The sequence below is a fragment of the Pontimonas salivibrio genome (assembly GCF_002950575.1).
Classification (GTDB): Bacteria; Actinomycetota; Actinomycetes; order Actinomycetales; family Microbacteriaceae; genus Pontimonas; species Pontimonas salivibrio.
Genome location: NZ_CP026923.1, coordinates 1,492,430 through 1,550,100, shown reverse-complemented (window position 1 = coordinate 1,550,100; position 57,671 = coordinate 1,492,430). Strand labels below are relative to the sequence as shown.

Below are 57,671 nucleotides of genomic sequence, written 5' to 3'. Positions count from 1 at the left end.
ACCCGAAGTGGTGGCTCATTGGCTCCCACGGTGTGGAGTTGGAAGGCCCCGCCAATGGCGGGGTGGTTCAGGTTCCCACCGCGGACCCGGTGGAGCGCCAAGCCCTATGGGATGATTTCGTCGCCATCGCTAAAGCGTTTCCTGGAGCGTGGGTAGAAACAAAACCGTGGGGTGCAGCGTTGCACACCCGCTCACTGCCTGCCGACATTGAAGAAGAGATTCGACACAAAGCCCGGGCTGCTATCACCCCTTACGGCGAGCGGGTGACCACTCGACTCGGCCACGGGATTATCGAATCGTCCCTGCAGTCACAACATAAAGGTGACGGTATCGAAGCGCTTCGCCAGCACCTCCACCCCGAAGCAACACTGTTCATCGGCGATGACCTGACCGATGAAGACGCTCAGGCAGTGTTGGGCCCGGGTGATGTGGGTATCAGGTGTGGTCCGGGCGAGAGCATGGCCACCTATTTCCTCGCCGATGTGGATGCGGTGGCAGACTTTTTGGCTTCAGTGGCCACACTCCGAAGCGAGTGAACGACGCCCGGGGTGACGTCCCCGGTCACGGCTCCAAGTCATTCAGGACTCCAAGACACAGGGAATCCAAGACATAGGGAATCCATAGAAAAGCGACAGGCAACGCCAAGTTCTGGCCAATACTCCGCAAAGTAGTGCTCGTTAACGTCAGAACTGACGCGGGAGGGACCCGCCTGGAGGGCACGATGAAGACAGCACACATAATCACACTCACCGCAGCCGGGGCGGTCGGTTCGCTTCTGTTAGGCGGTGGCGCATTTGCCGCAGGGGCAGCCATCGGCAGCGACGCCCGCGAGAACCGAATCGAACAGGTGCAGGAACACTCCCACGAGCGCGGCGAACAGGGTGAAAAAGGGGAGCAGGGCCAAAGAGGGGAACGGGGCCAGAAAGGCGAACGGCAGTTCGGAGCGGGCAAAAAACACGCCGACCGTGGTTCCTTCGATCGCACAGGCGAGAACCACCCACGTGGTGAGGCTGGGCCTGGTAACGGCGACGCTCGCCCACAAGACCGCCGCGCCACACAAATGAGTGCGCAGCATGGTCTAGGTTCAGGCGGCCAAGATGGCCCAATGCATGCGCCTGACAACCTGGGGACAACGCTGGGCGGGCTCTAAATCTCCACCCAATCACTGCGATAAGGGGCGCCCTTCGGGCGTCCCTTACAGCTTCCAGGACACGGCGATAGACTTTCGGGCATGACCAACCCTGATATGAAACCGCGTTCGCGCGATGTCACCGACGGCATTGAAGCCACCACCTCGCGCGGAATGCTCCGCGCCGTGGGAATGGGCGATGACGACTGGGATAAGCCCCAAATTGGTATCGCCAGTTCGTGGAACGAAATTACTCCCTGCAACTTGTCATTAGGACGCCTTGCGCAGGCCGCCAAAGAGGGCGTATTTACTGGTGGTGGTTACCCCCTGCAGTTCGGGACCGTCTCCGTCTCGGACGGCATTTCCATGGGGCACGAGGGCATGCACTTCTCGCTCGTTTCCCGCGAAGTCATCGCTGACTCGGTGGAAACGGTGATGCAGGCGGAACGCCTCGACGGTTCAGTGCTTCTGGCCGGCTGCGATAAGTCAATCCCCGGGATGTTGATGGCCGCTGCCCGGCTCGATCTCGCTTCGGTGTTCCTCTACGCCGGCTCGATTGCGCCAGGGTGGGTCAAACTGAGCGACGGTACCGAAAAAGACATCACCATCATCGACTCGTTTGAAGCGGTCGGTGCGGTGAAAGCCGGTTTGATGTCAGAAGAGGACGCCAAGCGCATCGAATGTGCGTTTGCCCCCGGTGAAGGTGCGTGTGGCGGTATGTATACCGCCAACACCATGTCGAGTATCGCCGAAGCACTCGGCATGAGCTTGCCCGGTTCCGCGTCGCCCGCATCGTTCGACCGCCGGCGAGATCTTTACGCCCACCGCTCGGGTGAAGCCGTCGTGAACATGATGCGACTGGGTCTTCGCTCCAGCGACATCCTCACCTTGGAAGCCTTCGAAAATGCCATCACCATTTTGATGGCACTGGGTGGCTCCACCAACGCCGTGTTGCACCTTTTGGCTATTGCCAACGAAGCGGGTGTGCCACTGACTCTTGATGACTTCAACCGTATTGGCGACAAGACCCCCCACGTGGGCGACCTGAAGCCGTTTGGTCACTACGTGATGAACGATGTCGACCGTCACGGTGGTATCCCCGTGCTCCTGAAAGCCCTCCTCGATGAAGGTTTACTCCACGGCGATGCCGTGACCGTGACCGGTAAGACGATGGCGGAGAACCTTAAAGAGCTGAACCCCGATGCCATTGACGGCGAAGTGCTCCGCGAGTTTTCTAACCCCGTTCACCCCACCGGGGGAATCACCATCTTGAAGGGCTCCATGGCTCCCGAGGGTGCGGTGGTGAAAACCGCAGGCTTCGACCTCGCAACGTTCGAGGGTCCTGCCCGGGTATTCGAGCGCGAGCGCGCCGCGATGGATGCCCTCACCGAAGGCACAATCAACGCCGGGGACGTCATTGTTATTCGCTACGAAGGCCCTAAAGGTGGCCCGGGTATGCGTGAAATGCTGGCCATTACCGCAGCTATTAAGGGTGCGGGCTTAGGTAAGGATGTATTACTGTTGACCGACGGACGATTCTCAGGCGGCACAACCGGCCTGTGCATCGGCCACATCGCTCCGGAAGCCGTGGACGCAGGTCCTATTGCTTTCGTGAGAGATGGTGATCTGATTCGGGTCGACATTCCGGCTCGCAGTATCGACCTACTGGTCGATGCCGACGAGTTGAGCGCACGCCAGGAGGGCTTCGAGCCTCTGCCCCCCCACTACACCCGCGGCGTGCTCGCCAAATATCGCAAGCTCGTGCGCTCCGCCGCTGAAGGAGCCGTCACGGGCTAATGCCTTTGTTTTCCGCCGACTTCGAGTGAGATTGAGACGATGACTGACACCGCCACCCAGATGGATCACGACGCCGCGGCCGCTAACGCCGCGGTCGTTCCTGACGACGCCCCCATGTTGACTGGCTCTGGAGCGATCCTGAAATCCCTTGAACTGCTGGGAATTAAAGATGTTTTTGGTCTCCCCGGCGGTGCCATCATGCCCTTCTATGACGAGCTGATGGGTGCGGCGGACACAATCCGACACATTTTGGTGCGACACGAACAGGGTGCCGGTCACGCCGCCGAAGGTTACGCAGCGTCCTCGGGTCGCCTCGGTGTGGCCATCGCCACTTCTGGCCCGGGTGCAACAAACCTGGTCACTGCTATCGCCGATGCCTACATGGATTCGGTGCCGATGCTGGCCATCACCGGTCAGGTGTTCTCCACCTCCATGGGGACGGACGCCTTCCAAGAAGTCGACATTTCCGGTGTGACGATGCCGATTACCAAACATTCCTTCTTGGTGACGAAACCAGAAGATGTGCCGCGAGTGATCAAAGCCGCCGTCCACATTGCCACCACGGGTCGCCCTGGGCCCGTCCTGGTCGACGTGACCAAAGACGCGCAGCAAAAATCGGCACCTTTTGTGTGGCCTGACGATTTGGAGCTGCCCGGATACCACCCGGTCACCAAAGCCAACCAAAAACAAATCCAGGCAGCCGCGCAGCTCCTGGCAGAAGCCAAGCGCCCGGTGTTGTATGTCGGCGGCGGTTGTATTCGGGCCGGAGCACAAGACGAACTGCTTGCCTTTGCCAACCGCACCGGTGCGCCCGTGGTCACCACATTGATGGCCAGAGGCGTGTTCCCCGACTCCAACCCCCTCAACCTGGGCATGCCCGGAATGCACGGCACCGTCCCCGCCGTGCTGTCCTTCCAAGAATCTGACCTGCTGGTTGCTATTGGTTCACGCTTTGATGACCGTGTGACCGGAAAGGTTTCCGACTTTGCCCCCGGGGCAAAAGTCGTCCACATCGATATCGACCCGGCAGAAATTGGCAAAATCCGTCACGCAGACGTCCCCATCGTCGGTGACGCCAAAGACGTGTTGAAAGATTTGCTGCCCGCGTTTGAAGAAGCGGCTGCCACACACACCCCCGACTACTCCGACTGGTGGACCAGGCTCAACACCCTGAAAGAGCAGTACCCACTGGGTTACGACGAACCAGACGACGGCCTGCTTTCACCCCAATGGGTGATTCAAAAAATTGGCGAAATGGGTGGGCCCGAGGCCGTCTACGCCGCAGGCGTCGGCCAACACCAAATGTGGGCCGCACAGTTCATCAAATACGAACGCCCTGGCTCGTGGTTGAACTCGGGGGGAGCAGGAACGATGGGCTACTCCGTTCCCGCGGCGATGGGCGCAAAAGTCGCCCAACCCGATCGCCTGGTGTGGGCAATCGACGGCGACGGCTGTTTCCAGATGACCAATCAGGAACTGGCCACCTGCACCATTAACAACATCCCCATCAAAGTGGCGATCATTAACAACTCTTCCCTCGGAATGGTGCGCCAATGGCAAACACTGTTCTATGACGGCCGCCACTCACACACCGACCTGAACACCGGACACGACACCGCCATGGTGCCCGATTTTGTGAAACTCGCTGACTCCTACGGGGCACTGGGTATCCGGGTGACCACGAAAGAAGAAGTGGAACCGGCGATCAAACTCGCGATGGAAACCAACGACCGCCCCGTGGTGCTCGACTTCATCGTTTCGCGCGACTCGATGGTGTGGCCGATGGTTCCCCAGGGAGTCGGCAACTCTCAAGTGCAGTACGCCCGTGAACACGCACCCCAGTGGGACGAGGAGTAATCCGTGCAGCACGTGTTGAGCCTCCTGGTGGAGGACAAGCCCGGTTTGCTCACCCGCGTTGCGGGGCTGTTTGCCCGGCGAGGATTCAATATTGAATCCCTCGCGGTGGGCAAAACCGAAATCGAAGGACTATCCCGGATCACCGTGGTGGTCGACGTGGAAGGTTTACCGCTGGAACAGGTCACCAAACAGTTGAACAAACTGGTCAACGTCATCAAAATTGTTGAACTGGACCCGGAAGCCTCTGTTCAACGCGAACACATGCTGATCAAAGTGCGAGTCGATAACTCCACTCGTTCCCAAATCCTGGAAGCCACCAATCTTTTCCGTGCCCGCGTGGTCGACGTGGTGACTGATGCTTTAGTCATCGAAGTCACCGGAGACACCGCGAAAATCAACGCGCTACTGCGCGTCCTTGAGCCTTACGGCATCAAAGAAATTGCCCAATCGGGTCTGTTGGCGATTGGCCGAGGCTCAAAGTCGATTACGGAGCGACTGGGAAAGAACTAAGCTTCCACCACCCCTGAGAAATATGGCCCCCACAACAAGGAGTATCTGGCTGTGACCGACATTAAGTACGACAAAGACGCCGACCTGTCCCTCATTAAGGGAAAAAAAGTAGCCGTCGTGGGCTACGGCTCACAGGGGCACGCGCACGCTCAAAACCTGCGCGACTCTGGAGTTGAGGTGGTCGTCGCCCTCAAGCCAGGATCCAAGTCGACCCAAAAAGCCGAAGAAGCCGGATTCCAGGTCATGACCACCCCAGAAGCCACCGCCTGGGCTGACGTGATTGTGGTGTTGGCACCCGATCAGCACCAGCGCGGACTTTATGCAGAGGACATTGCGCCGAACCTGGCTGACGGTAAAGCTCTCGTCTTTGGCCACGGCTTCAACATTCGCTTTGGTTACATCCAACCCCCCACCGGTGTGGACGTCATTTTGGTGGCCCCGAAAGGCCCCGGTCACACCGTGCGCCGTGAATATGTCGCCGGTCGTGGTGTTCCTGTCATTGTGGCGGTCGAAAACGACGCCACCGGCAACGCCTGGGATCTGGCCTGGTCCTACTCCAAGGGCCTGGGCGGTTTGCGCGCCGGTGGCATTGTCACCACCTTCACCGAAGAAACCGAAACAGACCTCTTTGGTGAGCAGGCGGTGCTGTGTGGTGGAACCTCGCAGCTCATCCAATACGGTTTCGAAGTTCTCACCGAAGCGGGCTACCAGCCGGAAATTGCCTACTTTGAGGTACTCCACGAGTTGAAACTCATTGTGGACCTCATCCACGAAGGTGGCATCGCCAAGCAGCGTTGGTCGGTTAGTGACACTGCCGAATACGGCGACTACGTCTCCGGTCCCCGCGTCATTTCCCCCGAGGTGAAAGAAAGCATGCGCGGAGTGTTGGCTGACATTCAGTCCGGCGCTTTCGCCGAGCGTTTCATCAATGACCAGGATTCGGGAGCGAAAGAGTTCATGGATCTTCGTCACAAAGGCGAGACCCACCCCATTGAAGAGACCGGTCGGAAACTTCGCGCTCTGTTTGCCTGGAAAGACACCGACGAGGACTACGTCGAGGGTCACGTCGCGCGCTAATCACAACAGGTTTCGATTCGGTTGGGTAATCGTTGAGTAATCAGGGAACACCCTCACCAGACGACGCCGAAGCCTTCGATTGGGGCCCAGGCAGCGACGATTCGCAATACCTTGACCCCCACCTACACGGTGGAGACCATGAGCAAGTAGCCGCCGAAACGTCAGGAGGCCGTGAGCCAGGTGTCTGGCTCACGGCGGTGCTTGGTGGTCTGTACGTGATGTGGGCGTTGGCCTGGGTCATTGGTTTAGCCCAGCAACCTGTTCCGCAGTTTTCTAGCCGGCTTGAAGCAGCCCTGTTTAGTTTTGGGCAATTTCTCGCCTACATTTCCACCCCGTTGTGGTTTGTGGCGGCCGTGTGGTTGGGGGCGAACTGGAGTGCGAGAAAACGTGGAGGCTTCCTGCTTCTCGGTCTCCTGATCTTGTTGCCGTGGCCGTTTATTCTGCCGGCGGTGTTGGCACCGTGATGTCGCGCGTTGTGTTGAGTGGGCTGTTTGTCCTCCTTATCGTCTGGGATGTGTGGGAGGCCGTCGGAAATCTGCTGGGCCTTCCCGCCTACTACAGCGCGTTAGGTGTGGCCGATTCCACACCGTGGGTCTTGTTGGTTTCCGGTGTGATTGTCCCTGTGTTGTTGTGGGCGCTGGGACTGTGGTGGGGTTGGCGTCGCCAGTCCGTTATCGAAGCGGCAGTGATTTATGCGATTGCATTGTCGGTCCAAGCCACCCTGTCACTGTCGTTGATTGCCGCAGAGCAGGCGTGGCGAGCCGATGTACTACGGGCGCTGTTGGATTAGTGCACCCCATCAAACTCTGCCTTCCTCGCTCAACTAGGCTGGCAGGTGGATTGAGTGGGGTTGTAGATAATGCGCCGCCACCCGTGAACTCATTGTTGTCAGTGCACAGAAAGGCCCCCTTGTGGCACAACCTGTTGTCTTAATCGCCGAAGTGCTTTCACCCGCCACGAGGGAGGCGTTGGGACCGGATTTTGATATCCGTGACGTTGATGGCACCGATCGGCAGGCGTTACTGGCCGCGCTTCAGGATGCCCACGCGGTGTTGATCCGCTCGGCCACACAGATCGACCAGGAAGCATTAGACAATGCCCCCCAGTTGAAAGTGATCGCTCGCGCGGGGGTGGGGTTAGATAACGTCGATATTGCGGCGGCCACAACGGCCGGCGTGATGGTGGTGAACGCACCGACGTCGAACATTATTAGCGCGGCAGAGTTGGCCATCGGTCACATTCTCTCTCTCGCCCGGCACATCCCCCAGGCCCACCAGTCAATGCGGGATGGGCAGTGGAAGCGCTCATCGTTTTCCGGTGTGGAACTGTTCGAAAAAACCATCGGCATCATTGGCTTAGGCCGTATTGGCGCCCTGGTGTGCGAACGCCTCCAAGGCTTTGGGGCAACGCTGATTGGTTATGACCCTTATGTTCAGCCAGCCAGGGCCGCGCAAATGGGTGTGGACTTAACCACTCTTGAGGATGTGATGGCTCGCTCCGACTTCATCACCGTGCATATCCCCCGCACCCCGGAGACCACGGGGATGATCAGTGACGAGCAGTTTGCGCTGGCAAAGCCCGAACTGCGTATTGTGAACGCCAGCCGTGGTGGGATCATCGACGAGGATGCCCTCGTTCGGGCCCTCGAGTCCGGTGCCATTGCTGGCGCCGGTTTGGACGTGTTTGTCAACGAACCCCCCGTGGATTCACCACTGCTCAGTGCACCGAATGTGATTTTGACCCCCCACTTGGGCGCCTCCACTGACGAAGCTCAAGAGAAAGCCGGTGTGTCGGTGGCGCGGTCGGTCCGTTTAGCTCTGGGTGGGGAATTGGTCCCGGACGCGGTCAACGTGGCCGGTGGTGTGATCGACCAAAGTGTGAAGCCCGGGATTTCGTTAATGGAAAACCTTGGCCAAGTCTTTATCGGCCTGTGTGAATCGTCGCTGGTCAGCATCGATGTGACTGTGCGCGGTGAAATTGTCGAACACGATGTCAGTGTGTTGAAACTCGCTGCGCTCAAGGGCATCTTCCAGCGCATCGTGAGCGAAAAAGTCAGTTACGTGAACGCGCCACTGTTGGCGGAATCGCGTGGTGTGGCCGTGTCGATGCACACCGACCCGGACAGCCCCGCCTATCGCAACCTTCTCGAGATTCGAGGAGTGTTGGGCGATGGCAGTTCAGTCTCAGTGTGTGGAACCCTCATGGGCCGACACAACACCCAGAAGCTGACCGAAATTAATGGCTACGAAATTGAGGTGCCACTGGCCGAGCACCACATTGTGATGATGTATGCCGATCGGCCAGGAATTGTCGCCGTCTACGGTAGAGAGTTTGGTGAACACCACATCAATATCGCCGGAATGCAGATTGCCCGGGAGAGTGCCGGCGGTGAAGCACTCAGCGTTCTCACCGTAGACAGTCGCGTCGATGACGAGATTCTGGAACGAGTGGCCAAAGCCATTGACGCCAGGGTCATGCGGGCCATCGAAATTCTGGAACTTTAGGGGGAGAACATGTCCACACTGAACCTCGGGGTCATCCCCGGAGACGGTATTGGTCCAGAAGTCACCACAGAAGCGTTAGAAACCCTCCGGGTGGCACTCGGTGGTGTTCTGGATATTCACACCGAGGACTACCCACTGGGTGCCAACCACTACCTGGAAACCGGTCGAGTGCTTCCCGAGGAGACACTGGGCGCACTGGCCACCCACGACGCCCTCATCTTGGGCGCTGTCGGCGGTGACCCCAGAGACGCCCGCCTCGCGGGGGGAATCGTCGAGCGGGGTCTTCTGCTCAAATTGCGTTTCGCGTTTGACCACTACGTGAACTTGCGCCCGACGCGACTGCCCGCAGGAGTTGCCTCACCCTTGGCCGACCCTGGAGCCATCGACTTTGTGGTGGTGCGAGAAGGAACTGAAGGCCCCTACACGGGAAATGGTGGCGCGCTTCGGGTGAATACTCCCCACGAGGTGGCCACGGAAGTGTCAGTGAATACCGCTTTTGGTGTGGAGCGGGTTGTGCGCTACGCCTTCCAGACGGCAATGATTAGGCGCAAAAGGCTCACCCTCGTGCACAAAACCAACGTATTGGGCTTTGCGGGCTCGCTGTGGCAGCGCACCGTCGATCGGGTGGCTCCCGATTTCCCGGACGTCAGTGTCGACTATGCACACATTGACGCCATGATGATTTATTTGGTGACCGATCCGAGCCGTTTTGATGTGGTGGTCACCGACAACCTTTTTGGTGACATTGTCACCGACCTTGCTGCCGCCATTGGTGGCGGTATTGGCCTTTCCGCATCCGGAAACATCAACCCGGAGGGCCAATTCCCCAGCATGTTTGAACCAGTCCACGGTTCAGCGCCCGATATTGCGGGTACTCACACGGCTGATCCCACCGCGGCAATCCTCTCCACGGCCATCCTGTTGGACCACCTCGGCCATAAAGACCGAGCCGAGGCGGTTGTCAGAGCGGTCGATCAGGATTTGGTGCTGCGTGACGGACCTCGTTCCACCAGTGAGGTGGGTGCGGCCATTAGGGCGCACCTCGACTAATTCGCCCAGAATGGCTCACCTCTAAGGCACTAGACTCACGCCAACACTCTCGTTGGTTCAAGGATGTAATGATGACCATTCCGCTTCAGATGGCGCCAAAAGACCTCGTGTTTCAGGTCAGCCACAACGACTCACCAATGCCCGCGGCCGAGCGGGATGCGATTCTCGCCGACCCGCCTTTTGGCTCGGTCTTTACCGACCACATGGTCGATATTTGCTGGTCAGAAAAAGGTGGTTGGCACCGGCCCCGCGTCCAGCCTTACGGTCCTATTGCAATGGACCCTGCAGCGGCTGTGTTGCACTACGGGCAGGAGATCTTCGAAGGCTTGAAGGCGTACCGTCACGCCGATGGCAGCATTTGGTCGTTTCGACCCGATCAGAATGCGCTTCGCATGCAACGCTCCGCGAAGCGCATGGCACTGCCCGAACTGCCAGCCGACTACTTCTTGGAGTCGCTGAAACAACTCATTGCCGTTGATGGTGCCTGGGTGCCAAGCGCTCCCGAAATGAGTTTGTATATCCGACCGTATATGTATGCCAAGGAAGCGTTCTTGGGGGTGCGTGCTGCCAAAAAGGTCGCCTTCTACATCATTGCTGCTCCGGCAGGGCCCTACTTCAGTGGCGGAGTAAAGCCGGTCTCGATTTGGCTTTCCACCGACTATTCCCGTGCAGGGAAGGGCGGAACCGGTCAGGCAAAAACCGGTGGCAACTATGCTGCGTCGCTGGTCGCTCAGGCAGAGGCCGCCGAACACGGTTGCGCTCAAGTGTTGTTTCTGGACTCTGTGGAAGGAAAATACCTCGAAGAGTTGGGCGGTATGAATATCGTCCTGGTGTACAAGGACGGCCGAGTGGTGACCCCGCAAAGCGACACCATCTTGCAGGGCATCACCAGGGACTCCATTTTGCAGCTTGCAGAAGATGCCGGGCACACTGTGGAGCGCCGGCCGGTGACGCTCGAAGAATGGCGGGACGGAGTCGAATCGGGCGACATTGTCGAAGCGTTCGCGTGCGGTACCGCGGCGGTGGTGACACCGATTGGGCAGTTGAAATCGAAAGATTTCACGATCGGTGATTTGGATCAGCCGGCTGGACCACTCACACTCGCGCTTCGCGAAAAACTCACGGACATTCAATACGGACGTCAACCCGATCCTTACGGGTGGATGTTCCGCCTCGATGGCTAAATGGCCCACACGGTCATTTCGGCGACACTTCCCGCCCTCGGCGCATTCGTCGCAGGCGTGTTTATTGGAGCAGTGGTAACCCTCCACCACCGAAGCCTGCCGCCATTGGGGCTCATCCTGGGGTTAGTGTTGGTCGCCGCTTACGTGATGGGGCTTCGTGTGCTGGGAAGAAATCGAACCCTCGCCCTCTCCGGGGTGTTGGGTGTGCTGGTGACCCAAATGGTGCTCTCCGCGGGCCTCGGTGGTTCGTTTGTTGTTGTGGCCGAACCGCTGGGTTATGGACTGACCTTGGGGGTTGTCGTGATTGCGTTAGTGGTGTTGGCGTGGCCGAAGCTTCCCAGCGCCGCGCGATACGATGGAGCCAGGCCTACACGAGAGGGGGACTAGTCGGTGACGTATGTAATTGCCCTTCCCTGTGTCGATGTGAAAGATCGTGCCTGCATCGACGAATGTCCCGTTGACTGCATTTACGAGGGTGAACGGATGCTTTACATCCACCCCGATGAATGTGTGGACTGTGGTGCGTGCGAACCGGTCTGCCCGGTCGAGGCGATTTACTACGAAGACGACGTTCCCGAAAAATGGGCCGAGTACTACACAGCCAACGTGGACTTTTTCATCGAGGTGGGCTCACCAGGTGGTGCGGCGAAAGTCGGCGTCATCGAAGATGACCACCCCATCATCAAAGCGCTTCCTCCCCAGAACTAGCCTCCAGCGACCATGCTGAGATTGCCCGATTTCCCCTGGGATGAACTGGGGCCAGCGAAAAGCCTCGCCTCAGAACACCCTGAAGGCCTCATTGACTTGTCGGTGGGCTCACCGGTGGATGACACCCCGGGGCTTCTCCAGCAGGCCCTGGCTGAAGCCAGTAATGCCCCCGGTTATCCCACAGTTCGCGGCTCACAGGCGACCAGGGATGACCTGGTGGCCTGGTGGCATCAGGTTCGAGGGGCCACTGGGGTGAGTGCCGAGGGAGTGTTTCCCACCATTGGTTCCAAAGAAATGGTGGGGCTTCTACCACTGCTGTTAGGTCTTGGACCCCAAGACGCCGTGGTGTATCCGCGTATTGCCTACCCGACCTACCAGGTGGGGGCCACACTGGTCGGAGCACAAAGCCGTGCCAGTGACGACCCTGACTCGTGGCCGGAGGGGACAAAGCTTGTCTGGTTGAACTCGCCCGGGAACCCCACAGGCGAAGTCCTCAGCATCGAACAGCTCCAGCGGGCTGTGGCCCGCGCGAGGCAGTTGGGTGCTGTGTTAGCCAGTGACGAATGTTACGCCCTGCTGGGGTCTGGCTCCCAACCACATTCACCCTCACTATTGTGCGATGAGGTGACCGGCGGTGACCTCACCGGGCTGGTCGCACTGTATTCGCTGTCCAAACAATCTAACCTCGCTGGCTACCGCGGGGCGATGCTGGCGGGTGACCCCGGCGTGATTGACCCCATTGTGTTGGCTAGGCGCCACCTGGGTTTAATGTCGCCGGAGCCGATCCGTCAGGTGCTTCGGGTGGCACTGGGTGATTCGTCCCACGTGGACGACATTCGACAGCGTTATCACCGTCGGCGTGAAGTGTTGACCCCGGCAGTCCTGGCTGCCGGGCTTCGCATCACCGGAGGTGATGCAGGGCTCTATATCTGGGCAACGGCTGACCAACTCGCCATGGACACGGTGATGGACGTCGCGACACGCGGAGTGTTGGTCACACCGGGGCATTTTTATGGCCCAGCGGGAAATCAGCATGTGCGGATCGCACTCACTGCCACCGATGGCGACATCGAAGCGGCAGCTGCCCGCCTGTCCTTGTAAGGACGCACTTTCTCGACACCGTGGAACCGGTCCCTGGGGACGAGGGTATTGGTGGGGTGCCTGCGTCGTCTAGGCTGGTCACGTCGTAGCGGGAGTGCCCTCAAAGGGGCACCAGACCACAGACCACACCCACCCATCAGGTGTCACCCGCCTGCTGGGCGAAGGAGGATACGGTGAGCGAAAATCACGGGATCGACCCCGAAGAGGTCACACTCAATTTTCCAGGCGGTAGCGCCACATTCCCCATCAAAGAATCCACTGATGGCGCCTCCAGTGTGGACATGTCGAGTTTTACGAAACAGACCGGTTACACCAGTTACGACCCCGGCTTTGTCAACACCGCCCCCACATCGAGTGGCATTACCTACATTGATGGTGACCAGGGAATCCTTCGCTACCGCGGGTATCCCATTGAGCAGGTGGCGGAGCATTCCACATTCCTCGAAGTGGCCTGGCTCCTCATTTACGGCGAAGTGCCCACGGCGGAACAACTAGAAGCGTTTGACCACAAAGTGCGCCGACACACTCTGTTGCACGAAGACCTAAAGCGCCTTTTTGATGCCCTTCCCCACTCCGCCCACCCCATGTCGGTGCTCTCCAGTGCGGTCAGTGCACTTTCCACGTATTACGGCGATTCGTTGGATCCGAAAGATCCCGAACAGGTGGAAATGTCCACCATCAGGCTGCTGGCCAAACTGCCCGTCATTGCGGCCTACGCACACAAAAAGAGCATCGGTCAAGCCTTTTTATACCCCGATAACGACCGTAGCTTCATTGACAACTTTTTGTGGCTGAACTTTGGTCTGATGGCCGAGCCTTATAAAGAAAACCCTGTGCTGATCCAGGCACTCGACCGGTTGCTGATTCTGCACGAAGACCACGAACAAAACGCGTCCACCTCCACAGTCCGGTTGGTGGGCTCCACGGAAGCCAATCTGTTTGCTTCCGTCTCCGCGGGCATCAACGCCCTGTCGGGCCCACTACACGGCGGTGCAAACGAAGCAGTGCTCAGCATGTTGGGCGATATTCGCGACTCGGGTGAAGGCGTTCACCGCTTCGTCGAGCGGGTCAAAAACAAAGAAGACGGTATTCGCCTGATGGGCTTTGGCCACCGGGTCTACAAAAACTATGACCCGAGGGCGAAACTGGTCAAAGAATCTGCCGACGCCGTTCTCAAAGAGCTGGGTGTCAAAGACGAACTGTTGGACATCGCCAAGGAACTTGAGGAAATCGCGCTCGCTGACGACTACTTCATTGAGCGAAAGCTCTATCCCAACGTCGACTTCTACACCGGCGTGATCTACAAGGCGATGGGTTTTCCCACCCGGATGTTCACCGTGCTGTTTGCCATTGGGCGCCTGCCGGGCTGGATCGCCCACTGGCGGGAAATGAACCAAGACCCCCACCTTCGTATCGGCCGCCCCCAACAGCTCTACACGGGTCCCGCTGAGCGCCACTGGCCCACCTCGCGCTAGAGGGCACAACACCAGCCCGAGAGTTCCCACCCTGCCCCACACCTCCCCATACAGGCGCCACAAGGCACCTGAACCCGGGTGTGAGGTGTGCTGGGTCAGGCGAGCAGGGTCAGGCGTGCAGGGCCTCGTTGAGCGTCACACCGACACCACCGCGCGGCAACACTTCGACGACACCACTTTGAGAGTTCCGGCGATAGAGAAGGCCGGATACCCCAGAGAGCTCACCGGCCTTGAGAGTTTTTGCCTCACCGTCAGCCAACACCGTCACTTTGGTGCCGGCTGTGACGTAAAGGCCGGCCTCCACGACACAGTCATCACCCAAAGAAATACCAATCCCAGCGTTCGCGCCCAGTAGGCAGCGCTCACCCAAAGAGATCACCTGGGTGCCCCCACCGGAGAGGGTGCCCATGATGGAGGCCCCACCACCAATGTCGGAGCCTTCACCGACAATGACACCCTGAGAAACGCGCCCCTCCACCATGGATGAGCCCAAAGTGCCGGCATTAAAGTTCACAAACCCTTCATGCATGACCGTGGTTCCTGGTGCGAGGTGTGCACCTAAACGCACTCGTGACGTATCGGCGATGCGCACCCCTGGGGGGCTGAAGTAGTTCACCATCGGAGGAAACTTATCCACCCCAGTGATCTGGACGCCAGCTTGTCGGAGTGCGGCGACCCGAGTGTTGGCCGTATCGGGGTGAATGGGGCCGTGACTGGTGAAGGCTGCGATGTTCAAGACCCCAAAGAGGCCTTCAAGGTTGATCGTGTTGGGCTGCACCAGGGTGTGCGACAGCAGGTGCAGGCGCAAATAGGCGTCCGGGACACTGGTGGGCTTTGCCTGAAGGTCAATGCTGATGCCAATGCCTTGTGTGTGGACACCAAGGAGCTCATCTGTTCGCTCCAGGTGAGAAATCTCTTGGGGGAGGATGTGTGGGTCAAAACTGGCCGGTGGTTCGCCCAATGTGGGGTGTGGAAACCACGTGTCCAACACGGTGCCATCAGTGGCAATTGTTTGAAGGCCGTAACCGTATGCATGGCTGGGGCTGGTCGAGGGGGTCGTCTCTGGCATACCACCAAGGCTAGCTCGGTTCACCCCCGACTACACTCGAGTAGGTGTCCAATGCGCATCATCCTGTGAATCCCGCTGCCAGTGCGAGTGCCAGTGCTCGTAGCGGTGAACCTTTTGGTGTGAGCGTGGGGGTGGTGGCCCTCGCCCAAGAATTGATGGAGATTTCGTCGGTTTCAGGCGACGAGCAACACCTCGCCGATCGCATTGAAGCGACCCTCCACTCTGCACCGCACCTCGAGGTCATCCGACACGGCAACACCGTGGCGGCGCGCACTTCGCGGGGCCTCGACACCCGAGTGATTGTCGCCGGCCATATCGATACGGTGCCCCACGGCGGCGTCGGGCCAGTGCGGATCGCTGACGGGCGATTACATGGTCGCGGTAGCGTCGACATGAAATCGGCTGTAGCCAGCCACCTCATTCTGGCGCTGCTCTTAGATTCGCCCCGTGTGGATGTGACCTGGATGTTTTACGACCAAGAAGAAGTCGAAGCTGAGCGCAACGGCTTGGGTCATTTCCACACTGCCCACCCCGAATGGTTTGTGGCCGATGCGGCCGTGTTGGGTGAGCCGTCGCTGGGGGGTGTTGAAGGTGGCTGTAATGGCACGATGCGTGTCGAGATTCGAAGCCACGGTGTGGCGGCACATTCGGCGAGACCGTGGCGGGGAGATAACGCCATTCACCATCTGGCCGCCCCCCTCCAACTCTTGGCGGGTTTTGAACCAGAAACTCGCGTTGTCGACGGCTTGGCCTACCGTGAAAGCTTGAACGCCGTGAAAGTGCACGGCGGTATTGCCGGAAACGTCATTCCCGACAGTGCCACCTTGACCGTCAACTACCGTTTTGCCCCCGATCGCAGTGTGAACGACGCCGAAGCGGTCCTCCGGGAGCTCTTTGGGGGTGTCGAGCTGGTTGTGGTCGACCAGTCGCCGGGTGCCAGACCAGGATTGGATATTCCCATTGTGGGGGAACTGGTTACTGCTAGTGGTCGCGAGGTGGGTCCAAAGTATGGCTGGACAGACGTGGCACGTTTTTCTGCGCTGGGGATTCCTGCCGTGAATTTCGGTCCAGGAGATGGGGGTCTTGCCCACTCGGATGACGAATCGGTGGAAATTTCCGAAATCGAACACACCCACCAGGTATTGCACAACTGGCTCACTGAGTAGCCCGGTTGTCGCTAGCCCCGGTTTCCAGGGATAATAGAGTCTTAGGTTTCGGGTGACAGAGGAGAAGTAAAAATGGCCGCGATGAAGCCCCGCACGGGGGATGGACCCATGGAAGCTGTCAAAGAGGGCAGACTCATTATCGTGAAGGTTCCCTTGGAGGGTGGCGGCCGACTGGTCGTCTCGGTCAACGACGCCGAAGCGACCGAACTGCGCGACGCCTTAAACGGCGCACTGAAGTAACTAAGCCCCACAAGTCGGCCGCACAAGTCGGCCACACAATTCGGCCGCACAGGTCGGTCACTCAGGTCGTTGACAGGGGACGCTTTGGCCTCCTGGTTGCCCGGCTCAGTCTTTTCTGACCAGGTTTGTTACTGACCAGGGTCTTTACTGGCCAGGTGTGCTGTTCTCGGTGTGAACCTGAGCCCACAACAGGCCTTCTGCCATGGGCAACAGGGTGTGGCTGACGCGGTCATCTTCAGCGACAGTTTTCAAGACCGCACGCATTGCCGCCACTTTGTGCTCTCTGGCAGCGGGGTCCGCAATGGCGCCACCGGCGAGTACTCGGGCGATCAGAATGGACCCTCCTGGACGACACAGTGTGACGGCGTCACCAAAGCAGGCCTCCACATCATCAGCCGGAACATCCAAGACCACAAGGTCGTAAGAATTTTCATTCATTTTGGGCAGGACATCTTGGGCTCGCTCGGTGATCAGTCGAAGCGAGGAGGTTTCTAACCCCACCTGCGGCATCAGTTCACGCAAGGTCACGTGGTGGTCTGGTTCGCTGTCGATACTGGTGATGTGGGCCTGTGGTGCGGCTTCAGCCAGTCGCATCGTGGTCACCCCAACACCGGTTCCCACCTCAATAATGTTGCGGGCGTCCATCCCCCGCGCAATGGCAAAAATGGTGGACCCCAAGGTTCTACTGAGTGCAGACACGCCCTGTTCCAGCGAAGCTTCTTGGAGGTAGGCGACATCTTCCGAGTCGGCTAAGTAGTCGTTACTGAAGCGGTGGATGAGGTCCCAGTCGGACACCGGCTACCTCCCTCTCGGTTGAACTGCGTAACTCAATTCAGCCTAGGACACCACTGGTCCAGGGCGACTATTGTGGGCACGTGTCCTTTGGATTGACGTTCGAAAAGCTTCTGCTGATTGGGCTTATTGCGGTCTTCCTGATTGGTCCCGACCGTTTGCCGCTCTATTCGGCAAAACTTGCGCGCCTGATTCGCTCCATGCGGGACATGGCCAGTGGCGCTAAGGACCGCCTGAGGGAAGAAATGGGACCAGACTTTGATGAAGTCGAATGGAAAAAGTTAGACCCCAGACAGTACGACCCACGCCGAATTGTTCGAGAAGCTCTCACCGAGTCGGCTACAGCGCCAGCCCAGCCAGTCAGCCCGGGAAGCCCGGTGAAAAAGACTCCCGCGCCCACAACAGACACCACCCGCAGCACACCGGCAGCGTTTGACCCCGACGCGGTCTAAGTTCACCTGCAGGCCGTTGAGCAGGTGTGTTCAGCGGGGTGAGACCGGAAGCGGGGTTCCCACCCGGGAGTTCCTTGTCGCCTGAAGTGCCTGGAAGGCGGCGCTAAGGGCAATGGCTGCCGGGTCGTCTGGCTGGTGTGACACCAGGGGAGTGCCGGCATCTCCTGCCATCCGCAGTGGCACCGAGAGGGGAATCTGGCCCAGCAGTGGAACATCGAGAGCCGCAGCAACCTGCGCGCCGCCACCGGAGCCAAAAAGGTCAAACACGGTGCCATCGGGTAGTGCCCCTGCCGACATTGTTTCAATGACGCCGACAACTTTTTGGCCAGTTTGCCTGGCGACTAAACCGGAGCGGACGGCCACATCGGCGGCACCCGCCTGCGGGGTAGTGACGACGATGACTTCGCTGTGGGGAAGAAGCTGGCCCACAGAAATGGCGATATCGCCGGTTCCCGGTGGCAAATCGAGAAAGAGGAGGTCAAGGTCTCCGAAGAACACGTCGCTTAAGAACTGGTTCACCGTGCGGTGAAGCATCGGACCCCGCCAACTCACCGGGGTGCCCTGGTCAACAAACATCCCAATCGACATCAGCTTCACCTCACCCGCCACAGGCGGCAGAATCATGTCGTCGAGGCGCGTGGGTTTGATTCCCTCAATGCCAAACAGGGCCGGTTGACTAAACCCGAATACGTCCGCGTCAATCACGCCCACCCGAAGCCCACTGTTGGCGGCCGCTTCGGCGAGGTTTGCGGTGATAGTCGATTTACCCACACCGCCCTTGCCACTGGTGACCGCAATGATGCGAGTCAGAGTGTCGGGTCCAAACTGTTGCGCCGGCGATTTATCGCCCCGCAACCGGGTGATCAGAGCGGCCCGCCTGGCCGGTTCCATGACTGTTAGTTCAACGTCGACGGGAATGCCCCCCGCCACCTTCGTGACCGCTTCGGCCACGTCGTTATGGATTCGATCCGATGCGGGGCAGCCCACAATGGTCAAGGCAATGACCACCCGAATGGACTCCGGTGAGACATCAATCGAGTCCACCATGTCCAATTCGGTGAGTGGCCGGCGAAGCTCAGGATCGATGACCGTGTCGATGGCGAGGCGGATAGTTTCCCGGTCTAGTGTCATGGCCCCTCCCGCCTTTCCGCCAACACATTGAGACGATTGTGAAAAAGCCTAGTCGCTGGGGTGTGAGAATGGTCTGGTGGCCCAATCTTCACGCACCCAACAACTTCACCAGCTGGCCACCGTGCCAGCCGGTGAAGAACTCGCGCGCTTTAGTAGTTACCCGGACGCAAAGAAAACCATTGACACCCTCCTGGAGGGCGGCCTACCTCCCCGGGCGTTGTCGGTTGTCGGCGAAGGTCTTCGCTCAGTGGAGCGAATAACCGCCCGTTACGGTCACGGCCGTGCCGCACTGTCGTCGGCCCTGACGGGCTCCTGGGTGGGCCTGTTTGTGGGACTCATTGTGGTGACCCTCGGGGTGGACATGAGTTTGGCTCCCATTGCGGCGGGAATTGTGGTGGGGGCAGGGCTTGGAATGATTATTGGTATGGCGCTATACAGTTCGCAGCGAACCAGCAGGCCCACGTTCCGCTCGATGCATCAAGTTATTGCGGCCGAATATGTGGTCGTTGTTGAGGCGGAACACCAAGGTAAAGCCAAACGCATCCTGCAGGACGCCCAAGGACAGTGACATGGCCGACGACGCTGAACCGCCAGAGCTGAGTCTCACCGGTGCGCTAAACCTCGGTGGCTTAGGGCCTGTTGCGCAGTGGTTGGACACGAAAGCGGCCCACGAAATTGCCGAAGAGCTCACCCGGCTAAACCCCGTCCAGTCAGCAATGGTGTGGCGGATGTTGCCACGCGATACGGCGCTGGAAATTTTTGAAGAGCTCGATAGTTTCCAACAGCAGCAGTTGCTCTCCGGAATGCGCGACCAGGCCTTCAGCGAAATTGTTGAAGAAATGGACCCCGACGACCGGGCCCGCCTGCTCGGTGAAGCACCGGCTGGTTTTGTCCGACGAGTACTCGCGGGCTTAAGTCACAAAGAGCGCAACATGACGGCGTCGCTGCTGGGTTTCCCGGAAGGCTCCGTCGGGCGGGTGATGAGCCCCGAAGTGGTCACCGTGTCCGAATCGACCAAAATTTCCGACGTGTTGGATGTGGTGCGGCGAAAAGGCTCCGATGCGGAAACGATTGACCTGTTGGCCATCGTTGACCGTTCGAGAAAGTTGGTCGGGGTGGTGGGACTCAGCCACGTCGTCCTGGGTGACCCGGATCTCAACGTGGGAGAAATTGCTGACCACGGTGCCCCCACAATCGACGTCACCGAAGACGCCGAAAAAGCGGCCCGACTGGTGCAAGAAACCAACCGTCTCGGCCTAATGGTGGTGGATAGTGAAAACCGTGTCCTCGGGGTACTCACCGTGGATGACGCGCTCGAAGTCATTGAAGCGGCTGACACGGAAGATATTGCTCGTCAGGCCGGCGCCCTACCGTCAACCGGCCACTACCTGTCCGACAGTGTGATGCGCTTAGCGAGACTGCGGGTGTTTTGGTTAGCGATATTGATGTCGGCGGCGACCATCACCGTGTGGGTGATGGGGCTGTTCGAATCCGCGCTCGCCGAAATTACGGCACTCGCGTTATTTATTCCCCTCCTGGTGGGCACCGGAGGAAATATTGCCGCCCAGGCGGCCACCAGTGCGGTGCGCGCGGTCGCCGTCGGCGAAGTGCGACCCGGTGACGCCTGGCGGGTGGCCTGGCGCGAATCACGGGTAGGGCTTCTCTTGGGTGTGGTGTTAGGGGCTATCGCTTTTGGGGCCGGCTGGTGGGTTGCCGGGCTGGCCGTGGCGTTCACCGTGGGACTGTCCATCGTGTTACTCGCCGTGTGGGCCACAACCGTTGGCTCGACCATGCCTCTTGCCGCCCAGGCTCTGAAAATTGACCCCGCGGTCATCTCGGTTCCCTTGGTGACCACACTGGTTGACACCAGCGGTTTGCTGATTTATTTCCTCGTCGCGGGCCTCATCTTGTCGATTTAGTAGGCCGGCGAAACCGTCCGACGTCAGTGGCTAAGCGCATTATTGGCCACTAAGGGGTGTGTCTTTTCACCCAGGCTTCAACATCCTCCGCGGTGCGGGGAATATCGGCTGACAGGTTGATGGCACCGTCTTTGGTAACAAGGATGTTGTCTTCAATGCGCACCCCAATACCGCGCCATTCGGCGGGAACGGTGAGGTCATCGGGTTGGAAATACAGTCCTGGTTCAATGGTGAAGACCATGCCGGGGCGAAGCTCCTGGTCGACATAAAGCTCACGGCGCGCTTTTTGGCAGTCGTGCACGTCGAGGCCCAGATGGTGGCTTGTGCCATGGATCATGTATCGCCGATGCCAGCCGGCATCCTTTTTCAGGGATTCATCCGCACTGCCTGGCAGGAACCCCCAGCGGGCGGTGTGGGCGGCGATGACCTCCATGGCGGCATCGTGAATGGCGCGAAAGGGCACACCGGGGCGCACGGCGGCAAAAGCCTGATCTGCGGCCTCCAACACCGCGTCATACACTTGGCGCTGGCGGGCGCTAAAGCGCCCCGACACCGGCAGTGTTCGGGTGATATCGGCGGTGTAGAGCGAATCGAGTTCCACACCGGCGTCGACTAGGAGGAGGTCGTCACTACCCACTGGTCCGTCGTTTCGTACCCAGTGCAAAATGCAGGCGTGGGGGCCACTGGCGGCAATAGTGCCGTAGCCCACATCGTTGCCCTCCAGCCGTGCCCTCGCGGCGAAAGCTGATTCGACTACGCGTTCACCCCGGGGTGACTGGGCTGCGTCGGGAAGGGAACCAATGATGTTGTTGAACCCCCGGTGGGTGGCGCCAATGGCGAGGCGCATTTGGTCGACCTCGTAGTCGTCTTTCACAAAACGCAGTTCCGCTAAATGCCTTGCCAGAATGTGGTCAGCTTCGGCGAGAACACCGGCCTGCTGTTCACCTAAGACTGCTGTGCGGCGGTGCTGCAGGCGCACGCTGAATAGGTCATCGGCTTCGGGCAGCACGACGGTGTGGGGAAGGTCCTGGTCGCCCACTTCAGACCACGCATCCAACGGTTGGACCTGAAGGCCCAACCGGGAGGCAATGTCATCCAAGTGTGGTCGGGGACCTGTCCAAAACTCGCCGATTGCTGCGTTGGCATAAAACTCGTCAGTGTCGCGACCGGCAGACCCCCTGGCATACAACACTGTTGTGGCGGGTGAGGTGCCCGGGGTAATGACCAAAACACTGCCCGGAACAGTGTCTGAACCCCACCCGGTCAGGTGGGTAAAAGCCGAATGGGGCCGGTAAGGATAATCGGTGTCATTAGACCGCCGTGATTCCGGGCCTGCAGGGATGACCAACGTGTGACCAGAAAGTTCCTCGGGCAGACTGTCGACAAAGAGTGCGCGGCGTGTTGCGGTGAAGTCAGCCACCTCATCTCGCGTGGCAACCCTCCGAGGGTGATCTTCCCATCCACTAGAGATGAACTCACGAAAAGCGGCACTCTCCGGTGTGCGGGACCGGGGAGGTTTCTTAGTCGAATCTGACACCCCACTAGTGTGGCACTCCACACTTTGAGGCTGCCCACTGCCGGAGCTGGGGACACCACTGGCCCGCTGGGGGCACCACCGCACCTAACATGGAGGGGTGTCCGATGCGATTATTGACCTCCACGCGCATTCGCGGGCATCGGATGGTTCAGAAACTCCTGCCGAAGTGATGGCGAAAGCGCACGCTGCTGGCCTTCACACCATTGCCCTCACCGACCATGACACCCTCTCGGGGTGGGCAGAAGCGCGCGAAGCGGCAACACATTTCGGCGTGGGGCTCGTTCCCGGCATTGAACTAAGCACACAAATTCTTGATGAGACCACAGGTTACGAACCCCACAGCATTCACCTGTTGGGCTACCTGGTTGATCCGGAACACCCTGACCTGGTCGATGAGATGGTCAAAATTCGCTCCCACCGGGATAACCGACTCCAGCTCATGGTGGAAAAGCTCGCCAAGGATTACCCCATTGATTGGCTCGAAGTGCGCGCCGTCATTCCCGAAGGGGCTACACCCGGACGACCCCACATCGCCGAAGTGCTCATCGCGAAGGGCATCGTCCAGGACACCACTGAAGCGTTTGCCCACATTTTGGCCGGTGATGGCCCCTACCATGTGCCCCACTACGCCCCACGACTCCACCGAGGCATTGAGATTATTCGACAGGCCGGGGGTGTTCCGGTGCTAGCTCACCCGCTGAGCCGCGGTGGAAAACCGGCGACCGATGTCGGCGGTGATGTCGATCAGGCGATTGCCCGATATCAGCGGTGGGTGGATCACGGCCTCATGGGTGTCGAAATTGGCCACCGTGAAAACGACCCCACCCTCACCCCCCATTTAGAGCGGGTTGCCGAACATCTTGGCCTGATTGTGACGGGCTCTAGTGACTACCACGGGTCAAAAAAACCCAACGTGTTGGGCGAGCATTCGACGAGCATGGCTGATTTCCAGCGCATTGTGGAGGCTGGGACGGGTAGCACACCGGTGCTTCCCGCCACTCACTAGCCACCGCCCGCTATCTGACGCTGGATAGCCACTGTTGGCGGACCGAGCCGGCTGCATGGCGACAGGGTAAGAAAAGGCCACCCCTTTGGCTGTGCCCCACGGGCCCAGCCAATTAGGACTGTGGTGGTGAGCTTTTTCGTCTACGGTGCCGCGGTGGACGTGATGAACCATCAGACGCTGTCTGCGAAGAACCACTGGTGGTGTTTGTCGCGCGGGCGGGCTGGTTGCCTGCCGACTGGCCGCCACGGTTACCGCCACGGTTACCACCCGATCGTGACTCACCGGCACGCTTTTCCCGGTTGGGAATAGGTGTTGCCGTGAGGCGGCCCTTCGTCCCCGGGGTGATGTTCATATCTGTGAAGAGATGATCGGAGGAGGAATAGGTTTCCTGAGGTTCAGGGATACCCATTTCGAGGGCACGGTTAATCAGTGCCCATTTGTGAAGGTCATCCCAGTCGACAAAGGTCACCGCAATACCGGTCTTGTTCGCCCGACCGGTGCGCCCCACCCGGTGGAGGTAGGCCTTTTCATCTTCGGGGATGGTGTGGTTAATCACGTGGGTCACGTCATCCACATCGACACCGCGCGCAGCGACATCGGTGGCAATCAAAATGTCTTTCTTCCCGGCACGAAAGGCCACCATGGCGCGCTCGCGGGCGTCTTGGCTCAAATCACCGTGGACTGCCGCCGCGGGAAAACCACGGTCGGTGAGTTCTTCGACCAGGCGCGCGGCACCGCGCTTTGTGCGGGTGAAAATGATGGTTTTGCCGCGACCTTCCGCCTGGAGGATACGGCCGATAATTTCGTCCTTATCCAGCTGGTGCGCGCGGTAGACGAAGTGTTTGATGTTGGCCTGCGCCAGTGTTTCTTCGGGATCGTGGGCGCGGATGTGGAGCGGTTTGGTCATGAAACGCCTGGCCAGTGTCAACACCGGTCCTGGCATGGTGGCCGAAAACAACATGGTGTGGCGAAGTGCGGGAGTGTGTGAAAAGAGGCGCTCCACATCGGGGAGGAAGCCCAAGTCCAACATTTTGTCGGCCTCATCCAAGACCATCACTTCGACGTCTTTGATGGAAAGTTTGCGCTGTGAAATGAGGTCCAAGAGTCGACCAGGAGTGCCCACAATGACTTGAGCTCCGGCGTCGATTTGTTCGATTTGTCCCTCGTAGGCTTTACCGCCATAGATTGCGGCGACTTGGGTCTGACGCTTCGACGAGGCGACCTCTAAGTCTTCCGCGACTTGGATGGCCAGTTCACGGGTGGGAACCACAACGAGGGCTTTCACTCCCGGTGCGGGGTCCACTCCAAGCTTTTGTAAGAGGGGTAACCCAAAACCGAGGGTTTTACCCGTTCCGGTTCGTGCCTGACCGATGATGTCTTGGCCAGAAAGCGCAACGGGAATGGTTTGTTCTTGAATGGGGAAAGGGGTCTCGATTCCCTCCTGAAGGAGGGCCTCGACCATGTCCGGCTCAATGCCGAGGTCGGAAAAACTCACTAGTTAACAGATTCACTTTCATTATTTGATGTGACCCCCAGTCTACCGCGCAAACGGTGTTGCCGGGCAGGTCAATCCTGCGGCGACTATCCTGGCCAGATGAGATGGCGGTTTTGGGAGAGGAAAAAAACCTCCCCGCAGTGGAAAGTGCGATCCAGGGCCAATCGCCAGAGTGCCAGCCGTCTCGATCTCACCGCGTTGGTTCCCACCGCAGCGGACCTGCTCGCTCACGCCAGCGCCAGTGCCCTGCTCATCGCCGGCGAATACGGCCGGGTTGCGAGGGAAGCGTGGTCGGCGAAAGACCGTGATGAATTAGTGCGGGCGGAAGCCCAGGTTCTCTCCCGATACGAAACCCTTCGCGGACTGTTGGCCGAATACACCCCCGACCCCATTGAGGCCATGGCTGAGCCACTTGAGCGCCAAGGCGATGCGCTCCGCCACATGACGGCAGATGCTTGGTACGAGCGGGTCGGGACCTGCTATGTCGTCGGCGGGTTCCTCAGTGACTTTTATCGCCTTGTTGCCGGTGGTCTCCCGGCAGGGATTGGCGACAAAATCATCCAGGCAGTCGATGGCACCGATCCAGAAGAACTTGCTGCGGGTGTCCTTGCCCGCATCATCGCTGTCGATGAGGCGCACGCCTGGCGGTTAAGCCTGTGGTCGAGGAGGGTGGTGGGGGACACCATGCTGATTGCGCGCAGCGCACTGCGCGGAGGCTCTGAGGCCACCCGCTCCGCGGAACTCTACGAGCCAGTATTTACCGATGTGCTCACCGAGCACACCAGAAGGCTTGAGAGTTTGGGTTTGACGGCTTAGCGAGGGTAACCCTCTCGCCTCACTACCCACCGTTACAGCCGGGCGGGCTCGTCAGGGATGGGAGCTTTGGGGTCGGTGAGCTCGGCGAGAAGGGCCTCATCGGCCGCATCACGCTGCTTGGGGAGCCATATCGCCACAGCAATGTGTGCCGCGGTGGAACCCACGAGAGAAATCACCCAAGTCCACACTGAGCGTGGTTCGAGGCCCAGCCACATCGCCACCACGAAGAGCAGGGTGGCAAGTCCGACCTGGAGGGCGGGTAAGGCAATCATGCCGTGGCGGTTGCGACCGGGCACCATGTATCTGATTGCTGCGCCAATCAGCGCAGCAAAAGTAAAGACGAGGACGAGTTCCATGGGGTGCCGGCTTACGGCGCAAAGCCGACTTTACGGGCGGACTCTGTCACCATTTCGATGTAGGCGAGGGTGGAGACTGGGACCAGGTACACGTGCCCCTTTTGGTCTTCCAGCCTGACCAGGCCATCATCGCCTTTGGCAATCTGAGCAGCGATGTCTTTTTCAACATCTGCGGCTTTTTTGTCCGTCTCGAAACTGAGCTCACGGGTTGAATGGGTGATACCGATGCGAATTTCCACACTCGTATCGTACGACAGTCAGTGCTGGGCTTTAGCCTAAAAGGCATGAGTGCACATTTGGGGTTACCCGGCGAGCTGGTCGAAGCCGGTTTGGGTAAACCCCAAATAGTCCTTGGGGCACCAGGCTCGGGTAAGACCAGTCTGATTCGAGCGCGCGTGGCACACGCTGTGGCCGGGGGCGTGAACCCCGATGCGATTCGGATTCTCACTCCCACCAGGGAGCAGGCGACCCGCATGCGCGACGAATTGGGTGTGATGCTGGGGGTTCCCACCCGGGGTGCGATGGTGATGAGTGTTCAAGCGTTTTGTTTCTCGCTTCTGAGAAGCGATCAAGAAGCGAGGGGAGTGGAACCCTCCAAGCTTCGCTCCGGAGCCGATGTTGATCAAGACATCCGCTCGGTGCTCGATGAGCAGCGAGACAGCGGTGTCGGCCCCCAGTGGCCAGAGCACTTACACCCTGCGGTCCGCTCAACCGAAGCGTTTCGGACAGAACTTCGCGAACTCATCGCGAGGCTCACCGAATGGGGTTTGGGCTCCCGCGATCTCAGGCGTTGGTCCACAGTCCACCCGGCGTGGCCCGCAGTGGCCGATTTCCTTGACGACTACGAGCGGGTGATTGCTCGCTCCCGTCCCGATGAATACGACGCTGCGGAGCTCTTACGCGTTGCCACATCGTTAATTGAGGCTTCTAGGACCCCACCCGAGGGTTTGCGGATGGTGTTGTGTGATGATTTTCAGGATCTGTCCCCCGCCGCAGGTTCCTTGGTGCAGGCCCTCCACAGCGCGAGTGTGCACGTGGGGATATATGCCGATCCTGATCTCGCGGGTCAAACCTTTCGAGGAGCGGACCCGGCAGGTCCTATGCGCGTTGCCGACCTCCTCTCGGTGACACCTCACATCCTGCCGGCGGTCTACCGTCACGGCCAGGTCTTGCGCGATGCGGTGAGCAGCATCACGTCACGGATTGGGACGGCGCGGGCTGGTGCCCAACGAAAAGCTCAGTCCGTGGATTTGGGTCAGGAACCCGATGGCGATCACCCCTTCCTGGCGGTGCGCTCGCCCAGTGCCGGGCGTGAAGCCCACGACATTGCCCGGGTGTTGCTTTCTCGACACCGCGACCACGGGGTCGCCTTCTCCGAAATGGCCATTGCCACACGTCGCGCATCGCACATTCCTTTTCTCGCTCACGCTCTTCAGCAGGCGGGAATCGCCACCGAACAGGACTACCGAGTCGGTTTAGGCGAACACCCCGCCAGTAAAGATCTGGTCGGCTGGGTACTGGCCGCGCGCACCCCGGGGTGGCTCACCCCTGAGCGCGCCACTGTGTTGCTTGAAGGTCTTTATGGGGGGTTTGATTCTCGCCGACTCCGACGGTTGGGGTCGTTCCTTCGAGTGATTGACCATGCGGAAGGTCAGCCCCGTCGGGGTATTGAGTCGATTATCGACGTGCTCGAATCGGGGGAATACCCGCTGGAGCTTCCCGCGTCTTTTCATCGGCCGCTGAGTCGAATTCTCGAAGTGTTGGCCGCGATTCGCGCATTACCCGAGGGATCCTCCGCCGCGCTTGTGCTCTCCACGGCGTGGCAGGCGTGGGCGGTTGAGGACTCGTGGGTAGCTCGCTCAAGTGATGCGAGCCAACCGTCACTGTTTCACCGCGAGGCACTCCACCAGGTCTCAGCACTGTTGGCCACGGCGGAGCGTTTTGTGGAGCGACACCATGGAGTCAGCCCGGAGGCTTTTTTCCTGCGAGTGTTAGATAACGACATCACCGAGGACGTGGTGGTGCAACGCTCCGAACGCACCGGGGTCTTGATTTCCACTCCCGCGGGATTGGCGGGAATGGAATGCGACACTGTGGTGCTCCAGGGGCTAAACGACCACGTCTGGCCGAACACCCGAATTCGCTGGTCCCTGTTGGGTGCTCCGCTGGTGGCCCGCGCCGTGCGAGGCCAACTCGATGAGGCCATTGATGATCAGCGGGTGGTCATTGATGACGAATTGCGGATGGCTGCCCTAGCGCTTTCACGGGCGAGGCACATGGTGCTGGTGAGCGCCATTGAATCTGAAGACACGGGCCCGAGTGCGCTTTTTCGCTTACTGGCCGAACGAGCGCACGAAGTACCCTCCGATCCGGGCCCGTTGGGCTCAAGCCGTGAACTGGTGGGACATTACCGCTCACAGCTCGAGCCGTCAGTGAAAGAAGCTGAATGGCAGTCTGCGGCGTCTGCTCTTTCGCTCCTTGCCGCCCGGGAAGTGCAAGGGGCGCACCCCAGCCAGTGGTGGGGGCTTGGTCCGATCACGAGTGAGACACCGCTGTATCACGACACCGAAATCCCTCTTTCTCCGTCACGAATTGGCGCAGTGGAGCAGTCCCCGTTGGATTGGTTTCTCGATCGTGTCGCCCCCGATGAGTACACGGCTGCCGTGGGAATTGGTTCACTCGTGCACTATGCACTGGAGCACGAGCCCTGGGGGGACGAAGACACCCTGTTAAGTCTTGTGGAGGGTCGTTGGTCGGAGCTCGATTTTGATTCCTGGTGGGTGAGTAAAAGCGAAGCCTCGAAGGCGCGTGGCTTAGTGCACGCCTTAGCTGCCTACCTGCGCGAGCGACAAGCCGCTGGTGCGGAGGTGGTGGGAATTGAGCAAGGCTTCCAGCTGCGAGTGGACAACATTGTGGTCAACGGTTTGGTTGACCGCATTGAGCGTTCGGTCGATGGTGGCCTGGTGGTCGTCGACCTCAAAACGGGTAAAGCGATTACCAATGCGGAAGAAATTGCTTCCCATCCGCAACTCCAGGCTTACCAATTGGCTCTAGCTGACCCGGCTACCCGAGAAGCGTGGGAGGTGGAGGGCCCAAGCGAAGGCGCATGGCTTCTTTATGTCAGCGGCGGCGTTCGCGGCAAACCTTTCCGGGTGGCCGCCCAAGAACCTTTAGGCGAGGAGGGCATCCAGGAGAGTCTGGAGCGAATTCGCTCCGCCGGTGCCCACATGGCGCAGGCGCGGTTTATGGGGCCACGGTTTTTCCCTGTCGCGGGTCGCAGTGTGTCCAGGCATCGCTGGCAGCGGGTTGGGAGTGTGTGTGGTGACTAAACCCCTCACATACACTGCCGAACAGTTGTGTCAAGCGCTTCGGATTCACCCACCCACCGAACAACAGCGCGCCATTATCGAAGCCCCCTTGGAGGGTGTGTACCGGGTGGTGGCCGGAGCCGGGTCAGGCAAAACCGAAACCATGGCCTTGCGGGTGGTGTGGTTGGTCGCCAATGGTGTGGTGTCGCCTCAAGACATTTTGGGCCTCACCTTCACCAGGAAAGCCGCATCAGAACTGGGCGGTCGCATTGCGTCCCGGATTCGACAGCTCCCCCACAGCGGTGAGGACGACAGCATTGACGTCTTCGCGATGCCGCAAGTGTCTACCTACAACGCCTTCGCGTCGAGACTTTTCCAGGATTACGCCGTCTATCTGGGGATTGATGGTGACCAAGAAGTAGCGGGGGCGGCAGCAGCGTGGTCGCTGGCAAGGAAAGTCGTCGCGGGTTCCACCCATTCAGAGCTTCCTGAACTTCAGATGTCGCTCGATCAGTTGACCACCCTGACGTGGCAGTTGTCTCAGTCAATGTCAGAAAATGCGGTTGACGCTTCCGCTTTAGCCGAATACGCCCGGTCATTTCAGAGCATTCGAGACCTCCCTCCAGGTGGTCGTGGCGGGTATCCGGGCGTTGATCGCACCGCCGACAACATTGCCCTCCTGCCGGTACTCATTGACCTTGTTGACGAATTTCGCGAAGCCAAAGCAGCCAGAGGAATAGTCGAATACTCCGATCAGGTCCGTTTAGGCCTCGAGGTCGCTCGCTCGTCCCCCGAAGTGGTCGAGGGGCTTCGCGCCAGACACTCTGTGGTGCTACTCGATGAATACCAAGACACGAGTGTCTTGCAAACGACCCTGCTGTCCACACTCTTTGCTGACCACCCGGTGATGAGCGTGGGTGACCCACTCCAAGCGATTTACGGCTGGAGGGGAGCCAGTGCTGCCAACTTGGATGATTTCCCCCGCGAATTTGCCCGTCAATGGCCTTCAGTCACCTTTGGCCTGCAAACGAGTTGGCGAAACCCTTCCCGCGTACTCACCGCAGCAAATGCATTGTGTGCGCCACTTCGACGCGCGGATGAGAGTGTCGTCGGTGAGCTATCTCCTGCCCCCAACGCCCCGGCAGGAACCGTCGACGTCGCCTACCCCGACACCCTCGATGACGAAGCAGAAGCAGTCGCGGCGTGGTTTGCCACACGCCTGGTGTCGGCCACACACCCCGGCAACAGCGCTGCCGGACACGCCGAAGGCGAGCCCCCCAGCGCGGCACTGCTACTGCGTGAGCGCAAACACCAGCACCTCTACGCCAGAGCTTTGGAGCGCAAGGGAATCCCCGTTCATATTTTGGGAATCGGGGGACTACTCGGTGACCCTTTGGTCGCTGACCTCGTCGTCGGATTAGCCATCGTCCACCGCCCCTTCGCCAACGGCGAGTTGGTACGTCTGCTCACATCCGGGCGTTTCCGACTGGGAGTGAGTGACCTTTTCGCTCTTGCGGAAAGAGCACGGTGGTTGGGGCTTCGCGATAGCGGTGGTGGTCGACTCGACGAGTCATTGGATCAGGCACTGCGCGACCAAGCACTGGGTCGACCCAGCGCATCGCTATTGGATGCGCTGGAGTATTTGGCCCAGAAACCACCCGAGCACAGCCACTGGGAAGTCTTCTCCGAGGGAGCACAAAGCCAACTTCGAGACGCGGCTTCGCTGATCGCCAGCCAGCGAAGACTCAGTCACGAGAATATTGCCGACCAAGTGGTCCACTGGGAGCGGGCAACCGGTGCCGACATCGAATGGCTCGCTCACCCCAACCGGGAGAGTTACCGAAACTCCCGGGAGGCTTTCTTTGCGGCTATCTCGCAGTACCAAGCCTTTGCCGATGAGGCGGGCGCGCGCGGTTTTCTCGACTGGTTAGAGCAAGCAGAGTGGCGAGATAGTTTGCAACCGCAATCGGCACCACCGGAGCCGGGGTGCGTGCAAATTCTCACCATCCACGGCGCGAAAGGCCTCGAATGGGATCTGGTGGCCGTCGGTCAGTTGATCGAAGGTGAGTTGCCCGGAAAACCCAATGAGGGCTTTAAAGGGTGGCTTCGCTCTGGAGTATTGCCCTACCCCTTTCGAGGCGACAGTGAATTCTTGCCCCACCTTGACTGGATGGGTGCAGAAACCAGAAAGGACCTGCTCGATCGAATCGAAGAGTTCAGTGACGATATTCGCGCCCATCATGAACGGGAAGAACGCCGCCTCGCGTATGTGGCAATGACCCGGGCGCGAGCGGAACTGTTGTTGACGGGCAGCTTCTACTCGACAAAAGGCTCCGCGCAGGCGCCTTCACCCTTTCTTGTGGAACTCGAACACGCAGAGTGCATTGACCCTCTGCCGGACTCGCCCACAATCGACAATCCTCATGAGGGGGATGAAGACGACCTCATCACCTGGCCGGTTGACCCGCTGGGTGAACGCCGTGACGTCGTGGAGCGGGCAGCCAAAGCAGTACTCACAGCCACCGATCAGGCTGTGGAACAGGCGGATCCTGCTCTGGTGGAACACATCGATGCCGTGTTGGAGGCGGAGCGCACACGCCTGGCCCCAGCCGAGGGATCATGGCCGGTGCGTATTCCCGCTTCACAGTTTGACCGATGGGTGTTCGAACCCGAGACCATGCTGCGCTCCAGGATTCAGCCCCGTCCGCCCACGACAGGCCTCGCCCAACAGCGAGGCAATGATTTCCACGCCTGGGTGGAATCGTATTTTCATTCCGCGCGGGGCAACCGTGTGATGGCCGATGTTGACGTGGATCACGACACCGCGGTTCCCGTCGATGTCGACGTTCACACCTGGCAGGAGGGTTTTGAGCGAAGCGAGTTTGCCCCTCTCACTCCAGTGGCACTGGAGCGAGAAATTCACCTTCCGCTGGCGGGCCACCTCGTGATTTGCAAGATCGATGCGGTCTTTGAGCGTTCGGGGCGAATCCAGGTTGTTGATTGGAAGACGGGTCGAACACCGACTGATCCGGTAGACATTGAGCGCAAATCACTCCAGTTGGCCCTCTACCGGCTCGCCTGGGCCGAATGGGCGGGTGTTGATATCAACACTGTTGATGCGGTCTTCTGGTTTTCCCACAGTGAGCAGGTCATCGCCCCCGAAACCCTCCCCGGTCGCTCGGAGCTCGAACAACTCATTGACAAAGCCAAAGCCAACCCCGCGAGTGGCTAAAAGGGTGCCTGTGGGTGGGCTTCCTGGTTAGTCCAACCAGGTGTGCAGGCTTTGCCTCAGCCATTGCGGGTCGAGGGTGTAGTTGCTCCGAAAAAGGCCGCCAGATTCATCCGAGGTGTAGAAAATGTGCCAATACTCGGCGTGATTGAGTGTTGCCAGGTCCGGCAGAATCGTCATCGAACGAATCCGAGTGTCCTGCCAACACAGTGCGCTGGTGCCCGGCTGGCAAAAAAGGAGACCGGCGAAACCGGCCCCAGAAGGACCCATGAGGTATTTCGCTTCGCGAAAAACCTGCACCTGTTCAGCCAACGTCAGCTTCTCCGGGTAGCACGCTTCAAAGCCAAACTCCTTGGCAACCTCTAGTGCTTCTTCTTGGTTGTATGAGCGGCGCTTGGTATCACGCGCGAGAAAAAGCTTCCGATGCGGGGTTACTTCCTGAGGCGCGTAGGCCTCCAAGTAGACATCGCGGTAGCTTTCCATGCCGTCGCGGTGAAGCAAGTGAAGGCGGGAATCCAAAGGGCTTGGACCCTGCTGTTTTGGCAGGTTGCTGAGCTCCAGCGGGTCAATCCACACCAGCGAATCGGCTTCCAGTAAAGCCCATTCGGGCATCACAATCATGTCGCGGTGGCCCTTAAACAGCTCCAAAGCATCCAACATGGTCGGGTATCGAAAAATCTGTTCCGGAACAATTACTGGATAGTCCCGGAGGTGCTCCGGAAGCCGATTGGCCATATGTAGTTGGGGGAGACCGTCGACTAGCCAGTGGTACCAGTTAGTGAAATCTCGGCCGCCCAAAAAAATGGCCCGATCAACGTGCATCCGGTGGCCACGGTTCCTATCGACAAGGACTTTGTCGCCGGAAGACCACAGCACCCGGTTTTTCCGGTAACTCAGTCGCCACGGCCCGGGGGTGCGCCGAGGTTGAATCATGAACTGGTCGCCGTGTAGGAGGAAACCAAAAAAACGATTATTGGTCACACTGGCGTGTGACCAGAGTGACCAGGTGACCGCCGGAAACGTCTCCGGCTCGGCAACAACGAGATCCTCACCGAGGGTCTGAGAGCGAGACACCACAGCGGGGGAAGCGGGGAAAAACTCCCCGGATTCTTGCCAACCGTGACCGGGCGACACACTGAGCTGTAGGGCTTTAAACCGCGGGAGAAAAAGCCACTTCAGCACCGGAGTGCGAAGCGCGCTGTAAAGGAGTCGATACCACCCAGAAATCAGCCTGCCCACAGCGACCGAGACTACTCGTTAGAGTCCCGCGGTGGTGCAAGAGGGTGGGGCGTCTGGGTGAGGGGTTCGGTCAACGCCGAGTCCATATCGCTTCCCACCCTGTCGTGGAGTTCATTAATCTGCGCGGTGGCTTTGCGGGTGATGTCCTCATCACCGTGATCCATACCGTGGAGGAGCCAACGGGCAATGTCGAGCTCTGCCCAAAATCGTGCCCGTTGGAAAATGCGTCGGTCTGCACCCGGCCTGGCACCCCGGTAGGCGTTTTCGACACCTGCCTGGATGGTTTTTGCGGTCGGAGCCGTCACCCACGCGACATCCCGTGCAGGGTCACCGACCTGCAAGGCGCGCCAACCGGTGATTGCCGTCACACTGTCACCTTCGACCAAAAAAGAATCCAATCGCAGTCCACCGTGGATGATGGTCGGTTCAAACTGCCACAGCTCCGGATCTTCGTAGGCTGCTTCCCAGCGCCTCAGCAACGACTGGGGTAACAGGGTGGTCTGCGCGGCACGATCAACAATGCCCACCGCAGTGCGCTGCGCCTCATTCGCGCTGTGAATGGGGCGGCCTTGGTCGTAGAGAGCGCTGGCAGGAATACTGTGGACTGTCGCCATCGCTTCGGCTAGAGATGCGGTGAGCGCCGGGGTCACCTGCGCGGCACTGGTGCGAAAGCCTGGCAACCATTCGGCGACGGTGAGGGTTTTCCCCCGAACATTAATTTCACCGTGAATGCGGGGGAGCCCAAAGCCCACCCTGGAGCGCAAACCATCACCAATAGCCCGCAACGCTTCAATGCGCTCGCGGGTATTGAGCTCCTCACTGTCACTGCGTGGCAGTTCAACCAACCACGCTCGGGAATCCGTATCGGTGGCGAAGGCGGCGTCTTTTTCCCCGTCAGACATGTCGGTCGTGCTCACCAATGTGAGCCCCGGCACCGCCGCTGAGGCCTGCGCCGCTAGCATAAGAGACAGGTGGCTCATGCCCTCCAGGGTAAGCGCGGGGGCGGGTCGGATACCGTTGCCACACCGCGTGCGAGGGCGGTCCCTGTGGCGGCTGCCCGGCCGAACAACACATTGGTCACCGCGTCTCAGGACTTTTTGGAGGGTTATGTCGCTCACACCACGACTGGCCCTATCCCGAGCGAAATTGGATCGGGATGCCCCCTCGCGTGCTATCCCCGGTCTTATCGATCGACTCTGGGCTGACCCCGACACCAAAGTGGTGTCAGCCTGGCGAGGAGAAGTGTTGGTCGAGCGCGCCGAAGGGTTACGTCTGGACTATCGAAGCCCGGAATCCCTGCCAAGGCCAACCACCGTGATTTATTTGGGGAAAAGTGTGGAGAGCGATGAGGAGCTCACCGTGGGCACCGCCGTTCTTGCTGCCCTTTACCAAGACGATGAAGCTTTGGGGCTTGAACCAGACACCAGCCTCTGGGTGAGCGGTCGAACAAGCGGACACGCACTCGGTGACCGAGATGCCGGGGTGCTGGTGGAAGCGCTCGCCCTAGCGAACTGGCATTCAGCCCACAAGTTTTCTCCCGCGACCGGTGAGCCACTCCTTTCCGATAGCGCCGGGTGGGTCCTGGTCGACCAAAACAGCGGAAAAAGTGTGTTTCCTCGCACAGATGCGGCCATCATCGTGTTGATCACCGACCGGGATGATCGCATCGTTCTGGGCAGTAATGCACTGTGGGAAACACAGCGCTATTCGCTGCTGGCGGGTTTTGTGGAACCAGGAGAATCGCTTGAAGCCGCCGTCGCAAGGGAAGTATTTGAAGAGTCAGGGTTGAGTGTGAAAAACCCGCAGTATGTGGGAAGCCAACCGTGGCCCTTTCCGGCTTCCCTCATGGTGGGTTTCACCGCCCAGTTGGACCATGACGCTACCGGCCCGCTCCAGCCAGATGGCACAGAAATTATTGACCTGCGTTGGTTTAGCCGGCAAGAACTTTTTGACTCACTCGACCAGGTGGTCCTCCCCGGCCCCACCTCCATTGCCCGAGCAATGATCGAACACTGGTACGGCGAGAAACTTCCGGAGAGCCACTGGTGAGTGACGCTCTCCTTGATTCCCTCAATGAACGCCAGCGGTTAGTCGCGACGACCTTCGATGCGCCCGTGTGTGTGATGGCTGGAGCGGGGACAGGGAAAACACGAGCAATCACCCACCGCATTGCCTACGGTATTCACACCGGTCACTATCAAGCCGACCAGGTTCTGGCCCTCACCTTCACCCAAAAAGCCGCCCAAGAAATGGCGACCAGGGTTCGAGCACTCGGGGTCAACCGGGTGTCTAGTCGCACCTTCCACTCAGCAGCACTTCGACAGTTGCAACACTTTTGGCCCAAACTCACCGACGGCTTCCTGCCCGAAGTGGTGGCGAGTAAAGCGAGTGTGATCGCCCACGTGTTGGAGACACTTCACATTGAGGTCGACCAGGCGGTGTTGCGCGACCTGGCCAGCGAAATTGAGTGGCGGAAAGTCAAGGCGTTCACTTTTGAGGAATATTTCCAGCAGATCGATCAGGGGGTGCGCACGTTGCCCCCGGGGGTGAACGCCCAGTCGATGCTCGCGGTGATGGAAACCTACGAAAAGGTCAAAGACGAGCGGCGTCGGATGGATTTTGAGGATGTCCTCTTAGCCACTGTCGGCATGTTGGAAAGTGAACCGGCGATTGCTGAGCGGGTTCGCGCCACCTACCGCCATTTTGTGGTCGACGAATACCAGGATGTCTCACCCATTCAGCAAAGACTGGTCGACCTGTGGTTGGGCGGCAGTGGGGATGTCTGTGTCGTGGGGGATGCCAGCCAAACGATCTACACCTTTGCCGGAGCAACAAGCGATTACTTGGTCCGGTTCGGTGAGGCCTACCCAGATGCCCGCGTGATCCGGCTGGAAGACAACTACCGCTCCAGTCAAGACATCATTAACGCCGCCAACATCAGCATCCACGGCCAACCCGGTGCGGTGGAACTGACGGCAAAACAGCCCCAGACCTCGCCCCTGATTTACGCCGCCCACGCCACCGACCAGGACGAAGCGACCTGGATTGCCCAACGTGTGGGCCAATTCTTGGCAGAAGGCTACTCACCATCGGATATTGCAGTGCTGCACCGGTTTAGCGCACAAGCCCTTCTCACCGATGGCGCCCTCCGGGCGGCAGGCATTTCGGTTCGAAGCCAAGGCGGCACACGTTTTTTCGACCAACCTCACGTGAAACGAGCGGTCATGGAAATACGGGGTGCCGCCGTTGCGCACACCCCCGGACTGCTCCACCAAGTAGTTGCCGACATTCTTTTCGGGTTAGGCCTCACCAGTGATGAACCCGAACACGGTGGTGCAACCCGTTCGGCGTGGGAAGACCTGCTGGCACTTCGGGACTTGGCTGAAAACTTCGGCGAGGGTCGCACCTTGGAAGAATTTTCCGAAGAGCTGGTGCGCAGAGCCCAAGCCCACGACGAACCCACCATGCAGTCGGTCACGCTTGCGACCGTGCACGCGGCGAAAGGTCAAGAATGGCCGGTGGTGTGCGTGGTGGGGCTCTCCGAAGGCCAATTTCCTATTTCTTATGCCGACACCCCCGAAGCCATCGCAGAAGAGCAACGACTTTTCTATGTGGCCATTACCCGCGCGAGGGAACACCTGGTGCTGAGCTGGGCAAAAAGAAACCGTAGCCACGGTGGCGCTGAACGGAACATGAGTCGCTTCCTGACACCTTTAGGAATTCACGCCGAGGGCCGGTGAGCCCGTCAGTTCTTGTTACAGCCCCCGGCACGTGCAGGAGGGGTGGAAGTCGACGGTTCGGATACTGAGAGCACCACTCTGTGGCCGCCAATCCAGAGCCACCCCCGGGGCGCTCACACCCAGCGAATGCGGAAGAGGCCCCAACAGTCCGTGGAGTAGGCACACCAGGGTTGCGCTCACCCCGGCGCTCGCCGGTGTGGATTGCAGGGCGGGTATGCCCCACAGTTGCGATTGCACAGTCAACCAGTGGGGATTATCGACTCGTCGCACGTGGTCCACACACGACAGGCAGGGGCTGTGTCCTGGCTGGATGCGTGGCCCCACCTGGACGGTGAGGTCGGAAAAAATCACCGGCGTGTGGGGTATGTCGGTTTGGCTCAACACGCTCACCCAGTCGGGGTGTGCCACATAGTCAGAGACAAGAATGACCCCACCGGGCACCGCGTCTGGAAGGTCATGGACGTCGTCACAGGACACCACCTGCACGCCCATTGCGCCCAACACACCAGCCATGACGGGCATTTGGCTGGATGTGCCTACCAGGTACACGCTTCGTTGGAGTGGCTCCGGGTCGGGCTCGCACGCCGGGGCCAGCTGGGTGAGTAGATCGTTGACGGCTTCTTCACTGACTCCCGTTTGGCTTCGGAGCAAACGAAGCCCTCCTTCGCTGACGCCGCTGTAGAGGGCGTGAAGAATCGGGGCCGCACGGTCATCGATTCCGTTAACGACAGTGTGGGGGACATCGAGGCCCACTTGAAGGTCGTTGGGCGTGCGCCACAACAGGGGTCTTTTCGTGTGGAGTCGGTACACCCGTTGGCTCATCCCTGAAGGGTGCCTCAGAGTAATAAGCCGGGGCGAAAACTATCCCCAGGCGCTACACACGCACCTGCGGTGTGCTCGCTACTTGCTGGGAGGGTCGCTTGGGTCCTCGGAAGACTTGGGGTCTGGATCGTCACCTGGACCCCCTTGACCGGGTGCTCGTTCGCCAGGTTCTTGTTCGCTTGGGGGCTGGTCGCTGAAGAGTTCATCGAGAAAGCGATCCACATCGGTATCGGTCTCGGGGACAACGCCCAGGGTGTTCAGGAAGTTGTCTGGAGCATCGAGGTCATCCTCGGTGGGTAGTCGATCGGGGTGACCCCACAACTCATCGCGGGCTTCTTGACCGTAGAGCTCGAGCAGCGAATCCCACATGGTGGAGGCTTCCCGCAGGCGCCGTGGGCGAAGCTCCAGACCGACAAGCGTTTTGAAGGCATGCTCGGCCGGTCCACCTGTTGCTCGCCGACGACGAATCGCTTCCGCAATTTTGTCGGCGTTCGGCAGGCGTGAGGATGCGCTGCGGGTGACGTGGTCCACCCACCCTTCGATCAGGGCGAGCATGGTTTCTAGCCGCACCAACGCGCGTTCCTGCGCTTCGGTGCGTTCTGGCAGAAGGGCACCGCTTGAGAGGATTTTCGAAATCTCTTCCGGGTTGCTGGGGTTGATGGATTCGGCAAAGTCCATCAGTTTGTCACCATCGATGTGGATGCCACGAGCGAAGTCACCGACCAGGCTCATCACGTGTAAGCGCAACCAGCGTGCGTGGCGAAACAGTCGCTGGTGGGCTAGCTCGCGGATCGCCACATAAAGGTCCACTTCGTCGGGTGTGACACCGAGGCCTTCGGCGAATTCGTCGATGTTTTGGGGCACCAATTCGGCCCGAACATCGTGCTCGTCGCTTGCTTGCATCAGGGGGATACCGATATCTCCTGCGGAGAGTACCTCGCGGGCCAGGCCACCCACGACTTGGGCCAGTTGGAGTCGAAAAAGACTGGTTGTCATCGTGGTGAGCACGGGGGAACCCCCGAGGACTCCTTTGACCTCTTCGGGTGCTTGTTCCTCAATGAGTTGTGCGATTGCTCGCGCGAGAGCGTCAGATACCGGTTCTGCCATTTCTTGCCACACGGGAAGTGTCGCCCGCGACCAGTCCTGCCGGGTCATGAGCAACGGCCGACCACCAGGCTCCGCCATGTCGGTGACATCGTTTAACCACAGTGCGGCTGTGCCCAATAAACCGGCAAGGGTTTCCGCCCGGGCAGGGTCGATACTTTTTGCCCCCTCAGCGGCCACCTTGACGGCATGGTTTCGCGCCGTGTGCTCTGAGTTGCTCATCGCGCCTGTCAGGCCGCTAGCGAATTGTTCCACCATTGCTTGGAGCTGGCTGGCATCCCCGGTGAAACCGGCCGCCCTCGCGAACTCCTCCGGGTCGAAACCTTGATCGCCATCGAACATCCGTCGCACGGCATCTCGAATCCACTCATTGGGATCCGGCACTGAGTTGTCGCGGTCGTCCTCTCCTGACATGTCTCTACGGTACCGGGGAGCCTCGAGCATGCGCTGAACTGTTCGCCCCCAGCTTGTGTCCCTCGTCGCCGTCGGGAAGGAAGGACGGTTGGGCCCACGTCCTGTCACTACACTGGCGGAGCGCTGTGTAAGGGAGAGGCTGTTGAGTATTTTTTCCGAGAAGGACCCTCGGCCGGCCTTGCGTGAAGGCTCCAGGAGGGCGGGCTGGGCTCTGCTCGCTGCGACCCTGTTCATCGCTCTGGTTCTCACACTTTTGCCAGCCCCCTACGTCATTGACCGCCCCGGCCCCACTTATGACACCCTCGGGGTGGTGAGCGTCGAGGACGAAGATGTGCCCCTCATTCGTGTCATCGACCAGCCCGAATACCCCGAACGGGCCGAACTTCGGGTCACGACAGTCACACGGGTGGGAAACCCAGAGGCGTTGCCCTCGTGGGTGGAAGTGGTTCAGGCGTGGTTCGCCCCAGAGCGCAGCGTTACTCCCGTCGATGAAGCCTTCCCACCGGGTGTGTCGATTGAGCAAAACCGCGAGGCGGCGCGCATTGACATGGAAAATTCCCAGCAGGAAGCAATTGCTGCCGCGTTGGGGTATCTCGAGATTGACTTTGACAGCTTCCTCGAGGTGGCCTCGACGCTGGAAGGCGGCCCCAGCGAAGGAGTATTGCAAGAGGGCGACCTGATTGTTCGCGCTGCCGGCCAGGATGTCGGTGATGTCACTGCCCTTCGCGACCTCATTGCCGACAATGGTGTGCAGTCACCAATCAGTCTCGACGTAGTGCGCTCTGGTGAGACTCAGACGGTTGACGTGATTCCGCGTATGTCTGAAGGCCCCACTCCCATACCGGTGATTGGTGTGTTGGTGGCGGGTCGCTACGACTTTCCCGTGCAGGTAGAAATCGAGTTGGGCAGTGTGGGTGGGCCGAGTGCCGGCCTACTCTTTGCCTTAGGCCTGGTCGAGAAGCTCACACAAGATCAGATTGCCGGCAGTTTGCAGGTCGCTGGCTCGGGAACAATCACCGCCAGCGGCGAGGTGGGTCCAGTCGGTGGCATCCGTCACAAAGTCTTTGGCGCTGCCGATGCAGGGGCTGAATGGTTCCTTGTACCCCGGGCAAACTGTGTGGATGTTGCAGGACTCTCTCCGGAGGGCATCACCGTGATCCCTGTTGACACTCTCGCCGATGCGGTAGTGGCTCTCGAATTGGCGATGGCAGACCAAGAGGTACCCCGCTGCGAATAGTCCGTTCTCGGGATGGGCGCTGGGGCTCTAGCCCAGGGAAGTCTCAGCACGACAGCCGCCAGTCTTTGTAGACTGTTCTCGGCCGTTTACCCCAAGGAGTCTTTGCGTGTCTGAAACAACTGGCGCCACCCAAAATCGTTCACGTTTGAGCCTGGGGGTGACAATTGGTGTCCTTGCGGCGCTGGTGGTGGCCTTCTTCATTTTTGCCTCGCTATACACCGAGGTGTTGTGGTTTGACCAGCTGGGCTTTGTTGATGTCTTGCTCACCCAGTGGTTTGCCACGGCAGCAATGTTCCTCATCGGGTTTCTGGCGATGGCCATCCCGGTCGGCGTGGCCATTGATTTGGCTTACCGCTTCCGTCCGGTCTACGCGCGGTTATCTAATGAGCTGGACCGTTATCGCCAACTGATTGACCCGCTACGTCGCCTGGCGATGCTTGGTGTTCCTGCGGTAGTGGGAATTTTCGCCGGTCTGGCTGCGGCAAACAGTTGGCCGCAATTCTTACTGTGGTTGAATCGCGCACCTTTTGGTGTGCAGGACCCAGAATTTGGCCAAGACATCGGGTTCTTTGTCTTCGAGCTTCCCGTCTACCTTTCGGTCATTGGCTTTGCCAGTGCGGTCCTGATCACCGCCATCATCGCGTCGGCGGCGACCGGCTTCCTTTACGGGGCGATTTCCTTGGATGGACGTGAGCTTCGCATTTCCCGGATTATGCGTATTCAGTTGGCCGTTCTCGGCGTGCTGTATTTCGCCATTCAAACCCTCGGAATTTGGCTCCAACAGTATGAAACCTTGGTCTCGCCGAGCGGCGGATTCTTGCCCTTTGGTGCCGGTTTCGCAGAAGCCAACGCCACCATTCCCTCCCGCGCAATCCTCGCCGGTATTGCCCTCCTGGTCGCCATCTTGTTCCTCGTCACGGCCATTGTGGGGCGCTGGCGCCCCGCCATCGTGGGAACAGGGTTGTTTGTCATCTCGAGTTTGGTGATCGCCCAGGCATACCCCTTTGTCATCCAGCGCTTCCAGGTTGACCCCAGCGCGAGGACTCTGGAGGCGCCGTTTATTGAGCGCAACATTGAAGCCACCCGTGATGCGTACGGCGTGAGTGACATCGTAGAAATCCCTTACGAGGCCACCACTGAGGCCAGCGCAGGTGCCCTGCGCGAAGACGCTGAGACGGCTGCAAATATTCGGATCATCGACCCCGCATTGGTGACGGACTCGTTCGCGCAGCTCGAGCAGTTCCGTCAGTACTACCAATTCCCCGACTTCTTGGATGTGGGGCGCTACGACGTGGACGGTGAAACAACCGACACCGTGCTCGCGGTGCGCGAATTGAACCTCGGTGGGCTTAGCTCACAGTCTTGGTACAACAACACCATCGTTTACACCCACGGTTACGGTTTGGTCGCCGCTTACGGAAACCAAAGAACCTCCGACGGTCAACCCAAGTTCATCGAATCCGGTATCCCGGTTTCCCAAAACCTCGGTGAATATGAACCGCGGATCTATTTCGGCGAGAATTCGCCCGAATACTCCATTGTCGGTGCCCCTGAAGGTGCCCCCGAACTGGAGTTGGACTTCCCCTCTGGTGGTGAAGGTCAAGAAAACAACCAGACCTACACGTACACGGCAGATGGCGGGCCGTCGGTGGGAACCACATTTGGTCGCCTGCTCTACGCGTTGAAGTTCCAGTCAGAACAGATTCTGCTTTCTGACGCCATCAACCCAGAGTCGCAAATTCTTTACGACCGCGACCCGATGGATCGGGTACAGAAAGTGGCCCCCTACCTGACCCTCGATAACGACCCGTATCCGGCTGTCGTTGATGGTCGCGTGGTCTGGATTGTCGATGGTTTTACCACCACCGCCGACTACCCGTATTCGACTCCGCTACAGATTTCTGAAGCGATTGCCGACACTTACCGTCCGGCACCGCAGCTCGCGTTCGACACCGTGAACTACGTCAGAAACTCTGTCAAAGCAACCGTGGATGCGTATTCGGGTGACGTCACGCTGTATGCGTGGGATACCGAGGACCCCATCCTCCAAGCCTGGTCGGAGGTGTTCCCCAACACGCTGCGCGACCAGGGTGAGATGACGGAGTCACTGTTGGAGCACGTGCGCTACCCGTCGGATCTGTTCAAAATCCAACGCAACATCCTCGGGGCGTACCACGTGACTGATTCGGGCACGTTCTACTCTTCAGAAGATGAATGGGTCACCCCGAACGACCCCATCTCGAACCCTGCTGCACCCACCTTGCAGCCGCCCTACTACCTCACGATGCAGGTACCGGGCAGTGAAGAACCGTCGTTCTCGCTGTATTCGACCTACATCCCTCGGGCGACGGGCGAATCAACTAGGAACGTCATCTTCGGTTACTTGGCGGCAAACGCCGACCCCGGTGACGACTACGGCAAGCTCACTTTGCTTCGCCTGCCTAAGCAAACCACTATTCCTGGTCCCGGTCAGGTTCAAGCACAGTTCGACTCGGATGCTGAAGTGGGCCAGCAACTAAACCTGCTGCGTCAAGGTCAAACCGAGGTGATCTCCGGAAACCTCCTGACACTGCCGGTTGGTGGAGGTCTGCTCTACGTCCAGCCGGTCTACGTACAGTCAACCGGTGAGACCTCCTACCCGCTGCTGAGGAAAATCCTCGTGTCGTTTGGTGACCGGATTGCCTTTGAGGACACTTTGGATGAGGCTCTCGATTCACTCTTCCAGGGTGACTCCGGTGCTGAAGCGGGCGACGTGGAAGCTGTCGTCGGCGGTGCTGATGCTGGCGCTGAGGAGGGCCAAGAGCCGGCCCCGGCGCCTGAACCGACAGAGCCCGAAACGGGCGTCGATGAGGGCACCGAAGACGCCACCGAAGAGGAGACTCCAGGGACCGTCATCGAGGAGACTCTGCAGGATGCACTCCAGGACGCCAGACAAGCCCTCGAAGATCGGGATGCGGCCTACCGCGCGAACGACCTGATTGCGGCTGCGGAAGCCGACCAAAGGCTGACCGAAGCGCTAGAGCGTGCACTGCTGCTCAGCCCGTAAGAGCGGTTATCGTCTGCGACACCCCGTGGTAAAGTAGTGATTACGCCGCGGGGTGGAGCAGTTCGGTAGCTCGCTGGGCTCATAACCCAGAGGTCGTAGGTTCAAATCCTGCCCCCGCAACCATTTATTCGAAAGCTCCTCTGCGCGTCCCCCGGACTGCCGAGGAGCTTTCGCTTTTCTGGCATCTGGCATCTGGCATCTGGCAGTCAGGGGAGCGGGAGTCTTTGCCCGCGAAGGCTTCGCTCACCGAAGCAGTGAAGCCCTGGTGGCGATGCATCGCGACCAGGGCCCCAGTGTGTGGAGTGTGTTACTCGGCGGTGAAATCCGCCAACGCGCGATCGCCCAGACCCATGGTGGTGGTGGTCCACTCAATGCCGGCGCGGTGGAGAAGGCTGTCGACTTCCCGCTGGCGCGACTTGGTCGCCAGAGTCACCACGCGACCTGTTCCACCCGCACGACCGGTGCGACCGGAGCGGTGAACATAGGTTTTGTGCTCTTCGGCGGGATCAGCGTGAATCACCAAGGCGATGTCGTCAACGTGAATACCGCGTGCGGCCACATCGGTGGCGACGAGTACTTGGGCACGACCGGAGCCGAGTTTCCCCAGGTTTCGCTGGCGTTGACCTTGGCTAAGGTCACCGTGTAGTGCCACCGCGGGGATACCCAAACCGTCCAAGTGTTCGGCGAGGTTCTTTGCATCGGCCCTGGTGCGAGTAAAGACCAGGGTCTTTTTATCTCCGGCGCTCAGGCGCTGAACAATTTCACGCTTATCGCGCTGGTCAATGACAAACACGTGGTGATCAATCGAGGCAGATGCCTCGTCTGAGGTTTGCAGTTCAAAGATGGCTGGTGCCACCAAGAACTTCTCCACCAGTTGGGCGACCGCACGGTCCAAAGTGGCTGAGAAGAATAGCTTCTGGCCACCACCTTGCGTTTGAGTGAGCAGACGATCAACGGGTTCGGCAAACCCGAGTTCGCTCATGTGGTCGGCTTCGTCGATCACGGTCACCCACACCTCATCGAGGGACAAGTGGCCCTGCGTGATGAGGTCCTCGAGGCGACCCGGGGTGCCAATGACGATGTCAACGCCTCTCTGCAGTGCTTGAACCTGGCGGCCCTGGGGCACACCACCCACAATCTGGGTGGTGAACAGGCCGGCAGCTCTCGCCAACGGTTGCACGGTCCGATCAATCTGCAAAGCCAGTTCACGGGTGGGCGCAAGAATCAGTGCGCTCGGTGCACGCCCTGAACCTCTCCTTTTGACTGTTTTTCCACCCGGGGCTAAACGCTCAACGAGTGCTGCACCAAAGGCAATGGTTTTTCCAGAGCCGGTGTGACCTCTGGCGAGAATATCCCGCCCGGTCAGCGCTTCAGGAATGGTGGCGGTCTGGATCGGGAACGGACTTGATGCGCCCATGCCGGAGAGCACTTCGGTCAGCGCCTTATTGATTCCTAACTCACCAAATGTGTCAGCGCTATGTGTTTCCGCACTGACACTGACGCCCTGGTAGCGCTCTTGAACGACATCTTCTCTGTGGTGGCGGGAGCTTGACTTGCCTCGCCCTTGGCTGCGACTGGGCGCACCGCGGCGTGCTCCGGAGTAGCCACCGGAACGGCCACCAGAGCGACCACCGTAAGAGCGCTCTCCTCCAGAACGGGACCCTCTTCCGCCCTCTTCACGGAAGGACTCGCCCCGTGAAGAACGATTGTCTCTGCGGGAGTCTTCACCGCGGCGCGGCTCTTCACTGCGTGCTGAGTAGTCGTCGCGCGCGGGACGATTGTCCCGTGCGGGGCGGTTGTCCCGTTGGTCATTACGCGGGTTGCGACGGCCTTCGCCGCGCTCGTCATCACGGGGGCGTTGGTCGCGATTGCCTCGGTAATCACGTTCTGGGCGTTGCTCACGATCTGCGCGTTGCTCGCGCCCTGGTCGCTGGTCACGGTCTTTCCGCTCAAAACGGGCCTGACCATTGGAGTTTTGACCACTCGAGCGGCGCGGAGCATCAGAGCGGTTGTTGTGTTGGCCGCGGTCCTCACGAGCGGGGCGATCGGATTGACCTCCGCGGTCGCGACGTGGTTCGTCGCCGCCTTCACTGCGCCCGCTGCGCTGCGAGTTATAACGGGGGTTGGAGGCAGTCTTGCCTCTTGTTGCACCATGACGCGCGGGGCGCGATCGGGGAGTGCGGGCAGGGGTCGACATAGCAATAGTCACTTTCTTGGGGGTAAAGGCGCGGGTTTCGCACACGGGCCCGCACGTTGCGGGTCACACCGGACTGTGGGAAACAAATGCATACGCTGGGTGGAACCCCAAGGCCGACCCTTTTATTCTAGGGCATCGCCCGGGATTCTGTCAGACGACGACTCACCGGAGGTTGGATTAGAGGGCGAGACTCGTTCCCAGAAGCTCACCAATGGTCCATGTGATGGCGAGTGCTGCGGCACCTCCGAGCGTCACGCGGACAATCGCCGGCAGTGGTTTCGCACCACCCAGTTTTGCGCCGACACCGCCGGTTATGGCCAAGGCAATCAGTGATCCGACCACGGTCGCCCCAACGCGGTAGTCGGCGGCCACAATCGTGACGGCAAGAAGGGGAAGAGCGGCTCCTAAGACGAACGCGATGAAAGAAGAAAGTGCGGCATGCCACGGATTTGTGGTCGTTTGCCCGTCAATGTTCATCTCTACTTGCAGATGCGCGGTAATCGCGTCGTGTTCGGTGAGTTCCTTTGCCACCGTTTTCGCGGTGGCTTCTGTTAGGCCACGCTCTTGGTAGGCCTGTTGGAGAAGGAGGAGTTCTTTTTCGGGTTCGGTCGCCAGCAGGTGGGCTTCACGTTCAATGACAGCCCTTTCACTGTCACGCTGACTACTGACCGAAACGTATTCACCTACGGCCATCGAAATGGCCCCGGCGACAACGCCGGACACTCCGGCAATGAGGATGGCCGCAATGTTATTGGTCGCCGCAGCAACTCCCACAACCAGCGCGGCAATCGACACGATGCCGTCATTTGCTCCGAGAACACCGGCGCGAAGCCAGTTCAGTCGGGACGCAAAACTTTGGGCGTTAGAAGTATCGTCGGTCATTTCTAAGAGTGTAGAACACCCTTTCACCCTCTGTTTTTGCGCAAAAGGGTGGTCTGGGTTGACCACGGTAGGGACGGTGTGAGGCCGGTGGTGACGGTGTCCTCGAACGTTTCTCGAACCGCCACGAGGGCAGCCCGGTAGCGGCGCCGATTCGTGTTGTCAAAGACCACCATTCCCTCTGGTGCGAGACGCTCGACAGCTTTTTCCAGACATGCGCTCCGCGCACGACCGTCGATGACAATCAGGTCGAATTGTCCGTCGACGTGGTCGATGGCGTCCACATAGTCGCGGTAATCCAAATCCTTATGCCCCCACATCTGTGAGCCGATGCTGGGGTTTGTGTTGGGCTGAGCGGGGGTGTGAATGATCTTGGTATTCCTACCAACGAGTGGTTTCATCAGGGCAAGCCACTGGGAGTCGTACTCAACAGAGACCACCGACACGGCGCACTTTTCTAGCCAGATCGTGGAAGCGCCGGAGCCCCATTCGAACACCCGTGCATTGGTGCGCTCCGCCAGAAAATGATCCACGTGGGATATCGAGTCGAAAGTCCACCACGGAAGGTCGAGTCGGACGAAATCTTCCACGTCGTAGAGGGAAAACAGCGAGCGAACCCACAGGCCGATTCGACTGGACTGGGCCCACTGATCGATCCAACGTAGAAGGCCGAGGCGTTGTAGCACCCGTCTCGCGGTGTGCACCAGGCTGGCCCAACCTCGCAACAGTAGGTGGGTGAGAGCCATGATGACCTTCCAGTGGGCGGGACATTCTGCCGTGTGATTTGTCGGCAGCCACCAGGCTAGTGAGGCCAGTCGGAGCCCTATGCTTCCTGCGTTGTCGTGGGGGTGAGCGTTGGGTGAACAGTCATTGAAGCCGTAATTTTCTCCGACAGTGTGCGGCCGATATCGCACGAACGTGCGGGGTCGGATTCCACCGTTAGCTTCTACTCTTGGATAGTTCACAATTTCCCATTTTGGAGACGACGATGTCGACCTTTGTTTTGGCCATCGACCAGGGAACAACAAGCACCCGGGCGATCATTTTCGACCACGATGGCTTGCCGGTTGCCACCGGTCAGATGGAACACCAACAGATTTTTCCCCAAGCGGGTTGGGTCGAGCACGACCCCATGGAAATTTGGGCCAACACCCGCGAAGTGATCGGTCAAGCGTTGGGTAAAGCCAACATCACGCGCCACGATATTGCCGCCGTGGGCATTACCAACCAGCGTGAAACTGCGATCGTGTGGGACCGTCGAACAGGCCAACCCTTGTACAACGCCATTGTCTGGCAGGACACCAGGACCCAGGGGCTCATCGATGAGCTTGCCGTGAACGGGGGTCCGGGCCGGTTTAGAGACAAGACTGGGTTGCCGTTGGCGACCTATTTTTCGGCCAGCAAGATTGCGTGGATTCTCGACAATGTTGAGGGCGCCAGGCAGTTAGCTGAGGCCGGCCACCTCATGTGTGGCACACCGGACACGTGGGTGTTGTGGAATCTGACCGGCGGTGTCGATGGTGGTGTTCACGTCACCGATGTCACCAATGCGTCGAGAACGCTGCTGTGTGATATTTCCACCGTCTCGTGGGATCAGGAACTACTCGACGCGTTTTCTGTGCCTCGCTCAATGCTCCCCCAAATCAAGAGCTCTGCCGAAGTGTACGGTCACGTCCACAGCTCGGGGTTGCTGCGCGAAGTGCCCGTCGCGGGCATTTTGGGCGACCAACAGGCGGCTACTTTCGGCCAAGCCGCTTTCAGCCCGGGTGAATCAAAAAACACTTATGGAACCGGGAACTTTCTATTGGTCAACACCGGCACCGATCAGGTGTCCTCCTCTCACGGTCTACTGACCACCGTCGCCTACCAGCTGGGTAGCGAGCCAGTGACTTACGCCCTGGAGGGATCCATTGCGGTCACCGGTTCACTCATCCAATGGTTGCGCGACAACATCGGCATGATTCAGAGTGCCGATGAGGTCGAAGGGTTGGCTGCCAGCGTTCCCGATAACGGGGGCGCGCATTTTGTGCCCGCGTTTAGTGGGCTTTTCGCCCCCTACTGGCGCTCAGACGCCAGGGGAGTGTTGGTTGGTCTGACACGTTTCATCACGAAAGCCCACATCGCCCGGGCGGCGCTGGAGGCGACCGCTTTTCAAACCCGCGAGGTGTTGGACGCCATTAACGAAGACTTTGGTGGTGGCTTGAGCGAGTTGAAAGTTGACGGTGGGATGACCCAAAACAGTCTGTTGATGCAGTTCCAGGCAGACATTTTGGGAATACCGGTACTTCGACCACAGGTTGCCGAAACGACGGCATTAGGTGCCGCGTACGCGGCGGGTCTTGCGGTCGGGTTTTGGCAAAACCTGGAGGAATTGCGCGACAAATGGCACGAACAGGCCCGTTTCGAGCCACAGATGGGCACAGACGAGCGGGAAGAGCGACTGCGGGTGTGGAAAAAAGCTGTCCAGAAGAGTTTCGACTGGGTGGAATAGCGGGGTGGACTAGCGGGGTGGAATAGGTCTGTGAGCGGTGCCCTATCGGGGTCGGCTCGCCTATTTAGTGCCTGCTGAGCACCTACCGGCTAGTTCCGATCGTTGGGGTCCACTCCGGTTCGGTAGTCGCGGTTTAAGCCACTGATTGTGGCCATATCTTCTGCTGTGAGGTCAAAATCGAACACCTGCAGGTTCTCGGCGAGGCGTTCCCGGCGCACCGATTTTGCGACGACGGCGTCACCCCGTTGGATATGCCAGCGCAGCACAATTTGAGAGACGCTTCGGCCGTAGTGGGCGGCGAGGGCGACCAGTGTCGCCTCGTCCAGAATTTGCCCCCGGGCAAGGGGGGACCAGGCTTGTGTGACAATGCCGTGGTCTTGGTGAAATACCCGCAGTGGCTCTTGAGTGAGCCACGGGTGCATTTCTACTTGGTTGATTGCGGGGGCCACTCCGGAGGCACTGATGAGTCGCTCGAGGTGTTCCGGGTGGAAATTACACACCCCAATGGAGCGCACTGCGCCGTCGTTTTTGAGCGCCAACATTGCGGCCCACGATTCGACAAAAAGGTTTCTTTCCGGCGCAGGCCAATGGATGAGGTAGCGGTCAATGTAGTCAAGACCCATGGCGTCCAGGCTGCGCTCGAAGGCGCGCAGGGTGTTGTCGTAGCCCAAATCTTCTAGCCAAAACTTTGTGGCGACGGAGATGTCTTCCCTGGCAATGCCACTGTGTCGAATGGCACGTCCCACAGCCGCCTCATTGTCATACATGGACGCAGTGTCGATGAGCCGGTAGCCGACCTCGAGCGCGGTCGTGACAACTTTTTCTGTTTCCTCTTCGGGGACTTTGTAGACACCCAGACCAAGCTGGTCGATTGTGGTTCCATCGTGTAGTTCCAGCTGGGGTATGTCGTGGGATGCCATGGGGCAGGGTCCTCTCGCGGTGTTAAGACGTCTAAGTGTTCAGACATCTGGGTGTTAAGACAGTTGTGCCGGTGGGAGTAAACCCCCACCGGCACAACCGCAGGTCAACCTATCCTCTAGTCGAGGTAGGAGTTACCTTCGAACCAGCCAGCGACCAGTTCGTCATAGGGAACCGTTTCCGGTGTGCCCTTCTCATCTGCAAGAGCCGGGTATGGCGCGCCAGGCTGGTCAAGCCAGTACTGGGCGTCGCGAGGCTCGTTGAGCTTCACGCCACATTCGTCGTGAACTCCTGCGCGCTCGAGGCGCTCCATGATTTCATCCTGCTTGGTTGCAAGCTGATCCATGGCTTCCTGAGCGGTGATTTCACCGGCAGCAGCAGAACCAATGGCCTGCCACCATTCAGCCGACATCGATGGGTAGTCAGGCACGTTGGTGCCAGTCGGGGTCCAGTTCACGCGGTCTGGTGACCGGTAGAACTCAACCAACCCGCCGTAGTCGCCGGCGTTTTCGGTGAACCAATCAGAGTTGATTGTTGTGTCCCTAGCAAAGGTCAATCCTTGGATGGATTTTGCGAGGTCAACAGTCTTCGAGGTGGCGAATTGAGCGTAGAGCCAGGCGGCGTCACGCTTTTCTTCGTCGGCGTGGTTCATGAAGGTCCATGATCCAGCGTCCTGGTAGCCGAGCTTGTGCCCTTCTTGCCAGTACGCGCCGTGGGGGCTAGGAGCCATTCTCCACACGGGGTCACCGTTCTCGTCGGACATTGCCGGCGAGTCAATAGTGGCCCTGGTGAACACGGTGTACCAGAACATCTGCTGGGCAACGTTTCCTTCGCCCACGACAGGTGCAGACTCGTCGAAGTTCAGGTTCTGAGCTCCGGGAGGTGCATAGTCGAACCATTCGAGGTACTTCTCAACCGCGTAGACCGAAGCGGGTGCGTTGGTGTCTCCACCACGCTCCACTGAGGAACCTACGGGGCTGCAGTTCTCGACGCGGATACCCCACTCGTCAACGGGAATACCGTTGGGAGTGCGCTCTCCGGTTTCTGGGTCGAATACGGTGTCACCGTTTCCGGCCATTGACAGCCATGCGTCGGTGAAGCGCCATCCGAGTGAGAAGTGCTTTGCGCCGTAATCCATGTGGCCAAATACTTCTTCACCGTCGATGGTTCCATCGCCGTTGACCTGAGTCGAGAAGAACACCGCGATGTCTTCATAAGCCGACCAGTTCACGGGAACGCCCAGGGGGTAACCGTAGATGTCCTCGAACTGTTGCTGGATGTCCGGGTCGCTAAACCAGTCGTAGCGGAACCAGTAGAGGTTCGCGAACTGCTGGTCAGGCAACTGGTAGATGACACCGTCAGAACCAGTACCAAAGCTCAACCCGATGAAGTCATCGATGTCAAGGGTGGGCAGGGTCGGCGATGACTCCAGCAAGGTGCTGATGGGGTAGATGTAGTCACCGCGCTGGTGACCACCAATCGAGTCGGTGTCGTTGACGTAACCGTCATAGACCGAGGTCCGAGTTTGGATCTCGGTGGAGATGATTTCCATCACTTCACCCTCACCCATCAGGGAGTGAGTCAGGTTGATGCCAGTGAGGTCAGAAAATACTGCTGCCAGTACCTCTGATTCGTAGGCGTGCGTGGGAATGTTTTCAGACAGAACGCTGACGTCCATGCCTGCGTAGGGTTCGGCTGCTTCGACGAACCACATGAGCTCTTCCATCTGCTCTTCTTTGGTCAGCACACTGTCCGCAAAGTACTGGTCAATGTACTGCTCAGCCCTCTCTTCGACGGTCCCTTCAGCGGTTTCGATTCCCGAGTCTGTCGAACCGGTATCTCCACCCCCTCCAGTGGCGCCTGCACATGCCGACAACGCGAGTGTCGTCACGGCGGAGAGAGCCACCACATACTGCGTCCGTTTCCGAACGGTTCTGGTGCTCATAGATTTACCTTTCCTTTGTCGTCAGAGACTTTTGCTAAAGTCCCTAACTGCTGTGACATGAAACTTGAGGTCCTCAAGTTTCGTGTTTTGGGGGAGTACTTGCGGGTGCTCCCCCAAACCTTTGTTAGCCCCATTTGAGGATCACCGCCGAGACACTGGCGGCTACCAGGGCGCTCAGCAGCGCACTGGGAACCTCGAAGGCGAAAGACAACACCATCAGTAGTGCAAAAGTGATGATGGAGATGTAGAGGCGGTCGCCACGGTCGGTGACGATTCCCAAAAACCCTTTGCGCAGGATGGGGGTTCGGTAGTGGCCCCAGATGGTCATGCCGGCAATCATCACAATGATTCCGCTAAACGTGATGGCCACCGGGGTGGTCCAATACATCCAATCAAGCATCGTTACACCCTTCCCAATGCAAAGCCTTTAGCGATGTAATTGCGCACAAACCAAATGACAATCACTCCCGGGATAATCGCGATCACCCCAGCCGCGCTCAGCAGTGCCCAGTCCAAGCCGGCCGCTGTCGATGTCGTTGACATTTGCACTGCGAGGGGCATCGCTTGGGGACCAGTCAGTGTCTTGGCGATCAGGAGCTCAACCCAGCTGAACATGAAGGCGAAGAACGCAGTGACCCCAATTCCGGCACGGATCATGGGCACAAACACGGTGAGGAAGAACCGGGGGAAGGAATAGCCGTCAATTTCGGCCATTTCGTCGAGCTGTCTTGGTACCCCGGACATGAAGCCTTCAAGGATCCACACCGCCAAGGGCACGTTGAAGAGCATGTGGGCGAGGGCGACGGCGTAAGTCGTGTCAAAAAGGCCTAGTGCTTGATACATCTGGAAGAACGGCAACAAGAACACTGCAGCGGGTGCCATCCGGTTGGTGAGCAACCAGAAGAACAGGTGCTTATCTCCCGAGAAAGTGAAGCGACTAAACGCGTAAGCGGCGGGCAGGGCGACGGCGACCGAGAGCACCATGTTCATCGTCGTGTAGGTCAACGAGTTGATCAGTGCGCCGTACCACTGGGGCTCCGAGAAGAATTCAATGTATCCGCGGAAGGAAATCCTGGACGGGATGATTTCAAAGACCGTCAAAATGTCTTCGTTGTAGCGCACCGACATTGACATCAGCCACAACAGCGGAATGGACCAGATGGCCATGATGAGCCAGAACAACCAGCTCTTCCAGTCAAAATAAGTGCCCTTAGCGCCTGCTCGCGCGACGGGCGCGATGGTGTCACTCATTGGTCACTCCTGTCTTCGGGGCGGCGTCGGCTTTGCCCGCCGAGGCTTGTGCCGCTAGCGCTTTCTTTTCGGCCCTCTTCGTCGCTCCCGGGCGCTCGTCGAGCGTCAGGATGGTGAAGAAGATAAACGAGAAGATCTGGATGATGAGGAAGTAGATCAGTGAGAAGGCCGCCGCTTTACCCAAATCGAATTGGATCACCGCAATAACGGCTAGCAAAATACTCATTACTTCGGTCGCCGTACCCGGACCACCTCCGGTGAGGATGTAGGGCTCGGCGTAGATCATGAACGAGTCCATGAAACGCAGCAACAGCGCGATCATGAGCACTCGACGCAGTTTGGGCAGTTCCACAAAACGGAACACCGACACGGCGGAGGCGCCATCAATCGACGCTGCCTGATAGTAGGCATCCGGGATGGCTCGCAAACCGGCGTATACCAGGAGGGCCACCAGCGGAGTCCAGTGCCAGACGTCCATCAAGACCATGGTGAACCAAGCATCTGCCGGGGTGTTGCCGATATCGAATGGGCGGAACTGGTTCATGGTGACACCCAGTAGCCCCACGTCAGGTCGGGCGAAGACCCGCCAGGTGGTTCCCACCACGTTCCACGGGATGATCAGCGGGATGGCCACGATGACAAGCGCGGCGGCTGCTTTCCACCCGCGCCGGGGCATGAGCTTGGCGATCATGATTCCCAGCGGAATTTCGATAGCGAGAATCTGTGTGGAGAACACCAGGTTGCGCTGGAAGGCAGCGACAATGGCCGGGTCTGTGGCAATTTGCCGGAAGAACTCGAGACCAACGAAAATGCGGTTGTCGGGGCTCAGGATGTCCTGGACTGAATAGTTGGCGACCGTCATCAACGGGATGATCGCCGTGAAGGCCACCACCAACACGACAGGTAAGACGAGGAACCACGCCTTGTTGTTCTTCTTTTTGGTGTTCATCGGGCTGCCCCCGCACTCATCGGTTTCATCGTGCTCACCGCTCGTTGGTCGTGGAAGAGGAATGTGCGTTCGGGAACAAACTCAAACGCCCGGTGTTCACCGGAAGCAATCTCAAGGTCGGCATCCAATTTCGCCATAATTTTTTGGTCGGCGAGGAGCAGCTGGGCGAGTTGGAAGCCTCCGCGATTTTCGACCTTCAGGACTTCCACGTCGATGCCGCCGGTGTCGACCGGCCGGACGAATTCCGGTCGCACACCAAGCCGGTGCGGTCCGGAAAGCGAGGTATCCGCAACGGGCCCCAGGTTCACACCGTGGGCAACTACTTGACCACCTGTGACTTCGGCATCGAGGAAGTTCATTCCGGGTGAGCCGATGAAGTAGCCACTGAATTCGTGGCTTGGCTCCAGGAACAGGTCGTCGGCGGAGCCCACCTGAACCACTTCACCGTCTTTCATCAACAACACATCGTCGGCAAAGGTGAGTGCTTCAGTCTGGTCGTGGGTGACGTAGACGAGGGTGACACCGGTCGCGAGGTGGAGGCGCTTCAGGCGGTTACGAAGTGTCCATTTGAAGTTCTGGTCGATGACCGTGAGCGGTTCATCAAAGAGGATGGCGGCGACATCTTCCCGCACGAGGCCTCGACCGAGACTCACAATTTGTTGGAGATCGGAGCGCAGTTTGCCGGGGCGGATATCGAGTTGATCTTCCAAACCGAGTAGTTCGGCGATGTGGGCAACGCGTTCTTTAATTTTCTCGGCTGGAACTTTCCGGTTTTTGAGAGGGAATTCGAGGTTTTTCCGTACGCTCATCGTGTCGTAAAGCACGGGGAACTGGAACACTTGGGCGATGTTTCGCTCTTCGGTGGGTTTATCCGTGATGTCGACACCGTCGATGAGGATGCGGCCCTGGGAGGGCTTGATGATCCCGGACATGATGTTCAACAGCGTGGTCTTCCCGCAGCCGGAGGGTCCCAAAAGCGCATAGGCTTTGCCGTCTTCCCAGGTCATGCTGATTTCTTTGAGGGCAAACGTGGCGCCACCGTCGTAACTGTGGGCAATGTTTTGCAGTTCTATGGTTGCCATTTATGCACTCCCTCTCGTCGGAGCAAACAGGGCCTCACCGCTGTCTGCGTCAAAGCCGTGCAAGTCTTGGGGGTCGAAATACGCGGTGACGGATGTGTCGGGGTCCATCGGGAAGGCCCCATCGAGTTCGATCACGGCGTATTCGCCTGTGGGAAGTTCCAGGTGGAGGAAGGTGATACTCCCGGTCACTTCCGCCAGTTGAACACTGCCGTGGAACTCGACCTCCGTTTCGTGGCTTCGTTCCATTCGAATGCGGTGGGGGTGGATACCGAGTTGGTAGGTCTTTCGATCACCAATTGACGGATGGTCGAACGTGAAGGTGGCGTCACCGAAGGATGCTTGGGCACCCTCATGGGTGGAGGTGACGAGGTTGATGGGCGGATCGCTCAACACTTTGGCCACCTCAACCGTGTCGGGGTGTTGGTAGAGGTCTAGGGCGGGGCCCTCTTGGACGAGTCGACCCTTGGAGAGCACGAAAGTTTTGACCCCAAAGTCGAGGGCTTCTGCGGGTTCAGCGGTCGAGTACATCACAATGTTGTCCGCATCGGCAAAGATTCGCTGGAGTTCGTCGCGCAATTGTTCGCGCAATTTGTAGTCGAGGTTGGCTAGTGGCTCGTCCAATAACAAAATGTCGGCTTTTCTCGACAGTGCGCGTGCGATGGCAACGCGCTGCTGCTGCCCACCGGAAAGCTGCGAGGGTTTCCGCGTCAGCAGGGGGGTGAGTCCCAACAGTTCCGCCAGTTCTTCCACCCGCTCGGCAATGGCCTCTTTGGAGGGTTTGTCTTTGGAGACTTTCAAGGGCGAGGCGATGTTGTCGAAGACGGACATTGCGGGGTAGTTGATGAATTGTTGGTAGACGAAGGACACCGAGCGATCGCGCACCGTCGTTTTCGTGATGTCGGTACCGTTCAGGAGAATCTGGCCTTCGGTGGGGGGAACCAAACCGGCGATGAGGCGCATCAGTGTGGTTTTGCCCGACAGCGTTGGTCCCACCAGGACGTTCATCCCGGTGTGGAACGTTGCCGAGATGTCATAGAGCAGATCGTCCGTGCGATCAGACAGGCTCACGTTTCGCAGTTCAAGCGTCATCAGTCAGTGACCTTTCCAGGGGAATTGAGGACACTTGGCGGTCACGCTCTGTGGCTGACCAACCCCGAACATCCCCAATGATGTGGGCGAGCTCAGCAAGACTACGTGGGGAAATGCGACCCGTAAAACCAAGTGTGGTGCGACGGTAGACGAGATCCGCCAAGGTGTGGACCTGTTCTCTCAGGACCACTGCGCGAACTTCTTCGACGGAGTAGTCCGGCGTGTGCTCCAGGGCGCTATCAACACTGTGGTCCATCAGCTGAAGAAGTTCTGCAGCCACCGTGCCGTAGCGGGTGAGCAGTTGGTCGGCTCGTGTCGCGTCGAAATCGCCGCGGTGGGTGTCAATCCAGGCTTGTCGAC

The 57,671-nt window shown here is 59.2% G+C and carries 51 protein-coding genes and 1 tRNA gene (2 of these 52 running past the window's edge); 29 read left to right on the top strand and 23 right to left on the bottom strand.

What is annotated here, in order from left to right:
• A protein-coding gene (gene otsB / locus C3B54_RS07725; protein WP_158665602.1) for a trehalose-phosphatase crosses the window boundary here: on the top strand, window positions 1–536 show its 3' portion. It extends 241 nt beyond the left edge of the window; 536 of the gene's 777 nt are visible here — the last part of the coding sequence; the start codon falls outside the window, past its left edge; its stop codon occupies window positions 534–536.
• Window positions 537–778: 242 nt separating this feature from the next.
• On the opposite strand, the gene C3B54_RS08790 is transcribed toward otsB, so the two are convergent.
• Window positions 779–1,075 (bottom strand): hypothetical protein, encoded by a 297-nt coding sequence (locus C3B54_RS08790; RefSeq protein WP_158665601.1) that lies wholly within the window; start codon window positions 1,073–1,075, stop codon window positions 779–781.
• A 156-nt stretch (window positions 1,076–1,231) separates the two neighbouring features.
• Here C3B54_RS08790 and ilvD point away from each other — a divergent pair, with 156 nt between their 5' ends.
• From ilvD to C3B54_RS07655, 13 genes are all read left to right on the top strand, one after another.
• Window positions 1,232–2,926, top strand: coding sequence for a dihydroxy-acid dehydratase (gene ilvD, locus C3B54_RS07715; protein WP_104913977.1), 1,695 nt, complete (start codon window positions 1,232–1,234; stop codon window positions 2,924–2,926).
• Between the two features lie 39 nt (window positions 2,927–2,965).
• Window positions 2,966–4,783, top strand: coding sequence for an acetolactate synthase large subunit (locus C3B54_RS07710; protein WP_281256234.1), 1,818 nt, complete (start codon window positions 2,966–2,968; stop codon window positions 4,781–4,783).
• 3 nt (window positions 4,784–4,786) lie between these two features.
• Window positions 4,787–5,293: an acetolactate synthase small subunit gene (ilvN, locus tag C3B54_RS07705; protein WP_104913976.1), complete on the top strand. Its 507-nt coding sequence runs from the start codon at window positions 4,787–4,789 to the stop codon at window positions 5,291–5,293.
• Between the two features lie 51 nt (window positions 5,294–5,344).
• A complete protein-coding gene (ilvC, locus tag C3B54_RS07700) occupies window positions 5,345–6,370 on the top strand; it encodes a ketol-acid reductoisomerase (RefSeq protein WP_104913975.1) in 1,026 nt (341 codons plus the stop codon).
• Between the two features lie 32 nt (window positions 6,371–6,402).
• A complete protein-coding gene (locus C3B54_RS07695) occupies window positions 6,403–6,834 on the top strand; it encodes a hypothetical protein (protein WP_104913974.1) in 432 nt (143 codons plus the stop codon).
• Window positions 6,831–7,160 carry a hypothetical protein gene (locus C3B54_RS07690; protein WP_158665600.1) on the top strand — a complete coding sequence of 110 codons (330 nt, stop codon included), beginning with the start codon at window positions 6,831–6,833 and terminating at the stop codon, window positions 7,158–7,160. Before C3B54_RS07695 ends, C3B54_RS07690 begins: the two co-directional genes overlap by 4 nt.
• A gap of 121 nt (window positions 7,161–7,281) precedes the next feature.
• Window positions 7,282–8,874, top strand: a complete 1,593-nt coding sequence (gene serA, locus C3B54_RS07685) for a phosphoglycerate dehydrogenase (RefSeq protein WP_104913972.1) — start codon at window positions 7,282–7,284, stop codon at window positions 8,872–8,874.
• Window positions 8,875–8,883: 9 nt separating this feature from the next.
• Window positions 8,884–9,924 carry a 3-isopropylmalate dehydrogenase gene (locus C3B54_RS07680; RefSeq protein ID WP_104913971.1) on the top strand — a complete coding sequence of 347 codons (1,041 nt, stop codon included), beginning with the start codon at window positions 8,884–8,886 and terminating at the stop codon, window positions 9,922–9,924.
• Window positions 9,925–10,013: 89 nt separating this feature from the next.
• On the top strand, window positions 10,014–11,108 hold the full coding sequence (locus tag C3B54_RS07675; protein WP_245868018.1) for a branched-chain amino acid aminotransferase: 1,095 nt from the start codon (window positions 10,014–10,016) through the stop codon (window positions 11,106–11,108).
• On the top strand, window positions 11,109–11,495 hold the full coding sequence (locus C3B54_RS07670) for a hypothetical protein (RefSeq protein WP_104913969.1): 387 nt from the start codon (window positions 11,109–11,111) through the stop codon (window positions 11,493–11,495).
• A gap of 3 nt (window positions 11,496–11,498) precedes the next feature.
• A complete protein-coding gene (gene fdxA / locus C3B54_RS07665) occupies window positions 11,499–11,816 on the top strand; it encodes a ferredoxin (protein WP_104913968.1) in 318 nt (105 codons plus the stop codon).
• 12 nt (window positions 11,817–11,828) lie between these two features.
• Window positions 11,829–12,917 (top strand): succinyldiaminopimelate transaminase, encoded by a 1,089-nt coding sequence (dapC, locus tag C3B54_RS07660; RefSeq protein ID WP_104913967.1) that lies wholly within the window; start codon window positions 11,829–11,831, stop codon window positions 12,915–12,917.
• Between the two features lie 173 nt (window positions 12,918–13,090).
• Window positions 13,091–14,392 (top strand): citrate synthase, encoded by a 1,302-nt coding sequence (locus C3B54_RS07655; protein ID WP_245867902.1) that lies wholly within the window; start codon window positions 13,091–13,093, stop codon window positions 14,390–14,392.
• Between the two features lie 109 nt (window positions 14,393–14,501).
• On the opposite strand, the gene dapD is transcribed toward C3B54_RS07655, so the two are convergent.
• Window positions 14,502–15,461 carry a 2,3,4,5-tetrahydropyridine-2,6-dicarboxylate N-succinyltransferase gene (gene dapD, locus C3B54_RS07650; protein WP_104913966.1) on the bottom strand — a complete coding sequence of 320 codons (960 nt, stop codon included), beginning with the start codon at window positions 15,459–15,461 and terminating at the stop codon, window positions 14,502–14,504.
• 44 nt (window positions 15,462–15,505) lie between these two features.
• Between dapD and dapE the strand changes: the two genes are divergently transcribed.
• Window positions 15,506–16,627: a succinyl-diaminopimelate desuccinylase gene (gene dapE / locus C3B54_RS07645; RefSeq protein WP_342749538.1), complete on the top strand. Its 1,122-nt coding sequence runs from the start codon at window positions 15,506–15,508 to the stop codon at window positions 16,625–16,627.
• Window positions 16,628–16,699: 72 nt separating this feature from the next.
• Window positions 16,700–16,867, top strand: a complete 168-nt coding sequence (locus C3B54_RS07640) for a DUF3117 domain-containing protein (RefSeq protein WP_104913965.1) — start codon at window positions 16,700–16,702, stop codon at window positions 16,865–16,867.
• A gap of 144 nt (window positions 16,868–17,011) precedes the next feature.
• Here C3B54_RS07640 and C3B54_RS07635 read toward each other — a convergent pair whose 3' ends face one another.
• Window positions 17,012–17,662, bottom strand: coding sequence for an O-methyltransferase (locus tag C3B54_RS07635; RefSeq protein ID WP_104913964.1), 651 nt, complete (start codon window positions 17,660–17,662; stop codon window positions 17,012–17,014).
• Between the two features lie 80 nt (window positions 17,663–17,742).
• Between C3B54_RS07635 and C3B54_RS07630 the strand changes: the two genes are divergently transcribed.
• The gene (locus C3B54_RS07630) at window positions 17,743–18,111 is read left to right on the top strand and encodes a twin-arginine translocase TatA/TatE family subunit (RefSeq protein ID WP_245867891.1); all 369 of its coding nucleotides are present in this window, start codon (window positions 17,743–17,745) and stop codon (window positions 18,109–18,111) included.
• 30 nt (window positions 18,112–18,141) lie between these two features.
• Here C3B54_RS07630 and C3B54_RS07625 read toward each other — a convergent pair whose 3' ends face one another.
• Complete coding sequence (locus C3B54_RS07625; protein ID WP_104913963.1) at window positions 18,142–19,242, bottom strand: P-loop NTPase; 1,101 nt, start codon at window positions 19,240–19,242, stop codon at window positions 18,142–18,144.
• Window positions 19,243–19,318: 76 nt separating this feature from the next.
• Between C3B54_RS07625 and C3B54_RS07620 the strand changes: the two genes are divergently transcribed.
• Together C3B54_RS07620 and mgtE are read left to right on the top strand one after the other, a co-directional pair.
• On the top strand, window positions 19,319–19,810 hold the full coding sequence (locus C3B54_RS07620) for a YflT domain-containing protein (protein WP_104913962.1): 492 nt from the start codon (window positions 19,319–19,321) through the stop codon (window positions 19,808–19,810).
• Between the two features lies 1 nt (window position 19,811).
• Window positions 19,812–21,161: a magnesium transporter gene (gene mgtE, locus C3B54_RS07615; RefSeq protein WP_104913961.1), complete on the top strand. Its 1,350-nt coding sequence runs from the start codon at window positions 19,812–19,814 to the stop codon at window positions 21,159–21,161.
• 49 nt (window positions 21,162–21,210) lie between these two features.
• On the opposite strand, the gene C3B54_RS07610 is transcribed toward mgtE, so the two are convergent.
• Complete coding sequence (locus C3B54_RS07610; RefSeq protein WP_104913960.1) at window positions 21,211–22,698, bottom strand: aminopeptidase P family protein; 1,488 nt, start codon at window positions 22,696–22,698, stop codon at window positions 21,211–21,213.
• A gap of 97 nt (window positions 22,699–22,795) precedes the next feature.
• On the opposite strand from C3B54_RS07610, the gene C3B54_RS07605 reads away from it, so the two are divergent.
• On the top strand, window positions 22,796–23,704 hold the full coding sequence (locus C3B54_RS07605; RefSeq protein WP_245867889.1) for a PHP domain-containing protein: 909 nt from the start codon (window positions 22,796–22,798) through the stop codon (window positions 23,702–23,704).
• 112 nt (window positions 23,705–23,816) lie between these two features.
• Here the strand turns inward: C3B54_RS07605 and C3B54_RS07600 are convergent, their stop codons facing one another.
• The gene (locus C3B54_RS07600) at window positions 23,817–25,199 is read right to left on the bottom strand and encodes a DEAD/DEAH box helicase (protein ID WP_104913959.1); all 1,383 of its coding nucleotides are present in this window, start codon (window positions 25,197–25,199) and stop codon (window positions 23,817–23,819) included.
• A 99-nt stretch (window positions 25,200–25,298) separates the two neighbouring features.
• On the opposite strand from C3B54_RS07600, the gene C3B54_RS07595 reads away from it, so the two are divergent.
• Window positions 25,299–26,015, top strand: coding sequence for a ferritin-like fold-containing protein (locus tag C3B54_RS07595; RefSeq protein WP_104913958.1), 717 nt, complete (start codon window positions 25,299–25,301; stop codon window positions 26,013–26,015).
• A 32-nt stretch (window positions 26,016–26,047) separates the two neighbouring features.
• Here C3B54_RS07595 and C3B54_RS07590 read toward each other — a convergent pair whose 3' ends face one another.
• Together C3B54_RS07590 and C3B54_RS07585 are read right to left on the bottom strand one after the other, a co-directional pair.
• On the bottom strand, window positions 26,048–26,371 hold the full coding sequence (locus C3B54_RS07590) for a hypothetical protein (protein WP_104913957.1): 324 nt from the start codon (window positions 26,369–26,371) through the stop codon (window positions 26,048–26,050).
• Window positions 26,372–26,382: 11 nt separating this feature from the next.
• Window positions 26,383–26,610 carry a DUF3107 domain-containing protein gene (locus C3B54_RS07585; RefSeq protein WP_104913956.1) on the bottom strand — a complete coding sequence of 76 codons (228 nt, stop codon included), beginning with the start codon at window positions 26,608–26,610 and terminating at the stop codon, window positions 26,383–26,385.
• A gap of 45 nt (window positions 26,611–26,655) precedes the next feature.
• Here C3B54_RS07585 and C3B54_RS07580 point away from each other — a divergent pair, with 45 nt between their 5' ends.
• Window positions 26,656–29,700: an ATP-dependent DNA helicase gene (locus C3B54_RS07580; protein WP_158665599.1), complete on the top strand. Its 3,045-nt coding sequence runs from the start codon at window positions 26,656–26,658 to the stop codon at window positions 29,698–29,700.
• Entirely contained in the window at window positions 29,693–32,911 is a 3,219-nt protein-coding gene (locus C3B54_RS07575; protein ID WP_158665598.1) for an ATP-dependent helicase, read from the top strand. Before C3B54_RS07580 ends, C3B54_RS07575 begins: the two co-directional genes overlap by 8 nt.
• A 27-nt stretch (window positions 32,912–32,938) precedes the next feature.
• Here the strand turns inward: C3B54_RS07575 and C3B54_RS07570 are convergent, their stop codons facing one another.
• Window positions 32,939–34,147, bottom strand: a complete 1,209-nt coding sequence (locus C3B54_RS07570; RefSeq protein WP_104913953.1) for a glycosyltransferase family 61 protein — start codon at window positions 34,145–34,147, stop codon at window positions 32,939–32,941.
• 11 nt (window positions 34,148–34,158) lie between these two features.
• Window positions 34,159–35,127, bottom strand: coding sequence for a phosphotransferase (locus C3B54_RS07565; RefSeq protein ID WP_104913952.1), 969 nt, complete (start codon window positions 35,125–35,127; stop codon window positions 34,159–34,161).
• A 127-nt stretch (window positions 35,128–35,254) separates the two neighbouring features.
• Here C3B54_RS07565 and nudC point away from each other — a divergent pair, with 127 nt between their 5' ends.
• The gene (gene nudC, locus C3B54_RS07560) at window positions 35,255–36,196 is read left to right on the top strand and encodes an NAD(+) diphosphatase (RefSeq protein WP_104913951.1); all 942 of its coding nucleotides are present in this window, start codon (window positions 35,255–35,257) and stop codon (window positions 36,194–36,196) included.
• Complete coding sequence (locus tag C3B54_RS07555; RefSeq protein ID WP_245867887.1) at window positions 36,193–37,887, top strand: ATP-dependent helicase; 1,695 nt, start codon at window positions 36,193–36,195, stop codon at window positions 37,885–37,887. Before nudC ends, C3B54_RS07555 begins: the two co-directional genes overlap by 4 nt.
• A gap of 15 nt (window positions 37,888–37,902) precedes the next feature.
• On the opposite strand, the gene C3B54_RS07550 is transcribed toward C3B54_RS07555, so the two are convergent.
• Together C3B54_RS07550 and C3B54_RS07545 are read right to left on the bottom strand one after the other, a co-directional pair.
• Window positions 37,903–38,709, bottom strand: coding sequence for a hypothetical protein (locus tag C3B54_RS07550; RefSeq protein WP_104913949.1), 807 nt, complete (start codon window positions 38,707–38,709; stop codon window positions 37,903–37,905).
• A gap of 78 nt (window positions 38,710–38,787) precedes the next feature.
• Window positions 38,788–40,227, bottom strand: a complete 1,440-nt coding sequence (locus C3B54_RS07545) for a zinc-dependent metalloprotease (RefSeq protein ID WP_158665597.1) — start codon at window positions 40,225–40,227, stop codon at window positions 38,788–38,790.
• Between the two features lie 142 nt (window positions 40,228–40,369).
• Between C3B54_RS07545 and C3B54_RS07540 the strand changes: the two genes are divergently transcribed.
• From C3B54_RS07540 to C3B54_RS07530, 3 genes are all read left to right on the top strand, one after another.
• Window positions 40,370–41,464, top strand: coding sequence for a YlbL family protein (locus tag C3B54_RS07540; protein ID WP_158665596.1), 1,095 nt, complete (start codon window positions 40,370–40,372; stop codon window positions 41,462–41,464).
• 106 nt (window positions 41,465–41,570) lie between these two features.
• Complete coding sequence (locus tag C3B54_RS07535; protein ID WP_211286295.1) at window positions 41,571–44,510, top strand: UPF0182 family membrane protein; 2,940 nt, start codon at window positions 41,571–41,573, stop codon at window positions 44,508–44,510.
• A gap of 46 nt (window positions 44,511–44,556) precedes the next feature.
• Window positions 44,557–44,633: transfer RNA gene (locus C3B54_RS07530), tRNA-Met, on the top strand.
• Between the two features lie 184 nt (window positions 44,634–44,817).
• Here the strand turns inward: C3B54_RS07530 and C3B54_RS07525 are convergent.
• The 3 genes from C3B54_RS07525 to C3B54_RS07515 all read right to left on the bottom strand — a co-directional run bounded on the left by C3B54_RS07525 (window position 44,818) and on the right by C3B54_RS07515 (window position 48,332).
• Window positions 44,818–46,719: a DEAD/DEAH box helicase gene (locus tag C3B54_RS07525; RefSeq protein ID WP_158665595.1), complete on the bottom strand. Its 1,902-nt coding sequence runs from the start codon at window positions 46,717–46,719 to the stop codon at window positions 44,818–44,820.
• A gap of 165 nt (window positions 46,720–46,884) precedes the next feature.
• The gene (locus tag C3B54_RS07520; RefSeq protein ID WP_104913945.1) at window positions 46,885–47,589 is read right to left on the bottom strand and encodes a VIT1/CCC1 transporter family protein; all 705 of its coding nucleotides are present in this window, start codon (window positions 47,587–47,589) and stop codon (window positions 46,885–46,887) included.
• Between the two features lie 23 nt (window positions 47,590–47,612).
• Window positions 47,613–48,332, bottom strand: coding sequence for an O-methyltransferase (locus tag C3B54_RS07515; RefSeq protein WP_104913944.1), 720 nt, complete (start codon window positions 48,330–48,332; stop codon window positions 47,613–47,615).
• A gap of 242 nt (window positions 48,333–48,574) precedes the next feature.
• Here C3B54_RS07515 and glpK point away from each other — a divergent pair, with 242 nt between their 5' ends.
• Complete coding sequence (gene glpK, locus C3B54_RS07510) at window positions 48,575–50,077, top strand: glycerol kinase GlpK (RefSeq protein WP_104913943.1); 1,503 nt, start codon at window positions 48,575–48,577, stop codon at window positions 50,075–50,077.
• 89 nt (window positions 50,078–50,166) lie between these two features.
• On the opposite strand, the gene C3B54_RS07505 is transcribed toward glpK, so the two are convergent.
• From C3B54_RS07505 to C3B54_RS07470, 8 genes are all read right to left on the bottom strand, one after another.
• On the bottom strand, window positions 50,167–50,997 hold the full coding sequence (locus C3B54_RS07505) for an aldo/keto reductase (RefSeq protein WP_104913942.1): 831 nt from the start codon (window positions 50,995–50,997) through the stop codon (window positions 50,167–50,169).
• Window positions 50,998–51,113: 116 nt separating this feature from the next.
• A complete protein-coding gene (locus C3B54_RS07500; RefSeq protein ID WP_104913941.1) occupies window positions 51,114–52,940 on the bottom strand; it encodes an ABC transporter substrate-binding protein in 1,827 nt (608 codons plus the stop codon).
• Window positions 52,941–53,064: 124 nt separating this feature from the next.
• Window positions 53,065–53,340 carry a DUF2160 domain-containing protein gene (locus C3B54_RS07495; RefSeq protein WP_104913940.1) on the bottom strand — a complete coding sequence of 92 codons (276 nt, stop codon included), beginning with the start codon at window positions 53,338–53,340 and terminating at the stop codon, window positions 53,065–53,067.
• A 2-nt stretch (window positions 53,341–53,342) separates the two neighbouring features.
• On the bottom strand, window positions 53,343–54,191 hold the full coding sequence (locus C3B54_RS07490; protein ID WP_104913939.1) for a carbohydrate ABC transporter permease: 849 nt from the start codon (window positions 54,189–54,191) through the stop codon (window positions 53,343–53,345).
• Complete coding sequence (locus C3B54_RS07485; protein ID WP_104913938.1) at window positions 54,184–55,140, bottom strand: carbohydrate ABC transporter permease; 957 nt, start codon at window positions 55,138–55,140, stop codon at window positions 54,184–54,186. The genes C3B54_RS07490 and C3B54_RS07485 overlap by 8 nt, the downstream gene beginning before the upstream one ends.
• Window positions 55,137–56,222 carry an ABC transporter ATP-binding protein gene (locus tag C3B54_RS07480; RefSeq protein WP_104913937.1) on the bottom strand — a complete coding sequence of 362 codons (1,086 nt, stop codon included), beginning with the start codon at window positions 56,220–56,222 and terminating at the stop codon, window positions 55,137–55,139. The genes C3B54_RS07485 and C3B54_RS07480 overlap by 4 nt, the downstream gene beginning before the upstream one ends.
• A complete protein-coding gene (locus tag C3B54_RS07475; protein ID WP_104913936.1) occupies window positions 56,223–57,311 on the bottom strand; it encodes an ABC transporter ATP-binding protein in 1,089 nt (362 codons plus the stop codon). It lies immediately after the preceding gene.
• Window positions 57,301–57,671, bottom strand: partial view of a glycerol-3-phosphate dehydrogenase/oxidase gene (locus C3B54_RS07470; RefSeq protein ID WP_158665594.1) — the 3' end only. Its footprint extends 1,324 nt past the window's final position; only the last 371 of its 1,695 coding nucleotides appear in the window; the start codon falls outside the window, past its right edge; its stop codon occupies window positions 57,301–57,303. Before C3B54_RS07470 ends, C3B54_RS07475 begins: the two co-directional genes overlap by 11 nt.

Coding starts and splice junctions, on each gene's coding strand:
- C3B54_RS07550 (WP_104913949.1), bottom strand. CDS start 38,709: ATGAGCCAACGGGTGTACCGACTCCACACGAAAAGACCCCTGTTGTGG.
- C3B54_RS07515 (WP_104913944.1), bottom strand. CDS start 48,332: ATGGCTCTCACCCACCTACTGTTGCGAGGTTGGGCCAGCCTGGTGCAC.
- C3B54_RS07520 (WP_104913945.1), bottom strand. CDS start 47,589: ATGACCGACGATACTTCTAACGCCCAAAGTTTTGCGTCCCGACTGAAC.
- C3B54_RS07475 (WP_104913936.1), bottom strand. CDS start 57,311: ATGACGCTTGAACTGCGAAACGTGAGCCTGTCTGATCGCACGGACGAT.
- C3B54_RS07710 (WP_281256234.1), top strand. CDS start 2,966: ATGACTGACACCGCCACCCAGATGGATCACGACGCCGCGGCCGCTAAC.
- C3B54_RS07545 (WP_158665597.1), bottom strand. CDS start 40,227: ATGTCAGGAGAGGACGACCGCGACAACTCAGTGCCGGATCCCAATGAG.
- dapC (WP_104913967.1), top strand. CDS start 11,829: ATGCTGAGATTGCCCGATTTCCCCTGGGATGAACTGGGGCCAGCGAAA.
- C3B54_RS07500 (WP_104913941.1), bottom strand. CDS start 52,940: ATGAGCACCAGAACCGTTCGGAAACGGACGCAGTATGTGGTGGCTCTC.
- C3B54_RS08790 (WP_158665601.1), bottom strand. CDS start 1,075: ATGCTGCGCACTCATTTGTGTGGCGCGGCGGTCTTGTGGGCGAGCGTC.
- C3B54_RS07590 (WP_104913957.1), bottom strand. CDS start 26,371: ATGGAACTCGTCCTCGTCTTTACTTTTGCTGCGCTGATTGGCGCAGCA.
- C3B54_RS07670 (WP_104913969.1), top strand. CDS start 11,109: ATGGCCCACACGGTCATTTCGGCGACACTTCCCGCCCTCGGCGCATTC.
- dapD (WP_104913966.1), bottom strand. CDS start 15,461: ATGCCAGAGACGACCCCCTCGACCAGCCCCAGCCATGCATACGGTTAC.
- C3B54_RS07485 (WP_104913938.1), bottom strand. CDS start 55,140: ATGAACACCAAAAAGAAGAACAACAAGGCGTGGTTCCTCGTCTTACCT.
- nudC (WP_104913951.1), top strand. CDS start 35,255: ATGTCGCTCACACCACGACTGGCCCTATCCCGAGCGAAATTGGATCGG.
- C3B54_RS07640 (WP_104913965.1), top strand. CDS start 16,700: ATGGCCGCGATGAAGCCCCGCACGGGGGATGGACCCATGGAAGCTGTC.
- C3B54_RS07675 (WP_245868018.1), top strand. CDS start 10,014: ATGGCGCCAAAAGACCTCGTGTTTCAGGTCAGCCACAACGACTCACCA.
- glpK (WP_104913943.1), top strand. CDS start 48,575: ATGTCGACCTTTGTTTTGGCCATCGACCAGGGAACAACAAGCACCCGG.
- C3B54_RS07490 (WP_104913939.1), bottom strand. CDS start 54,191: ATGAGTGACACCATCGCGCCCGTCGCGCGAGCAGGCGCTAAGGGCACT.
- C3B54_RS07580 (WP_158665599.1), top strand. CDS start 26,656: ATGAGTGCACATTTGGGGTTACCCGGCGAGCTGGTCGAAGCCGGTTTG.
- ilvD (WP_104913977.1), top strand. CDS start 1,232: ATGACCAACCCTGATATGAAACCGCGTTCGCGCGATGTCACCGACGGC.
- C3B54_RS07480 (WP_104913937.1), bottom strand. CDS start 56,222: ATGGCAACCATAGAACTGCAAAACATTGCCCACAGTTACGACGGTGGC.
- C3B54_RS07680 (WP_104913971.1), top strand. CDS start 8,884: ATGTCCACACTGAACCTCGGGGTCATCCCCGGAGACGGTATTGGTCCA.
- C3B54_RS07565 (WP_104913952.1), bottom strand. CDS start 35,127: ATGAGCCACCTGTCTCTTATGCTAGCGGCGCAGGCCTCAGCGGCGGTG.
- mgtE (WP_104913961.1), top strand. CDS start 19,812: ATGGCCGACGACGCTGAACCGCCAGAGCTGAGTCTCACCGGTGCGCTA.
- C3B54_RS07595 (WP_104913958.1), top strand. CDS start 25,299: ATGAGATGGCGGTTTTGGGAGAGGAAAAAAACCTCCCCGCAGTGGAAA.
- C3B54_RS07495 (WP_104913940.1), bottom strand. CDS start 53,340: ATGCTTGATTGGATGTATTGGACCACCCCGGTGGCCATCACGTTTAGC.
- C3B54_RS07505 (WP_104913942.1), bottom strand. CDS start 50,997: ATGGCATCCCACGACATACCCCAGCTGGAACTACACGATGGAACCACA.
- C3B54_RS07625 (WP_104913963.1), bottom strand. CDS start 19,242: ATGACACTAGACCGGGAAACTATCCGCCTCGCCATCGACACGGTCATC.